This window comes from Actinomycetospora sp. 2LY8.5, assembly GCF_057180585.1.
Map to the genome: position 1 here is coordinate 1 of NZ_JBXUHE010000002.1, position 57488 is coordinate 57488.

Consider the following 57488-nt stretch of genomic DNA (forward strand, 5'->3'; position numbering starts at 1 on the left):
AGCGGTCGTTGGCGCCCTCCGACCACGGTGACAACACCCCCCAGATCATCAACGACAGGGGCACTCAGTCATGCCGTGGCCGGCGGCCTGCAAGCCCTCACCGGGCCTGATCAAGAAGGTAACGGGGGGATCTATCCGAGCTCGGCGTGGGCGACGATCCGGTCGGCGAGGTCACCGCTCTCGAGCGCGGCGGGCGGGTGCTCGTCGAGGAAGCGCAGCAGCCGGTCGGCGAACGCCTCGGGCTGGTCGCAGTGCGGGAAGTGGCCCGCCCCGTCGAACAGGGCGAGCTCGCTGCCCGCGACCAGCGCGTGGGCGCGGCGCCCGTGCTCGACCGGGATCATCGTGTCGGCGGTGCCCCACGCGATGAGCAGCGGCAGGTCCCCGGCGAGGTCGAGACGGTCGGTGGCGCGCACGCGCTGACCACCGGCGTCGATGACGCTGCGCGCGGTGTGCACGAAGGCGCGCCGGTGCACCGGGTCGGCGAGCGAGGCGTAGGCGCGTCCCGACTCCCACGTCGACGGTGACAGGTGCCACGACAGGCGACCGGCGGCCGACGCGAGGCGCTGCGCCGCGGTCACGACGCCCGTGCCGGCGATGACGGGCAGGACCCATTCGGCGGCGGGCAGCGTCGCCGCGCGCAGCGACGGGCTGACCTCGCGACCGAGTCCGCCCGAGTCGATGAGCACCAGCCGGCTCGTGTGCTGGGGGAACTGGAACGCGAACTGCTGGGCCACCCCGCCGCCCAACGAGTGCCCGACGACGGTCGCGCGGGTGTGGCCGAGGGAGACGAGCAGGTCGCGCAGACCCGTCGCGTAGCCGCCGAGGGAGTAGTCGGCCCACGGCGCCGACGACGACCCGTGGCCCAGCAGGTCGGGCGCGACGAAGCGCCGGGTCTCGCGGCGGCGCGCCATCTGCGCGAGCAGCGGGCTCCAGGTGCGCGCCGAGCCCGCGATGCCGTGCACCAGCAGGACCAGCTCGCCGTCCTCCTCGGTCGCATCCGCGGGCCCCGAGTCCCAGAAGGCGACGTGGTCGCCGTACAGGGACGCGTGGCGGCGCCGCGTGCGCCGGCGTGTCGTCCCGTTCTCAACCATCTCTTCCAGGATGCCCCCGGCCGGAGGGTGATCGATCTGCGACGTCGCCCACGGCCCGGGGTGTCGCGCGGGACACCTGGGGCGAACTCCGAACAGGGGTGGCCGTCCACTCGTCGGCGTGCCCGGCGCTCCCTAGCGTCCACACCACGGCCTGGGACTTCTCGACCGAGCCGGAGTTCGCGGCGGAACTCGCGTGGGCGCGCACCTTCCTAGAGCTCAAGCTCGGCCTGCTGCACGAGGTGCTCGGGCGCAGCGAGCTCGCGCCGTTCGTCTTCGGCTGCCAGGCCCCCGACTCGGGCAACGCGGAGCTGAGTGCCCTCGCCGGCACCGAGGCGCACAAGCGGCGCTGGCTCGACCCGCTGCTCGGCGGGCGCATCCCGTCCGCGTTCGCGCTGACCGAGCAGGGCACCGGCTCCGATCCGCGCCAGTTCACCACCCGCGCCGAGCGCGACGGCGACGAGTGGGTGATCACCGGGCGGAAGTGGATGGTCGGCAACGCCTCCCGCGGCGACCTGCACATCGTCCTCGCCGTCACCGAGCCCGACGCCGACCCGCACCACCGCATGTCGATGTTGCTCGTCCCGGGCGCCGCACCGGGCATCCGCGTCCGCGACCTCGGGCTGATGAACGACCCCGGCGGCGAGAACCCGGTGTGGGCGCACGGCGAGGTCGTCTACGCGGCGTGCGCATCCCCCCGGACAACCTGCTCGGCGGCCGGGGCGAGGCGTTCACGCTCGCGCAGCGCCGCCTCGGTCCGGGGCGCATCCACCACTGCATGCGCTGGATCGGGGTCTGTCGGCGGGCGTTCGACATGCTCGCCGAGCGTGCGGTGCCGATCGCGGTGCACGGCGGCCCGCTCGCCGACAAGCAGACCGTGCAGAACGGGGTGGCCGACAGCGCCGCCGCGATCGAGTCGACGCGCCCGCTCACCCGGCACACGGCGTGGCGCATCGACGAGGTCGGCGCCCGGGCCGCGCGCACCGAGACCGCGATGATCAAGTACCGCGCCGCCCAGGTGCTGCACGACGTCCTCGACCGGGCCGTGCAGATCCACGGCTCGCTGGGGTTCACCACCGACATGCCGCTCGAGCAGACGTACCGCTCGGCCCGGGCGGCGCGGATCGACGACGACCCCGACGAGGTGCACCGCGTGTGCGTCGCCCGGCGGCTGCTGCGCGACCACGCCCCGACCGAGGTGCCCACCGAGCACGTCCCGACCCGCCGCGCCGCCGCCCTGGCCCGCTTGGCCGACGAGCTGGAGCACCCGCTGCGGGGCTCCGTGAGCACTTGCGCCGGCGGGAGTGGGACCGAGGGCGTCCCTGGCTGCCTAGCACGCAGTCAGGGAATCCCTCGCTCCGCGAGGGTCGCCGCGGGTGTCGTGATCGAGGGCGTCCCTGGCTGCCTGGGAGGCAGTCAGGGAGTCCCTCGCTCCACCACCGGGCACCTTGGAGAGGTCCACAACAGCCGCGATCGGTGAGCGGACCCGGCGGATGCGGATCGGCACGAACCTCATCGTGTCGCCGCTGCACGACCCGATCCGGCTGGCCGAGGACGCCGCCACGGTCTCGCTGCTCACCGGTGGGCGCTTCGACCTCGGGGTCGGCCAGGGCTACTGGGAGCGCGAGTTCGCGGCGTTCGGCAAGAACATCAAGAACCGGCCGAGCCTGCTCACCGAGGGCGTCGAGCTGATCCGCCGCGCCTGGTCGGGGTCGACCGAGCCGTACGAGGGCAAGCGCTACCGCTTCCCGGGCCTGCCGGTGACGCCCGTGCCCGAGCAGCCCTCGCAGCTGCTGGTCGGGGCCATGGCCGAGCTGGCGATCGAGCGCGTCGCGCGCATCGGTGACGGCTTCCTGCCCACTCAGAACCACCACCACGTCACCGCCTTCCTCGACCGCGCCCGCGACCGCGACCGCGCCCGCGACCGCGACCGCGTCGTGCACCTCGTCGCGATGTTCCACGCGAACGCCTGGGGCGTGCCGTTCGCGGCACGGATGACGGGCGCCGACCAAGATCCTGCCGGGCCCGTCCCCGCGCGTCGCCGACGTCGCCGCGATCATCGAACGGGAGCGTGCCACGCAGGGCCGCCTGCTGCCCGGGTCTGCAGTGGCGCCTGGTCGACGAGGACGGCGCGACCGTCCCGCACGACGGCGTCTCCCGTGGGGAGCTGCTGCTGCGCGGTCCGTGGGTGGCGAGCTCCTACGACCGGGGCGAGCGCCCGGAGGCCTTCGCCGACGGCTGGCTGCGCACCGGCGACGTCGCCGCGCGCGTCTCGGAGGAGTTGGAGGAATCCACAACGCCGCGGACGCCGACGGCTCCCGGGCCCCGCGGCCCCTTCCTAGGTTCCACCGGGCACGAGCCGTACGTGAGCGAGAACGGGACCGACGACCAGCACCGGGAGGACGACGTGGGCTACCTCGAGATCGAGGACGGACGGCGGATCTACTTCGAGCACCACGCCGGCGCGCGGCAGCCGGTGGTGCTGGTGCACGGCTGGGGGGTCACGGCGCGCGCCTGGGACACGGTGGCGCCGGCGCTGCGCGCGGACGGGCACGAGGTCGTCCTGCTCGACTCGCGCGCCCACGGGCGCTCCGACAAGGACGTCGCCGACGTCTCGATCGCCGCGATGGGCGCCGACGTCGCGCGGCTGTGCGAGCACCTCGGGCTGCAGCGTCCGGTGGTCAACGGGTGGTCGCTCGGCGGCGCGGTGGCCGTCGACGCCGTCGCGCGCCTCGGGTCGGCGGTCGGCGGGCTCGTCCTCACGGGCGGCGCCACTCCGCGCTACACCTCCGCGCCGGACTGGCCGCACGGCGGCACCCCCGACGACGTCGAGGCCGTCCTCGCGGGCGCCTCCGCCGACCGCGCGACGACGTTCAAGGGCGTCGCCCAGGCGGTCTGCGCCGTGCCGGTGAGCAGCGAGGTCATCGACTGGCTGTGGGGGATGTTCCTCGAGATGGGCCCGCGCGGCGACGACGCGATCCGTGACCTCGCGACGCTCGACCAGCGCAAGACGATCGGCACGCTCGAGGTGCCGGTCCTGCTCCTGCACGGGCGCAACGACGGCTTCGTCGCGTTCTCCGGTGCCGAGGCCGCGGTCGATCTCTACCCCGACGCGCGGCTCGTCCCGTTCGACGCCAGCGGCCACGCGCCGCACCTCGAGGAGCGTGACGCCTACCTCGCCGAGCTGCGGGCGTTCCTGGAGACGACGGGCCGGTGACCGTGACCGGGGGGTGGCTGGTCACCGGGGGCACCCGGGGCATCGGGCGGGCGGTCGTCGACCACGTCGCCAAGTCCGGCGGCGCCGTCGCCGTCCTCGCCCGGACGCCGGCCGCCGAGCCCTACACGTCCGACGGCGTCCTGGAGATCCCGACGGACGTCACCGACGGCGCCTCGGTGGACGCCGCGTTCACCCGGGCCCGCGAGCACCTCGGGGCCGTCGACGTCGTCGTCAACTGCGCCGGGGTGCACCGCGGCGGGCGCATCGCCGACCTCGCCCGGCGCCGCTGGGACGAGGTGCTCGCGACCAACCTCACCGGCACCTACGAGGTCTGCCACGCCGCGGCGCCCCACCTCGCCGACGGCGCCGCGATCGTCAACGTGGGGGCGGTCGTCGGGTTCCGCGGCTTCCCCGGCGACAGCGCCTACGCCTCGGCGAAGGCGGGGCTGGCGGGCCTGACCCGGTCGCTGGCCGTGGAGCTGGCGCCGGCGGGGGTGCGGGTCAACCTCGTCGTCCCGGGCTTCGTCGACACCGCCATGACCGCGGGCCTGTCCACCGCCGCGCGGAGCCGGATCGTCGCGGCGATCCCCGCGGGACGGACCGGCAGCGCCGAGGAGATCGCCGACGTCGTCGTGGCCGTGGCCGGCGCGAGCTACATGACGGGCGCGGTCGTGCCCGTCGACGGCGGGCTGATGGCGACGTTCGGCGGGACGGGGTGAGCACGGGATTGTACGGACCTCCAACGGCGACGACCGCACGACGTTCCGTCGCCGCCGCGTCCGTTCCTAGCGTCCGCCGCATGAGCACCGCGACCCAGAGCAAAGAGGCCGCCAACAAGGCCGTCGTCACCGAGTTCATGGAGGTGTTCTCCCGCGGGGACGTCGACGCGATCCTGGCGTTCCTCACCGACGACGCGACCTGGTGGGTCGCGGGCACGATCGAGGGGATCTCGGGGGAGAAGGACAAGGCCGCCTTCGGCGAGATGCTCGCCGGCCTCTCCACCCTGTCGACCACCGGCGCGATCGCCCTGACGCCGAAGGCACTGACCGCCGAGGGCGACCGGGTGGCCGCGGAGACCGAGTCGTACGCGGAGCTGACCAACGGCCGCGTCTACAACAACCTCTACCACTTCGTCTTCGAGCTCTCCGACGGGCGCATCCGCCGTGTGAAGGAGTACCTCGACACCGAGCACACCCGCGCGATCTTTCTCGGCTGAAGCCACCCCCCATCAGGAGGTACATCCATGGACGTCGGCGTCCTGCTCGTCTTCCAGAACTGGTTCTCCGACAAGAGCGACGAGGAGGTGTTCCGCTCCGACGCCGAGCTCGGGGTGCTCGCCGAGCAGTACGGCTTCGACTCGGTGTGGTCGGCCGAGCACCACTTCGACGACTACTCGATGTGTCCGGACAACCTGCAGCTCATGTCGTATCTGGCCGGGCGCACCGAGCGGGTCAAGCTCGGGACCGGCGCGGTGATCCTGCCGTGGAACGACCCGCTGCGCGTGGTCGAGAAGGTGATCATGCTCGATCACCTCTCGAACGGTCGGACGCTGTTCGGCATGGGTCGTGGCCTGGCCAAGATGGAGTACGAGTCGTTCCGGGTCGACATGGGCGAGGCCCGCGGCCGGTTCGACGAGGCCGCCCCGATGATCATCAAGGGACTGGCCGAGGGCATCGTCGACCACGACGGCCAGCACTACCACCAGCCGCGCACGGCGGTGCGCCCCGGACCGAGCCGCTCGCTCGAGGGGCGCCTGTTCGGCGTGGCGATGTCGCCGGACTCGATCCCCGCGATCGCGACGCTGCCGGTGCAGATGATGACGTTCATGCAGTACGACATCGGCACGCACGCCGAGGCGATCGACCGCTGGCGCGGGCTGCACCGCGAGCACCACGGCACCGAGCCGGGGCCGCCGCTGCTCCAGGACTTCACCTACTGCCACGAAGACCCCGACGAGGCGAAGGCGACCGCCCACGAGTACATCTCGCGGTACTTCCTGTCGGTGATCAAGCACTACGACTTCGCCGGCTCGCACTGGCGCGAGACCCCGGGCTACGAGGCCTACCAGGTCGGGGCGGACATGATCCGCGAGGCGGGCATGGAGACCGCGGCGACGGCGTACGTCGACGCCAACGTCTACGGCACGCCCGAGCAGATCATCGGCAAGTACGAGGAGCGCCGCGACGCCGTCGGCGACTTCCTGGCCAACCTGGCCTTCTCCTTCGCCGGCCTGCCCTACGAGAAGGTGCACGCGAGCATGAAGCTGTTCGGGGAGAAGGTCGTCCCCGAGCTGCACAAGATGCGCACCAGGACACCGGCAGCTGTCTGAGGCCTCCGGCGCGGCAGCTCCGCTGCGCTTCGTGCCGCAGGTGACCCCTCCCGTTCGACGCGCTCCGCAGGGCACACTCGGCCTGCGGGCGCGTCGACGGGGAGGCGGTACCGGCATGGGCGGTCTCGCCGTCGCACGCCCGGGGCCGGAGTCCGGGACCCCGCGCGAGCGCGAGGTGATCGCCGCCTTCGCCGACATCACCACCGAGGCCATCACCGCCACCCGCCTCGAGGACCTGCTCGCCCTCGTCGGGCAGAAGCTCTGCCTCCTGCTCGGCGTCGGCCGGTGCTCGGTCTACCTGCGCCAGGACGACGGGCGGTTCCGCGGCGCCGCGGGCTGGTGCGCCGACGACGGCAACATCAGCGCGGCGGTGCAGGCCCAGGAGGCCGGCATCCCCGGCGACGCCTTCAGCCGCGAGGTCATTCGCAGCGCCGCCCCGGTGCTGATCACCGACGTCGCGAACGATCCCCGTCCGCACCGGCGCACGATGGAGCGCTGGGGCGTGCGGGCGATGCTCGGCGTGCCGCTGGTGTTCGACGGCGACGTCATCGGGCTGATCTTCGTCGACAACGTCGCCCGCGACCACACCTACACCGACGACGAGATCTCCCTCGGCGAGCTGTTCGGGGGCCTCGCGGCCCTGGTCATCCGCCAGGCGCTGCAGGCCTCCCGGCTCGCCGCGCAGGCCGAGGAGCTCGACCGCCAGAAGCGGATGCTCGAGTTCCTCGCCGACGTGCACGCGAAGCTCACCGGCGCCGTGCTCGGGGGCGCCGACATCCGCGCGGTCGTCGAACTGCTGTCCGACCTCGCGGGCGCCCCGGTCGCGCTGCTCGACGAGGACTTCGCCGTGCTGACCTGGACCGCGCCGAGTGCGCTGCGCACGGGCCCGCCCGCGATCGGCGACCGGGCGCGTGACCGTCCCGCGCTGCGCGCGTCGCTCACCGAGCTCTCCGCGGCGCGGCCGAGCACCGTGCTCGAGCCGTCGTCGCCGACCGGTCTGGGCCGGCGGCACGTGGTCTGCCGGCTGATCGTGGAGGGCCGGCCCAGCGGCTACCTCGTCGTGGTGGAGGCCGGGCGCGCGCTCGGCGACCTCGACACCAAGCTCGCCGAGCGCGGCGCCACCGTCCTCGCGCTGCAGGTGCTCTCCGAGCGGCGCCAGATCGAGGCCGAGGGCCAGGCCCGCGACGACTTCCTGTCCGACCTGCTCAACAACCACCGCGATGTCACGCAGCTGGCGCGCCGGGGTCTGCCGTTCGGCGTCGACCTCACCGAGCCGCACGTCCTCGTGCGCCTGACGGTGGAGAGCGGCGAGGGCCATCCGCACGCGTCGGTCGCGCGGCGCCTCGTGGTCGGCGACCTGGCCCGTCGCCTGGGCACCGACGAGCCGCCGGCGACGACGCTGCCGGGCGCGGTGGTGGTGCTGGTGCGGCTGGGTGAGGTGTCGACGCCCGACGAGGTCCGCGCCCACGTCGCCGCGGTGGCCGATTCCCTGGTGCTGCGCGTGCGCATCCGCGGCGCGGTGGTCTCGGCGGTGTGCCGCGAGCCCGAGGAGTTCCCCCGCGCGCACCGGGAGCTGCGCGAGATCGAGGAGCTGGCGCGGTCGTTCGGTTGGTCGCGCCGGGTGGTGACCGTCGACGAGCTCGGCCTGTTCCGCGTGGTCGTGTCCAGCGGGCGGGTCAAGGAGGCCGTGCGGTTCGCCGGCGAGCTGGTCCGCCCCGTCCGCGACCACGACGGCGCCGACGGGGCGCTGCTCCCGACCTGGCGCGCGTTCCTGGCCGCCGAGGCGCGCGTCCAGCGCGCGGCCGCCGACCTCGGCGTCCACGAGAACACCGTGCGCTACCGCCTGGGGCGCATCCGGGAGATCACCGGCAAGGACCCGGCCGCGCTGGACACCCTGCTCACCGCCCGGGTGGCGTTCCAGATCCTCGAGCTCGCCGGGTGGTTCCGCGAGAGCGCCTTCCGCACCGGCCTGACCTACCCGGTGGACGGCGGGTGGTCGGCGAAGGGCACCTTCTAGCCGATCTGGGTGGCCGGCCCGACCTGGCGCTCCCAGCGGTTCAGCGCCTCGACGAAGTAGTAGTCGCCGAACATGATCCCCGAGTCGGCCTGGCCCTCGGGCAGGTTCTGCGTGCCGTGGATGAGGATCGAGCGGAACGGGGTGTCGCGCGCCAGGTAGGCCGGTGAGGACAGCGACGCGAGCATGCCGCGCGCGCCGTCGACGTCGGCGGTCTTCCGGGCCGGGTCGGTGTCGAGCTCGTTCATCGCGAGCAGGGCGCTCGCCGTGACGGCGGCGGCCGACGTGTCGCGCGGTTCGGGCGGCGCCTGCGGGACGTCGAAGTCCCAGTACGGGACGCGGTCGGGCGGCAGGTGGCCGAGGAACCAGTCGGCGGTCCGGTGCGCGGTCTCGAGGTAGGCCGGGTTCTGCGTGTAGCGGTAGGCCATGGCGAACCCGTAGGCCGCCCACGCCTGCCCGCGTGCCCACGTCGAGTCGTCGCGGAAGCCCTGCATCGTGTACGTGCGCTGCAGCGCGCCGGTGCGCTGGTCGTAGCCACCGAACATCGACGTGCTCCCGTCGGGGCGCACGAGGTCGCGCATCGTGCGGTCGGCGTGGCGGTTCGCGATGTCGGCGTACGGCGCACGCCCGTTCTGCGCGGCCCAGTACAGGAGCTCCAGGTTCATCATCGCGTCGATGTTGACCTGGTACTTCTCCTCGTCGTCGCGGTCGTCCCAGACGCGGATCATGCCGACGGTGGGGTCGAACCGGGACGCGAGCGTGTCCGCGGCGGCGAGCGCGGTCTGCTTCGCGCCCTCGTCGCCGGTGAGCTCGTGGTCGACCGCGAACGTCATGAACATCTTGAAGCCGAGGTCGGTGTCGTCGTGCGTGGTCTCCGGCGCCAGCGGCGCCTGCCAGCGCTCGGCGCGCTCGCGCCACACCGGGTCCCGGGTGCGCTCGTAGACCCGCCAGAGGGCCGCAGGCAGGAAGCCGGCGGTCCAGTCGTCGGCCTCCTTGGTCAGCCACGTCCCGTCCGGGTTCGTGCGGACCGGGTAGGCCGGCGGCGCGAGCGTGTCGGCCGTGGCGGCCAGCTGGGTGTCGGCGAAGGCGAGGACCGACCCGTCGGCCGATGGTGATCCCGGCGGGGCGGCGCGCGCGTCCCGCGCCTCGGCGGCGGGCTCCGGCGGTGCGTTCGTCGGCGGTGGCGAGCTGCAGCCCGCCGCCACGGCGGTGATCAGCGCGACGATGATCCAGGTCCTGCGTGACGCCATGGGCGAACCCCCCGGTCGCTCCGACCGGCTCGAACGGGCCGGTCAGGCGCCGGACGCTAACAGCCTGCGGGTGCTCAGCCCGCGACGGGCGAGCGGCGCTGCTGCGGCGCCCCGTGCCCGGCCGGCGCGTCCACCGTGCGGCTGCGCTGCACGGGGATGCTCGCGACGATGGCGGCGCGGCGGCGGGCGCGCTGCACGGCGGCAGCGCGGTCGGCCTCCTCGCGCCACGCGTCGACGGTCTGCTGGTCGCGCGTGCCCCGGCGGGCCGTGCTCACCAGCGGCGTGACGACCCACGCCCCGGCACCGATCCCCAGCGCACCGACGGCAGCCAGCACACCCATGATCTCCCCCGACGATCCCCGACGCTCCCCCGATGGGATGTGTTGCAAGCTCGGCGCAGCGCAGCGCAGGGCCGCGTCGTGATCGGTGGTGCGCCACGCCACCCGAATGGTTGAAACCTGGACCTCTGAGTGGACGGAAAGCGCTGGACGTGCGCGGGAGCCTGTCGGCGTGACGCTGCCCGACGCCGTGCGTGTCCTGCCCGTTGACGACGTCGACTCCGTCATCGGTGACGCGCAGGTCGTCGCGATCGGCGAGAACAACCACGGCGTCCGCGAGTTCGGCGAGCTCCGCGAGCGGCTCGCGCTCCACCTGGTGCGCGAGCGGGGGTTCCGGATCGTCGCGCTGGAGTCCGGGTTCGCCGAGGGCGCGCTGGTCGACGACTGGGTGCAGGGCGGCCCGACGGCCTGGGAGGACGTGGCGCGCGACGGCTTCACCTTCCGCGCCGGCGATCACGCCGAGATGCGGTCGCTGGTGGCGGGGTTGCGCTCCCACCGCGAGTCCGGCGGCACCGTGCGCTTCGCCGGCCTGGACGTCCCGGGCTCGGGCGGTTCCCCGGAGCCGGCGCTGCGTCGGCTGCAGGAGCTCGTGCCTCCCGAGGTCGTGGAGCGCGCCCGGGAGGCCACCGCGGCCTACGCGTCGGCGAACAACGGCGTCGCGCCCGGCCGCTGGTCGGCGCTGGACGACGCGACCCGGGACGCCGCGACGACCGCGCTGGCGCGGCTGCTGCTGCGGACCTCCGGCGACGAGCTCGCGTGGCACCTCGCGCTCGGTGCCCTGCGGCTCGACGAGCAGCTGCGCGAGTTCGGGGTGCTGTTCTCCCCGGATCCACCGTCGCGGATCGTGTCGTCGCGTGACGCGTACATGGCCGAGACCGTGCGCTTCCTGCGCCGCTCCGGCGAGCGGATCGTGCTGCTCCTGCACAACGGGCACGCCCAGCGCGTCCCGTTCACGTTCCTGCCCGGGGTGAGCGCGCCGTCGGCGGGGACGCTGCTCGCCGAGGAGCTGGGCGACGACTACGTGGTCGTCGGGCTCACCGCCCTCGCCGGGTCGACGACCGGGCTCGCCCTCGACGACAGCGCGCGCCACGGGATCGAACTCTCCTCCGAACCGCTGGGCGAGCCCGCCGCCGACGGCGTCGAGCAGGCGGTCGCGGCCGCCGGGCTCGGCGCGGAGCCGGTGCTGCTGGACCTGCGCGCGGCCCAGGGAGCCGAGGGCCCGGCCAGCATCCGGCACGCGACGACCCACATCCCCGTCGACGTCGCCGCGGGCTACGACGCGGTGTTCTGCCTGCCGACGCAGTCCGTCAGCGGGTCGCCGGGGTTCTGACCGAAGGGCCCCTTCGCTCGCATAGACGGGTGGTGGGCGCCCTTCGCCGGAACGCGGACGACCGCCCCGGCCGGCGACCGGCACGTTCGGCTGATCAACCCGCCCGCGGGTTGCGCGGGACGTGCCTCTCGCCGGCGTCGCTTCCCACGCGGCGGGCGGGGGCCGACCGCGCAGGCGGAGGACGAGCAGCCGACGGCTCAGGCGGGCTGCGGTCGCCGGCGCCGGGCGGACCGGGTGGTCGCCGGCGGGGACGCGCAGACCGGGGCGAGGACGACGCCGAGCGCGGCGAGGTCGTCGGCGAGCCAGCCCAGGCGGCCCCACGCGTCCGCGAGCCGGGCCGTCTCGTGCGGGTGCTCGCGACGTCCGGGCGCCGCGGCCAGCGCCCGGAAGGCGCGGTCGAGGAAGTCTGCCCGGATGGCCAGCACACCCGTGGGCCTCCGGCCCTCGGCGAGCGCGCGCGCCACGTCCGCGTAGCCGTCGGCGAGGGCGTGCGCGTCGTCGCGCAGCTGGTCGACGAGGTCGGGCCACCGGTCGGGGAGCCACGGTCCGGCGGGGTCGACGTCGTCCAGCGAGGTCCGCGCGCTGCGGACGGCGCGGTGCACGACGCCGAGCACGACGAGCCAGTCGACGTCGTCCTCGTGGCGGGCGCGGCGCTCGGAGCGGTACTGCAGGAACGTGGCCTCGAAGAGCAGCAGCCAGTGCTCGGCGGGTTTCAGGCGCGCGACCACCTCCTCGCGCGTGCCCGTGCCCGCCAACCACGAGGAGGACGCGGCGACGAGCGCGGCGGTCTCGCGCAGGCACCGGGCGGCGTCGCGGCGGAGCTCGCCGTGCCCCCCGGCGGGCCACACGGCCGCCCCGACGCCGATCCCGACCGCCGCGCCCACGGCGACGTCGAGGAGCCGCACACCCGCCAGCGACGGACCCGTCGGTGCGATCTGGGCGAACAGGACGGCGACCAGCACGGTGAAGCTCGCCTGCCCCGCGATCATCCCGAGCACCTGGCCCGCCGCCACCGCGACCACGCACAGCACCGGGAACAGGACGGCGTAGACGACCGTGTCGGGTCCCGCGAGCGCGAGCAGCCCCGCCGCGACGACCGCGCCCAGCGCCGTGCCGACCACCGCGGGCACGAGCGTGGCGCGCGTCGAGAGCACCGACGTCCGCATGAGCGTCAGCGTCGCCAGCAGCACCCACAGCCCGTGGGAGAGGTCGAGCGCACCGGCCACGAGGCGGGCCAGGGCGAGCCCGACGCCGAGCCGCAGCGCGTTCTGCAGGTACACCGACCGCAGGGACAGGTGGGCGTGGATCCGGCGCCACCACAGCGTCGCGGTCGGCGCGGTGGCCCACCACGAGAGCTCCGCGGTCGCGGGGGAGCATCGGCCGTGGGGGGTCACGACGAGCTCTGCCGCCTGCACGACGACGCGGGCCGCCGAGAGGGCCTGACCCACGGCGACCGCGGCCCGCGCGTGCGCGACCGCGACATCGCCGTCGGCCAGCGTGGCGATCGCGTCGAGGCGACGCTCGGTGTCGTCGACGCGCTCGGCGTCGACCTCGGCGACGGCGGGCACCGTGCCCCGTCCCCGCAGCGCCTCCGCGGTGCGGTGCAGCGTCGTCGCGGTCGCGGCGAGGGTCTCCTCGGCGTCGACGGGCACCGCGTGCGCGCTCACCGACAGCAGCGCCTCGACGCGGCCCTGCACCCCGCGCAGGGCGGCGCCGAGGTGGGCGAGGCCGCGGTCCTCGAGGCTCGGACCGGTCGGGCGCCCCTCCCACGGCGTGCCCGACAGCTTCAGCCGGTCGGCGGCGTGGGCGGCCGCGGCGCGACGGGCCGGGAGCACTCCGTGCCCCGCCCGACGGGTCGAGCTCCGCTCCGTCTCGCGCGCCCCGATCGCCTCCAGCAGCTCGGCGAGCGCCTGGGCCGCGGCCGCCGCGCGGCGGGCGTAGGTCTCGACCGGTCGGGGCGGCCACAGCGTGCGGTCGGCCAGTGCGAGCAGTCCCACCCCGAACACGAAGCCCAGCACGCGCGCGGGCAACGTGTCCGGGGCGAACGGCGGGAACGACGGCAGGATGTAGATGAGCTGCAGGCCGTTGGCGACGCCGGCGAGGCGCGGCCCGCCGACCGCGATGAACGCGACGGAGACCCCGACCGCGAGCATCCCGAGCGAGGCCATGATCGTGCTGCCGGCGAGCAGCGTGCCGATCGTGAGCAGGACCGTGCCGGTGACGAGGCAGCCGATCAGCGTGCGCGTGCGCTGCCGCGCAGTCCCGACCACCTGCGACAGCACGCCGAACCCGATCGCCCCGAACACCGCGTAGGTCGCCGCGGTGGGGCTGCCGAAGCCGTAGCGGCAGACCATGAACACGACGGTGGCGACGACGCCGACGCGCAGCGCCCGGCGGCTCGCGGCGAGCCCGGGATCCCGGCGCAGGAGCCAGCGCAGACCCCGACGACCGGACATCGTGGCAGTCTGCCGCGACGACGGTCGGCTGCCCAGGGCCGATCAGCGCACGCCGGCGGACGTCAGCGCACCCGCGGGCGGGAACCGGCGCCGCGCTTGATCACGCGCTCCGACCCGGCCGGCTCCGACGCCACCGGGGTCGGTGCCGGCTCCGACGGCGGCGCGGTCTCGGTCTGCACACGACCGCGGGGCAAGCAGCACTTCTTGTACTTGGTCCGCGACCCGCACCAGCACGGGTCGTTGCGCCCCGGCGGCCAGGCGAGCGCGGCGCCGACGGGGTCGGCGTCGCTCGTGTCGTCGAGCATCGCGGTCACCAGCGCCGGCGTCGCGACCTCGACCACCAGCGCCTCGCCCTCGGCGTCGGCGGCCTGCAGCTCGCTCTCGACGAGCGCGCGGTGGGCGTCCCAGTCGCGCCCGAGCTCCCCGGCGAGGTCCGGCTGCGCGGCGAGGAGCCGGGCGAGGTCCGCCTCCGGGAAGAACAGCAGGTCCGGGGCGGCGTCCATCTCGTCGGCGAGCGCGTCGTACTCGTCGGGGGCGAGCCCGAGGTCGGCGCGGACGTGACTTCGGTGGACGACGAGCTCGTCCATCACCTCCGCGGCGTCGAGCTGCTCGTCGGATCCCTCCGCGAGAGGCTCCGCGTGCTCGACCGCGGTGTGCAGGGCGGCGGTGAGCCACTGCTCGGCGAGCTCGCGTCGCCCGTTCTCGGTGAGGGCGTCGACGATCGGGGCCACCGCGCCCGCGTCGCGGTGCAGGAGCGGGCGCAGCGTCGTGAGCGCCGCCATCCCGTCGTCCTCGTGTCCGAGACGCAGCAGGCGGTCGGCGTGCATCGCGTGCAGCCAGTGGGCGTCGGCGGTCTCCGCGCCTGCGGTGACCGAGCGGGCGGAGAGCGCCAGGGTCTCGTCGTGGTCGCCGGCGTTCTCCCGGAGGTCGGCGGCGAGGCTCAGCGCGTAGCCGGCGTCCTCCGCGTCGGCCAGCCGTCCCTCGTCGACGGCGGCGACCAGCTCCCGGGCGTACGGCCGCGGATCCCGCGCCGCCTGGGCGTCGGCGCCGAGTCCGTCGAGATCGTCGGTCGTCAGGAGCGAGGCCACCGGTCCACGGTAGGCCCCACCCCCGACCGCGCGTCAGGACGGCAGCACGAACACCGTCCAGCTCACCAGCGGCGCGACGACGATCATCGCCATGCCCCAGCGCAGGAGCCGTGAGAACACCTCGTCGCGCCGGTCCTCGGTCGCGTTGGCGACGACGAGCGCCCCGCTGGTGGAGAACGGGCTCGAGTCGACGACCGACGACGAGATCGACAGGGCGATCACCAGGGCGACCGGGGCGACCTGGCCGCTGAGCAGGAACGGCACGGCCAGCGGGATGAGCGCGCCGAGGATGCCCGTGGTCGACGCGAAGGCCGAGACCGCGGCGCCGATGACGCAGATGATCAGGGCGGCGAGCAGCGGGACGCCGATGCGCGTGACCTGGTTGCCGAGGAAGTCGATCGTGCCGATGCGTTCGAGCAGCGCGACGTAGGTGACGATCCCGCAGATCAGCAGCACGGTCGGCCACGCGATCTGGCCGACGGCGGGCTTCGCGGACGTCGGGGAGACCAGCGAGAGCACCACCGCGACGCCGAGCGCGGTGAATCCGACGTCGAGGTCGAAGAACAGCGCGCCGACCGCGAGGAACAGCAGTCCGACCAGCGTCAGCCCCCGGTCGAGGTTCATCGCCGGGGCGGGCGGCCCTGCCGGCTCGGGCTCGGCCTCGACCCGGGTGTCGGTCGTGCTCTCGACCACCGTGGTGGTGGGGGTCGCCGAGGGGCCGGCCGAGGGCGAGGCCGTGCGTCCGCCCCCGCCGGAGGGGGCGAGCGTCGTGCCCCCGATCGTCTGCTCGATGCCGTGCACGCCGGTGATGTCGCGCGGGGCGGCCGGCTCGTCGAGCAACGGCTCCGCGCCGCGCCGGAGCAGCTCGCGGCCGCCGAAGAGGAAGAACACCACGACCGAGAGCACGAGGTTGAACACGAAGGAGCTGACGAACAGCAGCATGGGATCGCCGGGCAGGTTGTTGCGCCCGACCACGCCGTTGACGATCCCGCCGAAGATGCTGATCGGGGAGAAGCCGCCCGCGCTCGCCCCGTTGATGATCAGCAGGCCCATGAGCACGGGGCTGATCCGGTGCCGCGCCGCGAAGCCCAGGCCGACCGGCGCGATGATCGCGACCGCGGCCGGGACCACGGCGCCGAACGCCGTGAGTACCGCCGTGACGGCGAACATCACCCACGGGATGAGCGCCACGCGGCCACCGACCATCCGGATGGCGACGTGCACCAGCCAATCGACCGTGCCGTTGTTGCGCGCGATGGCGAACAGGAACGTGACGCCGGCGAGGATGATGAACAGGTCGCCGGGGAAGCCGCCGACGATGTCGTCGACGCTCTCGCCGACCACGGCGGTCCCCACGACGTAGGCCGCCACGAAGGCCAGCGCCCCCATGTGCACGGGGAGCACGGTCGCCACGAGGAAGACCGCGACGAGCACGACGACCGAGATGATTTCGACGGACATGACGGCTCCGGAGGTCGACGCTGCGCGGGGCGTGGCCGGGATCGCTCTGTTTCCGTTATGTGGAAGTATCAGCGGCCCTGGGAGTATGTGCCGCACTTCACAGATCCGTCAAGGGTCGGCCATGAATGGCACGTCGATCGCCCAGCTCGGCCCATCAGGCCGATCTCGACGTCACCGGTGGTGGGCGCCTAGTATCCGGACCTCGGATGTTCGTTTCCGAGATACGGAAACCTCGGAGGTCTCGTGCTCCACACCGGTCGCCACTTCCTGCAGATCCCCGGGCCGACGAACCTGCCGGACCGGGTCGCGCGGGCCATGGCCGCTCCCGTGATCGACCACCGCGGGCCGGAGTTCGCCGAGCTGGGGCGGGCGGTCCTCGACGGCCTCGGTCCGGTCTTCGGGACCCGCGGGCCGGTCGTCGTGTTCCCGTCGTCGGGCACGGGGGCGTGGGAGGCCGCGCTCGCCAACACGCTCGGCCCGGGCGACCGGGTGCTCGCCTTCGAGACCGGGCACTTCGCGACGTTGTGGAGCGAGATGGCGGGCCGCCTCGGGCTCGACGTCGACCTCGTCGGCGGCGACTGGCGCCACGGTGCGGACCCGGACGTGCTGGCCGAGCGCCTCGCCGCCGACCCCGGACACCGGATCGCCGCGGTGTGCGTCGTGCACAACGAGACGTCGACGGGGGTCACCAGCCGCATCCCCGCGCTGCGCCAGGCCCTGGACGCCGCCGGCCATCCCGCGCTGCTGCTGGTCGACACCGTCTCGTCGCTGGGCTCGATCGACTACCGCCACGACGAGTGGGGCGTCGACGTCACGGTCGCGGGGTCGCAGAAGGGGCTGATGCTCCCGCCCGGGCTCGGGTTCAACGCGGTGAGCGCGAAGGCCCTCGCGGCCGCGGAGCACACCCGCCTGCCCCGCGCGTACTGGGACTGGCGCCCGATCCTCGCCGCGAACGAGCACGGTTTCTGGCCGTACACCCCCGCGACGACCCTGCTCTACGGCCTGCGCGAGGCGCTGGCGATGCTCGACGAGGAGGGCCTGCCGGCGGTGTTCGCCCGGCACACCCGCCACGCCGAGGCCACGCGCGCCGCCGTCCGCGGCTGGGGCCTGGAGATCCTCTGCGCCGACGAGCGGGAGCACTCGAACACCCTCACGGCGGTCCTCGTGCCCGAGGGCGACGACGCGGACAAGCTGCGCGCGCTGGTGCTCGACCGCTTCGACATGTCGCTCGGGACCGGCCTCGGCCGGCTCGCCGGGCGGGTCTTCCGGATCGGGCACCTCGGCCACCTCAACGACCTCTCGCTCGCCGGGGCCCTGGCCGGGGTGCAGATGGGCCTGCACCTCGCCGGGATGCCGGCCGACCCCCGCGGTCTCCAGGACGCCCTCGAGCGGCTGGAAGCCGCATGACCGCGACGGTGCCCAGGACGCCGGGGCGCGAGGCCCCCGGGCTCGAGCAGGCCCTGCGCGCGGCGGTCGACGGCGAGGTCGCCTGCGACGACTACACGCGCCACCTGTTCTCCCGCGACGCGAGCATGTACGCGATCACGCCGGTCGGCGTGGTGTTCCCCCGGCACGCCGACGACGTCGCGGCGGTGGTCCGCGTCGCCGCCGAGCACGGCGTCACCGTCACCGCGCGCGGTGCCGGGACGAGCCTCGTCGGGCAGACCGTGGGCGCGGGCCTGGTCGTGGACTGCTCGCGCCACATGCACCGGATCGTCGACCTCGACCCGCAGGCGCGCACCGCGACCGTCGAGGTCGGTGTCGTCCAGGACCAGCTCAACGCCGCGGCCGCGCCGCACGGCCTGATGTTCGGTCCCGACACCTCGACCAGCAACCGCGCCACGATCGGCGGGATGATCGGCAACAACTCGGCGGGCAGCGGGTCGGTCGTCCACGGGATGACCATCGACCACGTCCGCGCCCTCGACGTCGTGCTCGCCGACGGCACCCGGACCCGCCTCGAGCCGGTCGACGAGCCCGAGCGGCGCCGGCGCGCGCAGCGCGCGGGCCTCGAGGGCGACATCCACCGCGAGCTGCCCGCCCTGGTCGCCGCGCACGGCGACGCCATCGCCACCGGGATGCCCCGGTTCTGGCGCCGCGCGGGCGGCTACCGGCTCGACCGGCTCGCCGGGGGCGCGCCGTTCGACCTCGCGACGTTCGTCGTCGGCGCCGAGGGCACGCTCGTCGTCGCCACGCACGCCGTCGTCGACCTCGTGCCCAAGCCGGCGCGCACCGTGTTCGCGGTGGGGCACTTCGCCTCGGTCCGCGAGGCCATCGCGGCGACCACCGACGCCCTGTCCTGCGACCCCGCGCAGGTCGAGCTCATGGACCGGACGATCCTCGACCTGTCCCGCTCGAAGCGGGAGTACGCGGGCCTCGCGAGCGTGTTGCACGGCGACCCCGAGGCCTTGCTGTTCGTGTCGTTCACCGGCGACGACCCCGACCGGCTCGCGGCCTCGCTCGAGCGCCTCGTCGGGCTGTGGACCGAGCACGGCCACGGCTACCACACCCTGCGCGCCGAGACCGCCGCCGACCAGGCGGCCCTGCTCAAGGTCCGCAAGTCCAGCCTCGGGCTGCTCATGGCGGCGAGCCAGGGCACGAAGCGGCCGCTCGCGTTCGTCGAGGACACCGCCGTCGACCCGGGCCACCTGGCCGACTACACCGACCGGTTCGCCGCGATCCTCGAGCACCACGGCCTCGAAGCCGGCTTCTACGGCCACGCGTCGGTGGGCTGCCTGCACATCCGCCCGTTCGTCGACGTCACCGATCCCGCGCAGGTCGCGGCGATGCGCGCGGTGTCGGAGGAGGTCAAGGACCTCGTGCGCGAGTTCGGCGGCGCCAACTCGAGCGAGCACGGCGACGGCCTGGCCCGCAGCGAGTTCAACCGCGAGCTCTTCGGCGAGGAGCTCTACCAGGCGATGCGCCGCGTCAAGGGGATCTTCGACCCGCACGGGCTCCTCAATCCCGGCAAGATCGTCGACGCGCCGGCCACCACCGAGCACCTGCGCGACGCGGCGCTGCCCCCGGCCGGGCCGCTGCGCACGCATCTGGACTTCGAGGTGGTCGGCGGCGGCATGCGCGACGCGGCGGACCGGTGCATGAACATCGGGCTGTGCCGCAAGGTGGGCAGCGGGGTCATGTGCCCGTCGTACATGGCCACGCTCACCGAGGAGGACTCCACACGCGGGCGGGCCAACGCGCTGGTCAAGGCGCTGTCCGAGCCCGACCCGCACACGGCCCTGGCCGGCGAGCGCCTGCACGAGGTGCTCGACCTGTGCCTCATGTGCAAGGCGTGCGCCGCCGAGTGCCCGATGAGCGTCGACATGGCGGCGCTCAAGGCCGAGACGCTCGCCCACCACGGCGAGGTGCACGGCGTCCCCCTGCGCTCGCGGGTGTTCGGGGCGATCCGCACCCTCAACCGGCTCGGGTCGGCGACCGCGCCGCTGTCGAACCTGCCGGGCCGCTCGCGGCTGCTGCGCCGGCTCGCCGCCCGGGTCGTCGGCATCGCCCCGGCGCGGGCGCTCCCGCGCTTCGAGCGCGACCACCTCGTGCGCTGGTTCCGGCGGCGGGACGTGCCGGTCCCGCCGGCGGGCGCGGGCACTCCGGTGACGCTGCTGGCCGACTCGTTCACCACCTACACCGAGCCCGCGATCGGGCGCGCCGTCGTGGCGGTCCTCGAGGCCGCGGGGCATCGCGTCGAGCTCGCTTCCGGCGGGTGCTGCGGGCGCTCGAGCTACTCCAAGGGCCTGCTCGACGACGCCGCGGCCAAGGTCGCCCGCCTCGTCGCCGCCCTCGCCCGCACGGAGGGCCCGGTGGTCGGCTGCGAGCCGTCGTGCCTGTTCACGCTGCGGGACGAGGCGCGCCGAATGCTGCCCGGCGACCCGGACGTCGACGCCGTGGCCGGGCGCGTGCGCCAGGTCGAGGAGCTCGTGGCGCAGGCCGTCGACGAGGGGCGCCTGGTGCTCGCGGCGGACTCGTGGCTGGCGGGGCGCCGGGTGGTCTTCCACGGTCACTGCCACGAGAAGGCCGAGGTCGGGACCGCGGCGAGCCTCGCGGTCCTGCGCCGGATCCCCGGGCTGGAGGTGGCCGAGATCGACGCCGGGTGCTGCGGGATGGCGGGCTCGTTCGGGTTCGAGGCGGAGCACTACGCGACCTCGATGGCCGTCGGCGGCGACCGGCTGTTCCCGGCCGTGCGCGCCGAGCCGGACGCCACGGTCGTGGCCGCGACGGGGGTGTCGTGCCGCCAGCAGATCGCCCACGGCACCGGGCGCGAGGCGTGGCACCCCCTCGAGCTGGTGCGCGAGGCACTGGTGCACGGGTCGTAGACTCGCCGGTCCGGGCGGGAGGGGACGGAGCATGGCGCGGCGCGACGGCACGGCGCCGGCGGGCGGCGGGGTGCAGTCCCTCCACCGCGCCTTCGAGATCCTCGAGCTGATCTCGGCCAACGGCGGCGAGATGGCCGTGTCGGAGATCAACTCGCGGTCCGGCCTCCCGCTGCCGACGATCCACCGGATCCTGCACACGATGATCGACACCGGGTACATCCGGCAGTTGCCCTCGCGCCGCTACGCCCTCGGTCCCCGTCTCATCGCGCTCGGGGAGACGGCCACCCGCATGGTCGGCACCGCCGCGCGGCCCACCCTCGCCGGCCTGGCGACCGTGGTCGGCGAGACCGCGAACATGGCCATGCTCGACGGCGACCGCGCGCTCTACGTCGCCCAGGTCCCGTCGCGGCACACCATGCGCACGTTCACCGACGTCGGGCGCCGCGTGCCCCTGCACTGCAGCGGGGTGGGCAAGGCGCTGCTCGCCGGCCTGGCCGACGACGCCGTGCGGACCCTGCTCGCACGCGCCGGCCTGCCCGCGCTCACCGACCGCACCCGGACCGACCCCGAGGACGTGCTCGCCGACGTGGCCGTCAGCCGCGAGCGGGGGTGGGCGCTCGACGACTCCGAGCAGGAGGAGGGCGTGCGCTGCGTGGCGGTCGGCGTCCCGGGCGCGCCCACGCCGTCGGCGATCTCGGTGTCGGGGCCGACGTCGCGGCTCACCCTCGCCGCCGTCGACCGCGCGCTGCCCTACCTGCGCGAGACCGCCGACGCGCTGGCCGCGCAGTTCGGTGCCGACGCCCCGGCGGGCCGCTAGCGACCCCGCCAGGCGGGGGCCCGGCGCTCGACGAACGCCGCGACGCCCTCGGCGAAGTCGTCGCTGCCGTAGACGCGGTCCAGCACGTCGGCGTCCTCGACCTCCCGCGCCGCGCGCAGCCGGCGCAGCAGCTCCCCGGTCGCCCACGTCGTGAGCGGGGCGTGGGCGCGCAGGGTGGCGAGCAGGTCGGCGACGCCGGCGTCGAGGTCGTCGACGACCCGGGTGACGAACCCGGCGGCGTGGGCCTCCGCGGCGTCGATCAGGCGCGCGGTCAGCAGGAGGTCGGTGACCCGGCCGCGGCCGAGGCGCTCGACGAGCAGGGCGAGCGAGTGCGCCGACAGGGTGCTGCCCAGCGTCCGCGCGATCGGCACGCCGAACGCGGCCGCGGGCGTGGCGACGACCAGGTCCGCGCACGCCGCGATGGCGAAGCCGGCGCCGACACAGAACCCGTCGACGGCGGCGACGACCGGGACCGGGGCGGCGAGGAGGTCCTCGAGGACCGCGGCCACCCCGCGCTCGTAGTCGACGCCGTCCGCCCCGGCGGTGTTCTCCCCGTCGCCGAACGCGCGGAACTGCGCGATGTCGGTGCCGGCGACGAACGCGCGGTCGCCCTCGCCGCGGAGCACGACGACGGCCACGTCGTCGTCGCCCGCCCGGCGGCAGGCCGCGCGCAGCCCCTCGTACATCGGCCAGGTCATCGCGTTGCGGCGCGCCGGCCGGGCGAACGTGACCGTCAGGACCCCGTCGTCGAGGGCGGTGCGCAGATCCTCCGTCACGAGTCCTCCGTCACGAGGCCCCCAGCGGCGGACCGGCCGCCCCACGGCGCACCGGCGTGCGGGAGAACCGCATCGGCGACCCGAGCTGGCGCACCGTGCCCAGGTCGGGGTGCGGGGCGTCCCAGAAGTAGTCGCGGGCGGCGAGGTGGTCGTCGGTGAACACCGCGTCGTACGTCGCGAGCGGGGCGCAGGGCACGCCGGCCTTCTCGAGCGCGGCGACGAGGTCGTCGGTGTCCCAGGTCCTCGTGACGTGCTCGATCGCCGCGATCAGGTCCTCGCGGTGGCGCAGGCGCGCGGAGGGGTCGGCGTAACGGGGGTCGTCGAGCAGGGCGTCGAGCCCGAGCGCCCGGCAGAACGCCACCCAGGTCCGCGGGGTGTTCGCGCCGACCGTGACGTCCCCGTCCCGGCCGTGCACGGCCTGGTACGGCGCGTTGGACTGGTGCGCCGAGCCGTGCCGTCGCGGAACCTCCCCCGTGGCGAACCACGTCGCCGCCTCGTAGACCCCGAGCGAGACCCCGGACTCGAGCAGCGAGACGTCGACGTGCTGGCCGTACCCCGAGCGGGCGCGCTCGTGGAGCGCCGCGACGACGGCGAGGGCGACGTAGAGGCCGGCGGTCAGGTCGCACACCGGCACGCCGACCTTGGCCGGGCGGCCGTCCGGGTCGCCGGTGATGCTCATCAGCCCGCTACGGGCCTGGGCCATGATGTCGAGCCCGGCCAGCGGGGCGAGCGGGCCGTCCTGGCCCCAGCCCGACGCCGAGGCGTAGACGAGTCCGGGGTGGTCGGGGGCGAGAGACGCGTGGTCGAGCCCGAGGCGGCGCATGGCGCCGGGACGCAGGTTCTCCACCAGCACGTCGGCCTCCGCGACCAGCGCGAGGAAGGCGGCGTGGCCGTCGGGACTCTTGAGGTCGAGGCGCCGGGACTCCTTGTTGCGGTTGAGCCGGGCGAACGGTGAGCTGTGCCCGTCGAGGTGGGGGCCGGTGGCCCGCATCGGGTCGCCGTCGTCGGGCTCGACCTTCACGACGCGGGCCCCGAGATCGGCGAGCTGCATCGTCGCGAAGGGAGCGGCCATGAAGACCCCGACCTCGAGCACCGTGATGCCCGCGAGCGGCGGCGTGGTCACGGGCGACTGATCGGGCGTCATTCTGGGATACCGTAGACAATCTCCCGGCGAGGCGCGAGACCCCGGCCGTGACCGGGAGGGAGGGTGGCGGACGACGTGAGCGACGTGAAGCGGCCCGCGGCGACCGCGGTCCGGGCGCCGAGCCTCGCCGTCCTGGCGGCGGACGCCCTGCGCAGCATGATCCTCGGCGGCGAGCTCCAGCCGGGCGACCGGATCGTGGAACACCAGGTCGCCGGCATGCTCGGCATCTCCCGCCTGCCCTTGCGCGAGGCGTTGCGCCGCCTCGCCCAGGAGGGTCTCGTCGTGCAGGAGCCCCGCCTCGGCGCGGTCGTCACGCCGCTGACCCAGCACGACGTCTTCGAGATCGTCACCCTGCGCGAGGAGCTGGAGTGGGTGGCCGTCCGCTTCGGCGTCCCGGTCCGCGCGGAGCACCTGCTCGTCCCGTGCCGGGAGGCGCTGGAGGCCCTCGCCCTCGCCGCCGAGTCCGGCGACGAGGGCGACATGACCACCCAGACCTTCGCCTTCCACCTCGCGATCATCGGCCTGGCCGAGAACCAGCGGCTCACCGAGATGTACCGCTCGCTGGCCCTGCAGATCCAGCTGTGCATGTCGATGAACCGCGGGGTCCGTCGGGAGACGGAGACGCGCGCGGGCAACGTCGCGCGCCACCGCCGCCTGCTCGCCGTCGTGGAGAGCGGCGACCGCGACGAGGCCCACCGCGCGTTCGCCGAGCACGGGCACCGCTCGTTCCTCAAGCAGGTCGCCGACCGCCTTGACGGCGCCTCCGAGCGCTCCCGCCGGTGGCTCGCCGAGGCCGAGTGACGGTCAGGCGGGCAGGTCGACCAGCCCCGCCAGGACCGTCCGGTGGTGGTCGGCCGAGCCGAGGATCAGCGCGTCGGCGCGGGCGCGCTTGAGGAACAGGTGCGCCGGGTGCTCCCAGGTGAACCCGATCCCGCCGTGGAGCTGCAGGCCGTCCTCGGCGGCGAGCAGAGCGACCTCGGAGCAGTGCGCCTGCGCGACCGCCGCGGCGACCGGGAGGTCCGGCGATCCGTCGCCGGCACACCGCGCCGCGTAGCGGGCCACCGCGCGGGCCTGGGTGATCGCGACCCAGAGGTCGGCCAGCCGGTGCTTGAGCGCCTGGTACGACGCGAGCGGCCGGCCGAACTGGTGGCGGTCGCGCAGATACGCGACGGTGTCGGTGAGGCAGCGCTCGGCGAGCCCGAGCTGCTCGGAGGCCAGGATCGCGGCGCCGACCTGCAGGGCGTGATCGACGTCGGCGCCGGACACGATGCGCACCGGCGCCCCGTCGAAGGCCACGTCGGTGAGGCGCCGGGTCATGTCGAGCGACTCGGAGGTCGTGCGGGTGACGCCGTCGCCGCCACCGTCCGGACCGGTCTCGACGACCGCGATCTCGCCGTCGCCGACCGGGACGAGCAGCACGTCGGCGGTGACGGCGTCGATCACGGCGGTGACGCTGCCGGCGAGGAGATCCCCCGCGCCCTGCCGCTCGACGGTGACCGGCACCGGCCGGCCGGCGCCGTGGGTGGCGCCGACGACGAGCACGGCGGTGCGCTCGCCCGCGGCGACGGCGGCGAGCAGCTCGTCCTCGGAGGACCCCGCCAGCAGCGCTGTGGCGACGGCGGTGCCGAGGAACGGCACCGGCGCCACGGCGCGGCCCAGCTCCTCGGCCACGACCGCGGCCTCGCGCCACGACGCTCCCGCGCCGCCGCGCTCCTCTCCCACGGCGAGCCCGGCCACGCCGATCTCCTGGGTGAGCCGCTTCCACAGATCGGTGTCGACGGAGTCGGAGGGATCGTCACGGCCGGTGTCGGTGCGCCGGAGCACCGCGTCCCACGGGGCCTGCTTCTCGACCAGCGCGCGGATGCTGGCGCGCAGGTCCTCCTCGACCTCGGAGTAGAGGAGGTCGCCGGTGTCGGGAGTGCCAGGAGTCGTTGCTGCGGCGCTCATCGGGGCAGGTCCTTCCACGGCACGTCCTTGTCGGCACGGGCCTCGGCGGGCAGGCCGAGCACGCGCTCGGCGACGACGTTGCGGAGGATCTCGGACGTGCCGCCCTCGATCGAGTTGGCGCGGAAGCGCAGGTAGCGCCAGCCGGCGTCCCGGTCGGCGTAGTCCTCGACCTCCGGGCGGCGCTCGGTGTAGTCGGGGTAGCGCAGGCCGTCCTCGCCGCACAGCTCGAGCTCGAGGGACGAGCACTCCTGGTTGAGGCCGGCGTAGGTGATCTTCACGCCGGAGCCCTCGGGTCCCGGCTGGCCGGCGGCCTGCTGCTGGCCGAGGCGCTCGGCGGTCAGGCGCGCCGCCTCGGTGCGGACCCAGAGCCGCAGCATGCGGTCGTGCAGCCCGGGCGTGCGCGCCTCCGGGTGCTCGCGCCACCGCGTCGCCAGGGCGCCGACGGCCCCGCTCTCGCGCGGCAGCGTGCCGCCGCCGATGGCCACGCGCTCGTTCATCAGCGTGTACTGCGCGACGGCCCAGCCCTGGCCGACCTCGCCGAGGCGCTGGTCGTCGGGGACGCGGACGTCGGTCAGGAAGACCTCGTTGAACTCCGCCTCGCCGGTGATCTGGCGCAGCCCGCGCACCTCGACCCCGGGCGCGGTCATGTCGACGACGAAGTACGACAAGCCCCGGTGCTTGACCGCCTCGGGGTCGGTGCGGGCGAGCAGGATGCCCCAGCGGGCGTGGTGGGCCATGGAGGTCCACACCTTCTGCCCGTTGAGCACCCAGTCAGCGCCACCACCGTAGCCGTCCCACACGGCGCTGGTGCCGACGCCCGCGAGGTCGGAGCCCGCGCCGGGCTCGCTGAACAGCTGACACCAGATGTCCTCGCCGGTCCACAGCGACGGCAGCCAGCGCTGCTGCTGCGCGTCGTCGCCGAACCGCAGGATCGTCGGCGCGGCCATGCCGAGGCCGATGACGTTGAGGCGCGGTCGGTTCTCCGGCGCGCCCGCGTGCGCGAACGCGGCGTCGACGGCGGTCTGCAGGCCGTTCGCGGCACCGAGGCCTCCGAGGCCGGCCGGGTAGTGCACCCAGGCCAGCCCGGCGGCGAAGCGCGCGCGGAGGAACTCGGCGGGGTCGGTGGTCGACGGGTCGTGCTCGGCGAGGAACTCCTCGACGCGCCGCGCCAGTGCCGGGGCGTCCAGGGGGTCCGGGGCGCCTGGAGGGCTGTCCGTGGTCGTCACCCCTGCACCTTCCGTCGCTCGGCCGTGCTTGTCGAGACGAGGTCGAGACCGGTTCGAGACGGGCAGCGCGTCGAGGTGCCGCTGTCGGCCCGATCACGGGTACCTGTCAGGGTGCTCGGCGTGCCCTCCTCCGACCCCGCCGAGGTGTCCCGCTGGCTCGCGGAGCGGGCGCACCCGCTCGCGGTGCCCGACGACGAGAAGACCGACGGGGACGGCGTGGCGGCCTGGGTGCGCGCGACCGAGGGCGCGCGGGTCGTCGCGGTCGGCCCGGCGGTGGGTGGCACGCGCGAGCTCGCGCTGCTGGCCTGCCGGCTGGTCGAGGCCTCCGTGCGCGCCGGCCGTGTCGGCACGCTGGCGCTGCAGGCGGGCGAGTCGGGTGCCGCGGCGCTCGACGACCACGTGCGGCGCGGCATCGGCTCGCCGGGCGACGCGCTCGAGCGCCTCGGCTCGTGGAGCTGGAACTGCCGCGAGGTGCTCGACCTCGTGCGCACGCTCGCCGAGGACACCCCCGTGCCGATCGTCGGGATCGACCCGCGCCGCCCCGCGAACGCCGTCCGCGTCGTGGGCGCCTACCTGCGGACCGTGGCCCCGGACACGCTGGCTCGCGAGGCCGACACGCTCGCCGACCTCGCGCTCGGGCACGGCGACGCCGCCACGCGGGCGACCGTCGAGCGCGTGCGCGCGCGGCTCGACGAGGACGTCCCCGCGCTGATCGCGGAGACCTCGCCGACCCAGCACGCCGAGGCCGTCCGGCACGCCGGGTTCCTCCTGCGCGCCGCCGAGCTCGCGGCGACCCCGGCCGACCGCCGGGACGCCGTCGCCACGAGCCTCATGGCCGACGCGGTGCTCGCCGCCGAGGAGGGCGGCGGCCCCGTCGTCCTCTGGGCACACGCCGACCACGTCGTCGTCCGCCACGAGACCCTCGGCGCCCGCCTGCGCGAACGCCTCGGCGACGGATACAGGGCGCTGCTGCTCTCCGCCGGCTCGGGGTCGATGCGCGCCCTGCGGCGCCGGCGCTTCGTCGGCCCGACGCGGACCCCGAAGACCCACCGCTTCCCGGCCGCGCCGGCCTCGTCGCTCGAGGGCACCGTGCTGGCCGCCTGCCCGCGGGACTCGCTGGTGGACCTGATGGGGGCGGGCCGGCCCGCGGCCGCCACCGCCTGGGCCCGGTCGCCGACGACGCGGCGCTCGATCGGCGACGAGGTGTCCCCGGCGGCGCCGGCCCGCGCGTTCGTGCCGTGCGTCCCGGCGAGCGAGATCGACGGGGTCGCCGTGGTGTCGACGGTGCGCCCGAGCTGGGTGCGTTAGCCCTCGGCGTCAGCCTCTCGTCGCCAGGACCGCGCGCCCGCGCGGGGAGAGCTCGTAGCCGACGGGCAACGAGTGCGTCAGCCCGAGCGCCTTGAGCTTGCGGACGTCGGTCTTGAACGGCGCGGTCTCGCGACCGAACGACGCCGCGAGGTCCGGGGCGCGCACGCCGGGCCGGTCGGCGATCGCCGCGAGCGTCGCCCACGCCCAGGGACCGTGCCCGCTGCGCGCGTCCATGGCGTCGAGGCGCCTGCCGACGGCGGCGAGGTCGTCGGCGTCGGGCACGGTCGCGGCGAGCTCGGCGCGCGGGTCGGGCTCGTCGAGCAGGTGGAAGCGCACCCGGTACAGCTCGGCGTCGTGCGCGGCGTGCCGGTCCGCCTCGGCGAGCACGGCGTCCACGGAGTCGAAGCCGGCGCGCCGGGCGTCGTCGGGACCGAGATCCTCGCGGCGCACGACGTCGACCTCGTCGACCTGCAGCCGCCCCACCGGCGTCCGGTACGGCCGTCCGGGCTTCACCTGCGCCCGCTTCCAGCGCCGGAACGTCAGGTCGACCTCGCCGCGCGCGATGGGCTCGGCGAACCGCAGGGCGAAGAGCACGGGATCAGGGTGCCACCCGCGTGCTCGACTCGACGGGGACGTCCCCGTGTCAGCGCGGCGGCGTGAGGCCCGCGCGAAGAAGGTCGATCACGCCGTCGAGGTGGTGGCGCGCGGCGATCCCGGGCGACTCGGGATGGTCGAGCCAGAGGCCCACGGCCACACGCAGCGCCGTCATCGCCATCGCGGCGGTCGTGAGGACGTAGGGATCGGTGACCGTGCGGGCGGTCCGCGCCGCGATCCCCTCGGCGAGCGCGGCCTCGGTCGCCTTGGTGGCCGCGTGCATCCGGCCGAGCAGCTCGGGGTGCTCGCGCAGCAGCAGGAGCTGCTGGTGCCAGACGCCCGAGCCGGTCGCGGCGTCGAGGATGTCGGCCAGCACCCCGGCCGCGGCCGCGAGCGGGTCCTCGTCGGCCGGGCGGGCGACGACGGCGTCGGTGAGATCGGTCGTGTCCTCCGGCCCGGCGCCGAAGAACGCGTCGTCCTTGCTGGTGAAGTGGTTGAAGAAGGTGCGCGGGGAGACGTCGACCTCGGCGCAGATCGCCTCGACCGTCACCGCGTCCGGGCCGTGCTCCCGCCCGAGGCGGACCGCCGCCTCGCGCAGCGCGGCCCGGGTGGCGGCCTTCTTGCGCTCACGCAGTCCACCCGTCGTCACCGGACCTCCCACCAGTCACTGCGCTGACCGCAAGTCTGCAGTCGCTGAAGACATCGCCACGGTAACCGTCTCGGCACCGGCTGGATGCGCCACTGTGAAGGGGACCTCAGATCGAGCTGACGCCGACCACGAGGAAGAAGAGCCAGAAGAGGATCCAGCCGACGATCGGGATGTAGCCCAGCACCAGCCCGGCGATCGTCATGCCGTGGCCGGAGTTCTGCCCGCTGCTCGTCTCGCGCCAGGCGAGGTGCCCGCAGATCACCGCGGCGATCGAGGCGACGCCGGCGGTGAAGAACCCGAGGACCCCGCACACCAGCGCCGCCACCGCGAGCCCCGACACCTGCGGGCCGCTGGGGTAGGAGTCGTACGACGCCGGCGTGTACGGCCCCTGCGGGTACGGCGGGTAGGCGCCCGACGGGTACGCCGTGGAGGGATCCTGGGCGTAGGGCGGCTGGGCGTAGGGGTTCTGCTGCTGCTGGTACGCGCGGTCGGCGGCGTAGGGGTCGGAGTAGGGCTCGAGCGCGTAGGGGCTCGGGCCGTATGGGTTCGACGAGTATGGGTTCGACGAGTATGGGTTCGACGAGTACGGGTTCGACGAGTACGGGTTCGACGAGTACGGCTCCGAGGCGGGCGGTGGCGTCGGTGGACCGTCCCCGGGCGATGCGAAGTTCGCCGGGGGGTCCTGCCCCTCCCGGCCGTCGCGCTGCGGTTCCCACGGCGAGCTCACGCCCGGATCGTAGGACGGCGTCCCGATCTCCGGGGTGTGCGCGACGCCCGGGGTGTCCGACCGAAGGGCCCTTTCGCTCGCCTCGATGGGTGGTGGGCGCCCTTCGCCGGAACCGCGAGGACGCTCGCGTGCGGCGTCCTCGCCGCGACCGGCCCGTCCCGCAGGCCCCGGGGCCCGGCCGCCGACGTGATCGTCGGGCCGGCGATCAAGGCAGCGAGATGAACGCCAGCCGGCCCTGCGCGTCGACGCCCGCGACGGCGCCGCCGGCCGCGTAGCGGTAGAACCCGGACCGACGCTGCGGGGGCTCGCGCAGCGCGGCCAGGAGCGCCTCCCGGTTGGCGGGCTGGGCGAGCAGCGGCTCGACCCGCGACCACGGCGCGGCGTCGACGGCGGTCGACGGCCGGTAGCGCTGCTGGACCGCAGGGAGGTCGCCCGCGCCGAGCGCGGTGTAGAGGCCACGGACCCCGGTGGCGACGGCGGCGGGCAGGTTGCGCCCGGCAGCGTCGGCGAGCGCGGGGGCGCCGGCCGGGGCGGGCGCGGGCGCCGGGGCGGGGGCCGCACTCGGGGCGGGCAGGGGCCGGGCCGAAGCCGCGGCCTCGGAGCTCGCGGGCGAGACGGGCGCCGTCACGAGCGTGAGCACCGCCAGCGCCGCGGCCACGAGGATCGCGACGCCGAGCGCGGCGCTCGCGATCCAGGGCCCGCGACCGGCGCCGGCGCTCGCCGCCGGCGCGCTCACCGCCACGAGGCCGTGACGTGCTCGGCGATCCCGGTGCTGCTCATGGTGGCCTCCTCGATCCGTCCCGGCCGCAGTATCGGGTCGATCACCTGCGCGCGTGACCGCTGGTCAGGGAGTCTGCGTCACGCGGACGGGTTCGTACACCCCGGGTGGGGGACACCCGGCGGCCACCGCCACGAGCAGGACCGTCGCGGCGGCGACCGCGCCGACGACCCGTGCCCGGCGGCGCGGGGAGCCGCCATCGGGGCTGATCAGCCGCCGAACGTGGACCTGGCGCGGAACTGGACCGCCCCGAACACGGCGTTGGACTGCTCCAGGGTGCTGGTACGGATCTCCCAGCTGTAGTTCAGGCCCTCGTAGATGCCCGTCGAGTAGACGGTGCCGCTGGCCTGCGCGGTGTACAGCGGGCCCTGCTGGACCTGGTTGGCGCGCCACACGTCGAAGTTCTCGATGCGGGGGCCGAGCCGGCTGGTGTCGTCGTAGAAGGACCGCGCCCCGGTCGCGTCGGGCCAGCGAGCGAAGATCACCCGGGCGCCGGGCGCGACGCTGGAGAAGTCGCAGATGTACGCCTCGGCCGGGTTCACGCCGGTGCTGGTGGTGAGCTGGTCCTGCGACGTGGTCGGCCGGCAGGTGGAGGCGGTCACGTCCGGGAAGACCTGCGCCATCGTCGCCTGCCCGGCCGGGGCGGTGCTGCCGTTGCCGCCCGTCCCGCCGTTGTTCGGCGGCTGGGCGTTGGTGGTGATCGGGCCCGGGGCGGGCGCCGGAGAGGTGTTCTGGGTGTTCTGGGGGGAGGTGTTCTGGTTGAGGATCACGACCGCGCCGACCACGACGACCAGCAGCAGGGCGGCGACGCCTGCGATGATCCCGACGATCTTGCCCTTGCCGCTCCTCGGCGGCTGCGGCGGCTGGCCGTACCAGCCCTGCGGGCCGCTGGTGCCCGGCGGCGGGTACTGGTCGCTGCCGTACCCCGGAGCGCCGAAACCCTGCGGCGCGGTGCCGGGCGGGTAGCCCGGCTGGCCGTAGCCCTGGGTGCCGCCCGGCTGGGTCGGGCCCCACGCCGCCGGCGCCGGCGGCGGGCCGGAGAACTGCGGCGCACCGAACGGCGACGGGCCCTGCGGGGTCTGGGGCGCCTGCGGGGTCCACGGCGCCGCCTGCGGCCCCGAGGTCCGGCGGGGGGCGGGGACCTGGGTCGGGACGGCGCTCTGCGGGCCGGACGCGCCGGCGGCCGCCGCCCCCGCCACCGCGCCGGCCCCGAGGGCACCGGCGCCCGCGACGGTGTTGCGAGCGGTCGCGTCGTCCGGACCGCCGCCCGGCGCGGCACCGGCCGCGGGCGCCTCGCCGCCGGCCGCGCGCACCGCCGCGTCCGCGAAGTCGCCCGCCGTGGCGTAGCGCTGCGCGGGGTCCTTGGCCATGGCCTGGGCGAGCACCGCGTCGAGCGCGGGCGGCGAGCCGAGCGCGACCTCCGAGAGGCGCGGCGGGGTCTCGTTGAGGTGGTCGTACATGAGGCCCGGGCCCTCGGAGACGAAGGGCGGGCGCCCGGCGATCGCCTCGAACAGCAGGCAGCCCAGCGCGTAGACGTCGACGCGGCGGTCCATCTCGCGGCCCACGAACAGCTCGGGGGCCATGTAGGCGAGCGTGCCGATCGCGGAGCCGGTGCCGGTGAGCGAACTGTTCGTGTCGCCGCCCATCGCGCGGACGATGCCGAAGTCGACGAGGTAGACGAAGTCGCGGCCGCGGTGCTGGGTGATCAGGACGTTGGACGGCTTGACGTCGCGGTGGATCAGCCCGTCGTCGTGGGCGGCGTCGAGCGCGTCCGCGGTCTGGCGGACGATCTCGACGGCGCGCCGCGGGTCGAGCCGGCCGTGGCGCTCGATCTCCTCGGCGAGGTCGACCCCGGAGACCAGGCGCATGTCGATGTAGAGGCGGCCGTCGATGGCGCCGAAGTCGTGGATCGGGATCACGTGCGGCGACGACAGGCGCGCGGCGGTGCGGGACTCGCGGCGGAAGCGCTCCTGGTAGTCACCGTCGTCGGCGAGGCCGCCGTGGAGGCGCTTGACCGCGACGGTGCGCTGACGAGAGGTGTCGAACGCGCGGAAGACCTCGCCCATCCCGCCGCGTCCGATGCATTCCTCGAGGCGGTAGGGCCCGAACGTCTCCGCGGGTTCCCCCGACGACGGCGGCGTCTGGCCCGGGGCCTCGGTGCTCATGCGGCGCTCTCCTGGATCGTGGCTCTCCGGGGAGACGGGACCCGGATGAAAGTCACCGAGAGTATGTGCGATCACCCTCGGCCAGGCCATAGGACTTACAGTTTTCGCACAGATTCCTTACTCGCCGTGACAGCCGTCGGGCTGCGCCCGGTCACCGGCCGGTCGGGAGCCGGTCCCCGGGCAGGAGGTTCGTCGAGGGCAACATCCGGTTCGGGTCATCCAGCGAACGGGTGCGTGTACGGCCGAGCGGAGTACGCGCCGCTCGCGTAGACGGTGCCGTTCGGGCGCAGTGCGGCGATGCAGCGGGCCTTGTCGCTGGTCGACGCCGTGACCCCACCCCGCCATGCCGTCGAGGCTCGGGCCCCAGGTGCGCTGGTCGTCGTGCCACTGCTGGGCGTCCGCGGCGGTCGACCACTGCGCGTAGTAGGCGAAGCCGGCGGGGACCGCCGCGCCGTCGTCGCACAGGACGACCGCGGCGGGCGTTCCCGACGGCGCGGCCGGCGGTGTCGGGGGTGGGCACGAAGGACCGGTCGACGGGGCGCGCCCCGTCGTCCGGGACCCGGACGTAGCGCGTCGTGCCCGTGGCGGCGGGATGGTCGCCCGTGTCGCCGCCGGTCCGGGGACCGGCGTCGGCGCCGCGGTGACGGCCCGTCGAGGTGACGGTCATCGCGTCCTCCCGGCTCGCGGGTCGAGGCGCCGCAGCAGGAGTGCGGTGACGACGACGAACAGGACGGTGACGCCGGCCAGGGCGCCGAGGTCGAACAGCCAGGCGCCGGCCGTGTGCTCCCAGAGCGGCTCGGCGCCGGCGTGGGGCGGCGGCACCCCGGGCCCGCTGCGCACGCCGATCGTCGACGCGCCCATCGCGAAACCCCAGCGTGCCGGCACGAACCACGAGAGCTGCGCGAGGACCGGGCTGTCCTGGATCTGCAGCAGCGCGCTGGACAGGATGAACTGCAGCATCGCGAGCAGGACGAGCAGCGGCATGCCGCGGTCGGCGTTGTCGATCCAGGCCGACACCGCGAGGCCGACCGCCATGCTCGCGATCGTCGTCCCGGCGATCGCGACGAGGATCTCCAGACGCGGGTCGGCCAGCACGACCGCCTCGTCGGGGCCCGGGCGCCCGAGCTGGCCGAGGACGCCGAGCACGACGCCCTGCAGCCCGGTGACCATCCCGAGGACGACGACCTTGGAGAGCAGGTAGGCGTGGCGGGAGAGGCCGATCGCGCGTTCCCGGCGGTAGATCTCGCGTTCCTTGACCAGCTCGCGGATCGACGCGGCCGACCCCATCAGCGCGGCGCCGACCACGAACACCATGAGCAGGCTCGGCGGTGCCCCGGACACCCCGCGCATCTGCTCGGCGAGCGAGAGGCCGGTGTCCACCGGCAGCGCGTGCGACAGCGCCGCCAGCAGCAGCGGAAGCGCCACCATGAAGATCGTGTACTGGCGGTCCGCGGCGATCACGGCGAGGTACCGGCGGCACAGCACGCCGAACTGCGCGAGCGCCGACTGCTGGCGCGGCGGCGGGGTGGCGGCCAGGGTGGGCGCGCGGTCCACCGGGCGCGACGGGGGCGGCGTGCCGATGTAGCGCTCGCCGAGCGGGGAGCGGCGGAACCGCTCCGCCCACTCGGCGCCGGGTCGGCGCTCCAGCAGGAGGAAGAGGTCGGCGAAGTCGGTGACGCCGAAGTAGGAGAGCGCCTCCCGCGGTGGTCCGAAGTAGGCGGTGGTGCCGCCGGGGGCGAGCAGGAGCAGGCGGTCGCAGACGTCGAGGTTGGCGACGTTGTGGGTGACCACGACGACGGTGCGTCCGTCGTCGGCGAGGCTGCGCAGCGTGTGCATGACGCTCTTGTCGAGCCCGGGGTCGAGCCCGGAGGTGGGCTCGTCGAGGAAGAGCAGCGAGGGGCGGGTGAGCAGTTCGAGGGCGACCGAGGTGCGCTTGCGCTGGCCGCCGGACAGGGAGTCGATGCGCTGGTCGGCCTGCCCGCCCAGGCCCAGCTCGGTGATGACCTGCGCGATGCGGTGGTCGCGGTCGGCCTCGGTGGTGTCCGACGGGAACCGCAGGCGGGCGGCGTAGGCGAGCGCCCGCCGGACGGTGAGCTGCGGGTGCAGGATGTCGTCCTGCGGGACGAGCCCGATGCGCTGGCGCAGCTCGTCGTAGTCGGCGTAGAGATCGCGGTCGGCGTAGGTGACCCGGCCCTCGTCGGCCGGGCGGAACCCGGTGAGCGCGCGCAGCAGCGTCGACTTCCCCGCCCCCGAGGGCCCGACGACCGCCAGCAGGCTGTTCTCCTCGAGGGCGAAGCCGATCCCGTCGAGCAGCACCCGGTCCCTCGCCGTGCGCACCACCAGGTCCTGCGCGCGGAACGCGATCGCGCCCGCGTCCTCGCGCTCGACCAGCACGCCAGGTCCTTCTCGGCCACCGTCGAGGTGGAACAGCGCGTGCCCGATGCCGACGAGCATCCCGGGCCGGAGCGGGACGCGACGGACCCGCCGCCCGTCGACGTAGGTGCCGCCCCGGCTGCCGAGATCGACCAGCTCCCAGCCGCCGGCGCCGTCGCCGACCAGCTCGGCGTGGTGGCGCGAGACGAGCAGGTCGTGCACGACGACGTCGTTGTCGGTCTCGCGGCCGATGCGGATGCGGCGCGCCGGTGCGGGTCCCTCGGGGGTCGGTGGGGCGGGCAGCCGGTGGACCGCGGAGAGCCGACCCTGCCGGCTCGGTCCTGTCGACTCGGACCCGGACGGCGGGGTGGGTGACCCGGGGACCGGCCGCGGCAGGCGCGCGGGCCGGTCGGCGGGCGCGACGAGCGGGGCGGACATCGGCACCGGCGGCGCTCCCGGGTCGGCCCCGACGGCCCGCAGCGACAGTGTCACCTCGGGGCCGCCGACACCGAGCGTGAGCGTGAGCCGGGGTGTGGCGCCGGGGGACAGCCGCAGCTGCTGGAGCCGCTCGCCGGCGACGAACACCCCGTTCTGACTGCGGTCGAGCAGCTCCCACCCGGTGGGCAGCGGCCGCAGCTCGGCGTGCACGCGTGAGACGAGGGGATGGACGACCTGGAACCCGGCGGCCTCGTCCCGGCCGATCGTGACCGGTTGCCCGGGTGGCACGACGAGGCGGCGCTCGCCGTGGGTCAGCTCGAGCTGCGGCGCCGTCAGCGGCCGGCCGCGCGCCGGTCGGCGGCCGGCGGCGGGCCGGGGCACGGGCTCCACGGGATGCACCGGGTTCCTCCCTCGCGGCCGGGCCCCGCGGCCCGGCGACGTCACCTCCCCCGGAGCGCGCGCCCGAGACGGTGACAGTCTGTGTTCACGAGGGGGTTCTCATCCAGAGGGTTCGCGATAATCGCGCCGATCTGTCACTCCTGGTGACTGACGGCGTCCGAGCGGGTGGTCCGCCTCAGGCCGGTCGGGGGAGCGGGGCCGTGAACGAACGGCGCGCCGGGGCGTGCTCGGCCGCGGCGCGGGGGAGCGGCGCGTCGAACGGGCGGGTCAGCGGGTCGCGGCGCGCGGCGGCGGTGTCGATCGCGTGCACGTGCCCGGTGACCTGTACCGATCCGACCTCCGCGAGGCGCCGGTGCACCCGGTCGAGGCGGGCACGCAGGGCCGCGGCGTCGTCGGCCTGACGCTGCCGCGCACGGCGGGTGTGCCGGGGACCGAGGGCGGTCGGCGTGCCCTCGTCACCGTCGGGGCTCCCGTCGGCGGGGGGCGCCGCGAGGAGGGCGGCGGGGCGGGCGGAGCGGGTGGTGGTGGTCGAGCGGCGGAACATCGTGGATCACGTCCCTCGGTGCGACGGGCCGGTGTTCGGTCACCCTCTGCATCGAGCGGCAGGCGGCCGTTCTTGATGGGCCGTCCGGAGGACTCCAGTTCCGGCGCCCGTCAGCCGAAGAGAGGCGTCACCTCGCGGGAAGGCGCGTCAGAAGAGGCCGTCGAAGAACCCGTCGTCGCCGGAGCCGTCGCCGGTGTCCCCGGTGTCGCCGCCGTCGCCGGTCCCGGGCGAGACGCCCGTGCCGTCACCGCTCTCGGTCTCACCGCCCGACCCGGAGCCGGCGTCGCCGGAGCCGTCGGACGGTGCGCCCGAGGACGGGGCCGACCCCTCGCGGACGACGCTCAGGGTCACCGTGCTGCCGCGCGGGACCGAGGTGCCGACGTCGGGTGCCACGGTGACGACGGTGCCGGCCGCGCCGCCGCTGTCGACCTCGCGGACCGAGACCTCCAGCCCGACGCCTTCGAGCGTGGCCTCCGCGGACGCCCGCGTGCGGCCGACGACGTCGGGCACCTGCAGCGTGGCCCGCCGCTGGCCGATGACGAGCTCGATCGCCTCGCCCGGCGCCCGCAGCGAGCCGGGCACCGGGTCCTGCCCGATGACCTGGCCGACCTCGGTCGGGTCGCTCGTCTCGCGGCTGCGCGGCACCGGGGTGAGGACGAGCCCCGCACCCTCGGCCGCCACGCGCGCCGCCTCAGGGCTGCGCCCGACGAGCAGCGGCACCTGGACGAGGCCCGGGCCGCGCCCGATCCGCAGGGTCACCGCCGACTCCTCGTCGACCCGCTGGCCGACGTCGGGCGAGGCGCCGACGACGCGGTCGACCTGATCGGGCGCGGACGCGGTCGGCACCACGATCGGCGAGAGGCCGGCGTCGGTCAGCGCGCGGACGGCCTCGTCGCGGCTGAGACCGACGAGGCGGGGTACCTCGCTGTCCGACGGGGACAGCGCCCACCACCCGCCGCCGAGCAGCACCGCGAGCGCGACCCCGACCGCCGCGAGCTTGCGCCGCGACCGCTTCGGCGCCGCGGCCGCGTGCGCGCCGGTGCGTCCGCCGTCGCCGGCGGCGCGCCGGCCACCGGATCGGGCGATCTCCGGGGTCAGGAGGGTCTCGGCGGTGTCGGCGTCCGCAGTGTCGCCGCGGCGCCGCGGACGGCGGCCGGGGTCGGTCCAGCGGCCGGTGTCCCAGCCGCGGCCGTGGTCGTCCTCGGTGATCCGCTCGTGCTCGCCGAGGACCGCCGGCGCGTCGGGCCGCTCGCCGGCGAGCACGCGGAGCAGGTCGGCGCGCATCTCGGCAGCCGCCGCATAGCGGTTGTCCGGGTTCTTGGCCATCGCGCGGCGCACGACGGCCTCGAGCTCGGAGGACACCACGACGCCGGGCGGGGCGAGCGTGGCGATCAGCGGCGGGTCCTCCCGCACGTGCTGGTAGACGATCGCCACCGGGCTGTCGGCGGTGAACGGCGGCTCGCCGGTGAGGAGCTCGAACAGCACGCAGCCCGCGGCGTAGACGTCGGCGCGCGCGTCGACCTCCTGGCCGAGCCCCTGCTCGGGCGAGAGGTACTGGGCGGTGCCGATGACCATGTCGCCGGTCAGCGCCGGGCCGGTCTCGGTGAGCGCCCGGGCGATCCCGAAGTCCATCACCTTCACGACGTCGCCCGGCGTGATCATGATGTTGGCGGGCTTCACGTCGCGGTGCACGACGCCGCTGTCGTGGCTGTAGCCCAGGGCCGCGCAGACGTCGGCCATGACCGCGCAGGCGCGCTCCGGCGGCATCGGGCCGTGGACGCGCAGCAGGTCGCGCAGCGTCGATCCGCTGACGTACTCCATGACGATGAACGGCAGCCCGACGCCCTCGGCCGCGACCTCGCCGGTGTCGTAGACGGCGACGATCCCGGGGTGGTTGAGCCCGGCGACGTTCTGGGCCTCGCGCTCGAAGCGCAACCGGAACGAGGGGTCACGGGCGAGGTCGGAGCGCAGCACCTTGACCGCGACCTCGCGACCCAGACGCACGTCGAGCCCGGCGTGCACGTCCGCCATGCCGCCACGGCCCAGGCTCGGACCGAGCTGGTACCGCCCGGCCACCAGCGTCGCCTGCGACATGCGCTCCTCGTGCCTCCGCTCACTGCTCGGTCTCGCCGGGGTCCCGCATCGGCATCGCCCAGCATCACCCGGACGGGTCCAACGGTGGGGGAGCGGGTCGGCAACGGCGGGTCGCCGTTTCGGCGCGCGAGTTCGCCCGTTCGTCGGGTGCGATGCCGTCGGTCACCGCAGCAGCACTCGTCGCAACTGCAGCCCTCGCCGCGGCAGGTCTCGCAGCCGTCGCAGCCGCACGACGTGCAGTCGAAGCAGCTCGCACCGGGGTCGGACCGCGGCCAGCCGCTCCACGGGCCGGTGATCGGCTCGGCGCAGCAGCGCTGACCCGTGCAGCGGAGTCCGGCCGCCGCGGCGCACCCGGCGAAGAATCCGCGGGGTCCCGGCCCGGACCGCTGTCGCCAGGATGCGGCGGCTGGTCGGTGGGCGGCTGCTCCGACCGGATGCATGTGCGGGAGACCGCGCGGTCCGTTTCGTGCACCAGCAGGCGGTGCGCGAGCCGGCCCCGACGGGACCGCCGGTGAGCACCGAGAGCCGCAGCGCGTCGACCTCGGTCGCCGTGCGGGCCGGCCGACCGTGCCCGTCGCGCCGCGTCAGGCAGGTCCCGCAGGGGTGCGCCGTCCGGCGCCGGTGGCAGCGGGGGGAGAAGCGGGGGGGAGAAGCGGGGGAGAGGTGGTGGCGGCGGGGCCGCACGATGCCGAGCACCGGCCGGAACCTGGCGATCACCGCTGTGGATGACGACGGCCGTTCAGCAGACCGCGCACCACCGTTCGCCGCAATTTTGTGTGGCGTCCGTGTGTGCGCGCTGCGTGATGAGGGAAGGGTTCCCCCGACCGCGTCACGCCCCGTCGGGGGCTGGCGTGCCGCGACGAACTCGGAGGGGAAGTACTGTGATCTCCAACAACAGGGCACGTCTGCTCGCCGCGCCGGCGGTCGCCGGCGCGCTCGGCCTCGGCCTGCTGGCGGGCTGCTCGGAGACGCCCGAGCTGCCGCAGGGTGTGCCGACCGCGCTGCCGTCGGGTGTCCCGACCCAGGTCCCGCCGGGGCTCATCCCCGGCCAGGGCGGCCAGCCGGGTCAGCCGGGCGCCGAGGGCCAGCCGGGCGCGGGCGGCGAGGCCGGCGCCGAGGGCCGGCCGGGCGCGGGCGGCGAGGCCGGCGCCGAGGGCCAGCCGGGCGCGGGCGGCGCCGGCGGTGAAGGCGGTGAAGGCGGTGCCGGTGACGAAGGCGGTGCCGGCGGTGCCGGCGGTGCCGGCGGTGACGGGTCCGGCGGGGCGGGCGCGGGCGGTTCCGGCGCCGAGGGCTCCGGGTCCGGCAGCGGCACCGGTGGCGGCGCGAGCCAGACGCCGTCGGGTGGCGTGGCCACCGGCGGGGGCTCGACCTCGGGTGTCGAGCACGCCGGCCTCATCGGTGCCGGCGCGCTCGCGCTCGCGGGTGCCGGCGCACTGGGCGCGACCGCCGCGCGCCGTCGTCGCACCGACAGCTGATCACCCCCGGCGACCCCGCACACCCCCGTCCGGTGTGCGGGGTCGTCGTGTGTGCGGGTGCTGTAGTGGTTGGGGGGTCCGACAGGGTCCGACCCGGAGGGAGCACGGGGTGAGCGCCGAGTCCGACGGAGCGAGGGACGCCCCGACTGCGACCGAGGCAGCGGAGGAGGCCCTCGCTCCGCCACCGGAACCGCCGCCCCGCACCGACTGCGTGCGGTGGGCGCTGGTCGCGGGGGCCGTGCTGCTCGCGGTGCTCGGGGTCGGGCTCCTCGGCTGGGCGCTCACGCACCAGTCGGGCCCGCCGCCGGCGCCCGCGCCGGCCGCGCAGGTCGGACCGCCACCCCCGTCGTCGCGGGTCGACGGCCCGCCGGTCCGGGAGCTCGAGACCGCAGGGCCGCTCGGGACCTCGTCACCCCCGGCGACGCTGCGCGTCCCCGCGATCCGGGTGGACTCACCGGTCGACCAGGTCGGCCTCAATCCCGACCGCACCATGGAGGTCCCCGCGGAGGGATCGCCGGGCTACGACCACGCCGCGTGGTTCCGCTACTCCGTCACCCCGGGCCGCCAGGGCCCGTCGGTGATCATCGGGCACGTGGACTCCGCCGTGTCCGGGCCGTCGGTGTTCTACGAGCTCGGGCGACTGCGCCCTGGCGACCGCGCGGACGTCGTGCGCGCCGACGGGGCGACGGTGACCTTCGAGATCACCGAGGTCGCCGTCTACCCCAAGGACGCCTTCCCGACCGACCGCGTCTACGGCCCGACCCCGGGCCCCGAGCTGCGCCTGATCACCTGCGGCGGCAGCTTCGACCGCGGCGAGGGCTCCTATCGCGACAACACCGTGGTGTTCGCGCGCGAGATCTAGGCGCCGAGCCGCGCCCGGAAGTGCATCGCCCGGTAGGGCCAGTTGTCGTTCGTGTGCCACTGGCTGACGACGAGGTGGATCTCGTCGGGCGTGGAGCCGGGCAGGATGTAGCCGCCGTAGCACGGCGCGACGCGCCCGCCGCCGTGGTCCTCGTCGCCCCAGCCGCAGCCGGCGATCACGGTGAGGCGCTCGGCGGTGGTCAGGTCCGTGGTCGGCCCGCCGGGCAGCGGGATCAGGTCGACGCGGTAGCGGCCGGCGTCGAAGGCCGCGAGCCACCACTGGTCGCCGACGCGGCGCAGCGAGAGCTCGCCGAACGCGCCGGGCAGCACGGGCGTCGGGGCGTTCCCCCAGGCCCAGGCGCCGTTCGCGAAGCCCCAGCCCTCCCACGACGCGGCGTCGAGCAGCCGGTCGGCGGGCACGCGGTGCAGCAGCAGGCCCTTGTCCCGCTGGAAGCCGGTGGTCAGCGCGTAGACGTAGCCGTCCGGGCCGAGTTCCCAGGTGAGCATCTGGAAGAGCCCGCCGAGGTGCCCGCCGGGCCAGCTCAGGCCCGTGGACTCCCAGGTCTCGCCGTTGTCACGGGAGCGGTGGATCTCCGTCCAGTGCACGTTGCCCAGCCCCTCGCAGGCCATGACGTGCAGGTACATCTGGTCGCCGATGGTGATCAGGTCCGTGGGCAGCTGTGTGGTGATCCGCGTGCCGCCGATCAGCCCGCCGAGACGGCCACCGATCCGGGAGTTGTGGCGGTAGGAGACGACCTGCTGCGCGTAGCCGCGGCCGCCGCCGGCCGACCCGGTCCACCGCACGCCGCCGTCGCCGCGGACCGACGCCGGGTCACCGAAGAGGATCACCGGCGAGCGCCACCCCGGGCCGCCCGCCTGCTTGCTCTCGAAGGTGTCGCCGAAGACGGCGACGAGCCGCCCGTTCGGCGCGAGCGCCGCGGCGCCCAGGTCGGTGCCGCCGATCCCGTACTCGTCGGTGTGCCCGGGCCCGGTCAGGTCCCGGAGCTTCGTGACCTCGAGGGTGCGCATGCCGTGGGTATACCGGACGGGCGTCACCGCTCCGTCGGAGCGGGACGTCGGGCCGCGCTGTCGGACCGGGACGTCAGGCCGGGATGCGCTCCGCGACGGGGCTGCGGCGCTGCGCGGGGACGGGGGCGGGACGCTCCCGCACGGGCGCCTCGCGCCAGGCGGCGCGGGTGCGACCGTCGACGGTGCCGTGGGCGGCCATGGCCACCGTCGGCGCGGCCATCCACGCGGCGGCGAGGCCGCCGAGGGCGAGCGCGAGCGTCTTCATGCGATTTCCCCTTGCCCCGACCGGAGTCGAGGTCGATCGTCCGGATCGACCAGTGGTCGGCGCTCTGAACGGTAGACGGATGATCATGGGAACCACTGAGCTGGACGGGTGACGACCGTTCAGGGTGCTCTCAGAGATATGTGATCCAGGACACTCTGCAGGATCGCCCCGGCGAGGGCACACTCCGGTAACGGTCAGGCCTGACCGTCCCGCCGACCCGAGCCCGGGAGGCCCACGCCATGAGTGCTCGCCCGGTCCGCATCGCCAACTGCGCCGGCTGGTTGTGGGACCGCTTCTCCGGGCTGCGCGATGCGCTCGCCGGCCCGGTCGACGTCGTCACCGGCGACTACCTCGCCGAACCCACCCTGCGCCAGCTGGCCCTGGAGCGCGCCAAGGACCCCTCGCTCGGCTACGCGCAGAGCTTCCTCGCCCAGTTCACCGACGCCGTGGGGTTGCTCGCCGAGCGCGGGGCGCGGCTCGTGGTCGACGCGGGCGGGCTCAACCCGGCCGGCCTGGCCGGCGAGGTGCGCCGCGTGATCGCCGACGCCGGTCTCGACCTCGTCGTCGCGCACGTCGAGGGCGACGACCTGTCCGCGCGGCTCGACTCCTTGGGCGCGCTCGAGCACCTCGACACCGGCGTCCCGCTCGCCGACTCGGGTCTCGAGCCGACCACCGCCAACGCCTACCTCGGCGGCTGGGGCATCGCCGCGGCGCTCGCCGGCGGCGCCGATGTCGTGATCTGCCCGCGGGTCACCGACGCCTCACTGACGGTCGGGGCGGCGGCGTGGTGGCACCGATGGGGAACCGAGGACTGGGGTGCGCTCGCCGGGGCGGTGGCCGCCGCGCACGTCATCGAGTGCGGGCCCCAGGCCACGGGCGGCAACTTCTCCGGCTTCACCGCGGTGCCGCGCGTCGACGACCTCGGCTACCCGATCGCCGAGGTCGCCGCCGACGGCACCGCCGTCATCACCAAGCACGACAGCTCGGGCGGCACCGTCACCACCGACACCGTCACCGCCCAGCTGCTCTACGAGATCCAGGGCCCGACCTACCTGAACCCCGACGTCACCCTGCACCTCGACGACGTCGCGCTCACCCAGGTCGGCCCGGACCGCGTCGAGATCACCGGCGTCACCGGCTCCCCGCCGCCGACCACCACCAAGCTCGCCATGACCGCCCCGGGCGGCTACGAGTCGAGCGTCGCCTTCTACGCCACCGGGCTCGACCTCGAGGCCAAGGTCGCACTCCTGCGCACGCACGTCGAGCGGATCACCGAGGGCCTCGACCTGAGCCTGCTGCGCGTCGACCGCATCGGCACGCCCGTCGAGGACCCGCCCGACCAGTGGGCCGCCGCCCAGCAGATCCTCGTCACCGCCCAGGCACGCACGAAGGACCAGGTCGACGCCCGGCGGTTCGTCGCGCCGATGACGGGGCTCTTCCTGCCCGGCTACCCCGGGCTCTACGTCAACCCGCTCAAGGTGTGTGCCCCGGTGGTCGAGTACTGGCCCGCGCTCGTGCCGGTCGACGTGCTCGACCACGTCGTGGTCGGTGCCGACGGGACGCGGAGACCGGTCAAGGACACCCCGGTCCGGGTCGCCGCGACCGGCCAGCGACCGTCGGACGGCGCGCCGCCGGTCCCGGACCTCGGCCCGACCCGCCGTGCGCCGCTCGGGCTCGTCGCGCACGGGCGCTGCGGGGACAAGGGCGGCAACTCCAACATCGGGTTCTGGGCGCCGGCCGGTGTCGACGAGAGGGCGTGGGACTGGCTGCGCGGCACGTTGTCGATCGAGCGCCTCCGCGCGCTGTTCCCCGACGCCGCCGACGTGGTGATCGAGCGCCACGAGCTCCCCGGCCTGCGGGCGGTGCACTTCGTGGTCCACGACGTTCTCGGCAAGGGCGCGTCGTCCAATGGGCGGCCCGACATCGCGGGCAAGGCCGTCGCGGAGTTCCTGCGGGCGCGATTCGTGGACCTGCCGGAGGCACTGGTGACGGAGGTCCCGAGTGTCTGATCTGACCAGCCGGCTCGAGGTGGCCCGGGCGAACCCCCTCACCGGCGACGACGCCTTCGACCCGCTGGTCGAGCTGGACGACGTGCTCGCGCCGCTCGGGATGTCCGCGGCCGACGCCGGGGGCGCTGTGAGCCTCGCCGGGCGCGACCCCGTCGTGCCCAGCCCCGTGCGGGTCGGGGCGGCGGCGAGCATCGGGCTGCTGGCGAAGTCGGTGGCCGCCGCGGCCCTGCACCGCGACCGCGGTGGGCCCGGCCAGGACGTCCACGTCGACCTGCGCTCGGCTCCGCACCGCCTCTGCCCGTTCTACGACCGGACCTGGGAGCGCCTCGGCGGCTACCCCGTGGCCTCGAGCGTGGAGCAGGGCAACGCGATGGGGTTCAGCTTCTTCCGCTGCGCCGACGGGCGCTTCGTGATGCCGCAGAACAGGTACCCGAACCTGCGGCTGCGTGCCCAGGAGCTGCTCGGGGTGCCGTTGACGAAGGCCGCGGTCACCGAGGCGATCGGGCGCTGGAGGTCCGACGACCTCGAGGAGGCGGCGGCCGCGGCGGGCGTCGTCATGCCGGTGGTGCGCTCGCTGCCGGAGATGCTCGCCGAGCGGCAGTACACCGAGGCGCTCGCCGACCTCCCGCTGGTCGAGGTCACGAAGATCGGCGACAGTGACCCCGAGCCCCTGCCCCCGGGCGGCGAGCTGCCCTTCTCCGGGCTGCGGGCGCTCGGCATGGGGCACGTGATCGCCGGCGCCGGGTTCGGGCGGTCGCTCGCGCTGCACGGCGCCGACGTCCTCAACCTCTGGCGCGTCGGCGAGACCGAGCACGAGACGACCTATGCGTCCGCGAACGTCGGCATGCGCTCGTCGTGGCTGGACCCGCGTCGCGACCGTGCCGAGCTCTCCCGTCTGCTCGCGGGCGCCGACGTGTTCTTCCACAACCGGCGCCCGGCGTTCCTCGAGGAGATCGGGATGCGGCCCGGGCAGGTCGCCGCCCAGCGGCCCGGGATCGTGTCCGTGACGGTGTCGCTGCACGGCCTCGAGGGGCCGTGGGCGGGGCGGCCGGGCTTCGACCAGACCGCCGGCTCGGTGAGCGGGATGATGCTGCTCGAGGGGGGTGGGCAGACCCCGCGCCTGCCTCCGATCCTCGTGGTCAACGACTACCTCGTCCCGTGGCTCGCGCAGGCCGGCGCCGTCGCGGCGCTGCGGCGCCGGGCGGTCGAGGGCGGCTCCTACCACGTGCACGTGTCGCTGACCCGCGTCGCGTTGTGGATCCTTTCGTTGGGGCTGTTCGACCGGGAGTGGGCGCACGCGACGGCGAACGCGACCGAGGAGCACCGCTACCTCGACCCGGAGACGTTCACCGCCGGCACCGGGCTCGGCGCCTACCAGGGCGTCACCGACCAGGTCGCGATGTCGGCGACGCCCGGGCGCTACGACCCGGTGCTCGTCGCCCGCGGGGCGTCGGCGCGGGAGTGGCGCGCACACTGATCGGGTGCTGGTCCGCGTGCTGCTCGCCGGACGCTGCTCGTGCTCGCCGGGTGCGGTGCACCGCCGGCGGCCACGCCGAGCACGCGTTCACGTGGGACGTGACGGTGCGGGTGACGCGGCTGCTCGCCGCGCGGGGGATCGACGTGCGCTCCACGCGCCCCGACGACACGGGGGTCGGGCCCTGCGTGGACCGGCGTGCCGCGATCGCGAACGAGGCCGGTGTCGGCGGCAGGACGGTGCTCACGGTGTCGATCCACGCCGACGGGTGCCGCGCGGGACGGGCGCGGGTTCCACGTCGCGCTCTCGGACCCGCCGCTCGCCGCATCGCAGGGCGAGCCGTCGGCGGCGCTGGGCCGGGCGCTGGACGCGGGGCCGGAGGGCCAGGGGCTCACCCCGTCGAGCTACCGCGGGCGGGGTGGACTGGACCGGCGCGCCGACCCCGCGGGGCTCAGCCTCGCGCGAGTGCCGTCGGCGCTGGTGGAGTGCGCGAACATGGCGAACCCGGACGAGGCGCGCGTCGTCACCGGCCCGGCCGGACGGCAGCGCTACGCCGACGGGATCGCGGCCGGCATCCTGACGGCGCTCGGGCGGTGAGATCAGGCGGCGGGGTTGTCGCCCGCGCGGTCCTGGTGCCAGCGCACGACCCGGATGACGACGTCGTCGAGGCCCTCGCGGTCGAGCGTCTCGCGCATGTCGTCGGCGATCTCGATCGCGTCGAGGCCCGGGAACGGGCCGTGTGCGTCGACCTCGCCGGTCTGGGGGTCGACGGCGAGCACGACGTAGCCGTCGCAACGGTCGAGCTCGGTCTGCGCCTCGACCCAGTCGATCCGCTGCGCCTCCTCGACGGTGAGGCCGACGTCCTCCGGGAGCGCGGTCGGCGCCGGACCCGGGGTGTCGGCCAGCGGGTCGGTCTCGGCTGGGTCGGTCTCGGCTGGGTCGGTCTCGGCTGGGTCGGTCTCGGCTGGATCGGTCTTGGCGGGGTCGATACGTGCGCAGCACCGAGGATCGGGGTCCATCGGTTCCTCCTCCACGCTCGGCGCTGGGTACCGCGCGCCGTCCCGGTCGCTCGCGCCGAGGCGGACACCGTCGGGGGACGGTAGAGCGTCGTCGCGGGTCGCTGTCACGAGTGGTGACGTGAGGATGCCCAAACTCTGACTCAAGACTTCAACTATTCACCCGTGCGGGTGGACCGTTCGGCGATGGGCATCACAGCACGCTGCCGGTCGCCACGGCTCGTGTCGAACCGCTCACTTCCCGTTGTCGATCGGTGACACAGTGATAGATCGTTAGCCGAACTAATCTTTTGTCGGAGGGGATTCCGTGAGTCGGTACGAGCAGTGGGACATCGTGTCGAGCGTGGGTCTGACCGCCCTCGTCGTGGCGGCCGGGCGGTCGGTCGACACCCATCGCCGCGACGCCCTCATCTCCGACCCGTACGCCGAGCGCTTCGTCGACGCCGCGGCGCCCCCGACGCCGCTGCCGACCCGTCCGGTGCCGCCCGGGGACGACTCCGAGGAGGAGCTCTGGCAGATGATGTCGGGCTACATGGGCGTGCGGACGCGCTTCTTCGACGAGTTCTTCGGTGCCGCGGGCGAGGCGGGCGTGCGCCAGGCGGTGATCCTCGCCGCCGGCCTCGACGCGCGGGCCCAGCGCCTCGCCTGGGCCGACGGGACCACGCTCTTCGAGGTCGACCAGCCGGCGGTCCTCACGTTCAAGGACGACGTGCTCGAGCACGATCCGGCGCGCTGCGACCGCCGTTCCGTCGCGGTCGACCTGCGCGACGACTGGACCGGCGCGCTCGACGACGCGGGCTTCGACGCGGGCGCGCCGACGGCCTGGCTCGCCGAAGGGCTGCTGCCCTACCTGCCCGCCGAGGCGCAGGACGCCCTGCTCGACGCCGTCGAGGAGCGCTCCGCGGCCGGCTCGCGCATCGCGGTCGAGGACTTCACCGATCTCGGCGACCAGCTCACCGACCCCGCGTTCCGGCGGGTCGCGGCCGGCCTGGGCGTCGACATGACCGCGCTGATCCACACCGACGACCGCGAGGACCCCGCCGACCGCCTCGCCGGGCACGGCTGGCGGGTCCGCCGCGACCACGCCCCCGCCGTCGCCGAGGGCTGGGGCCGCGCGTTCGACCCGCTGACCCGGCGCCTCAACGGGCAGTCGTCGTTCGTCACCGCGGAGCGCTGAGCGGCGTCCGGTTGGTCCGGATTCGGGTCACGGGCTGTACCGATCCCTGCCCGATCCGCATCCGGACCTCCGGTCCGGCGGTTCCCGCGGCCCGTCCCGATGCCTAGTGTCGTTCGACGCCCACGACCGCCACGGGAGGACGGCCATGAGCGACGAGACCACCCTGCACGTACCCGAGAGCCTCACCTGGTCCGCCGTGAGCGGCCGGGTGCGCGATCTGGTCGGCGAGGCCTTCACCGACGACGGGCCCGCGAACCTCATCGACGGCGAGTGGCGGGCCGTCGGCACGCCGTCGGAGCAGACGAGCCCCAACGACGGATCGTCGCTGGGCACGATGCTCAAGCTGGACGCGGCCACGGCCACCGACGCGGTGCAGCGCGCGGCGCGGACCCACCGCGGCTGGGCCGGGACGGAGCTCGACGAGCGCCGTCGCCGGGTGTCGGCGGCCCTCGACGCCATCGAGGGCGTGCGCGACGACCTCGCCCTGCTGCTGGCGTGGGAGATCGGCAAGCCGTGGAAGGCGGCGTGCTCCGACGTGGACCGCGCCATCTCCGGCGTGCGGTGGTACGTCGACGAGATCGAGGGGATGCTCGCCCGCGACGTCGAGGGCGCGCCCGCCAAGCGGGTGCCGCTCGAGGGCCCCGTCTCGAACATCGCGAGCTGGAACTACCCGATGAGCGTGCAGGTGCACGCCGAGCTCGTGCAGCTGCTCGCCGGCAACGGCGTCGTCGCCAAGACCCCCACCCAGGGCGGCTGGATGACGTTGACCGTCGCCCACGCCCTGATGGTCCGCGAGGGCCTGCCGGTCACCCTGCTCTCCGGCGACGGCTCGGAGCTCTCCGATGCGCTGATCCGCTCGCCGGAGATCGGCGCGCTGGCGTTCGTCGGCGGGCGTTCCAACGGCGGCAAGGTCGCCGCGCAGCTCGCCGACACCGGCAAGCGGCACATGCTCGAGCAGGAGGGCCTCAACGCCTGGGGCATCTGGGAGTTCTCCGACTGGGACACGTTCTCGGAGATCCTCAAGAAGGGCTTCGAGTACGCCAAGCAGCGGTGCACCGCGTACCCGCGCTTCGTCGTGCAGCGCAAGCTCGTCGACCAGTTCCTGGCGACCTACCTTCCGGTGCTCGACGGGGTGCGGTTCGGGCACCCCTTGGCGGTCGAGTCCGGTGGCAGCGGTGTCGACGACCTGCCCGCGCTCGACTACGGCCCGCTGATCTCGGCGGGGAAGGCGCGGGAGCTCGACGACAGCGTCGAGGAGGCCCTGCGGCACGGCGCGGTGCCGCTCTACCGCGGCAGCCTCGACCACGGCCGCTTCCTGGCCGGTCAGGACACCTCGGCCTACCACGCACCGGTGTCGATGCTCGCCCCGCCGGGGGCGTCGCGGCTGATGCACGAGGAGCCGTTCGGGCCCGTCGACTCGATCGTCGTCGTCGACACCGAGGCCGAGCTGCTCGCGCAGATGAACGCCTCCAACGGGGCGCTCGTCGCGAGCATCGCCTCCGACGACATCGGTCACGCCGAGCGTCTCGCCGAGCAGGTGCAGGCGTTCAAGGTCGGGATCAACAAGCTGCGCTCCCGCGGCGACAAGGACGAGGCGTTCGGCGGACGCGGCGAGTCGTGGAAGGGCGCCTTCGTCGGCGGCGAGTACCTCGTGCAGGCCGTCACCGAGGGCCCGCCCGGGGAGAACCTGTTCGGCAACTTCCCGGGCTACCACCGGTACCCGGCGACCTGACCGGGGCGCCGGTAGCCTCCTCCCGGCGCGGCAGGCGGCCCGCCGAGTCGGGTGCGCGTCGGTCGGGAGGGGCCCGGGCATGGTCCTGCGAAGCCGGGTGTCGCGAGACGTCCCCGGAGGTCCGGCGGCCGGGGCGACGGTCCTCATGCCCGAGGGCCGCGTCGGTCCGGTCGTGGCGCTGCTGCGCCGCCTGTTCCTGGCGCTGGGGGCGCTGACCGCGGCCGCGCTGATCGTCTACTTCCAGCGCGACGGTTACATCGACAACAACAACGACGACGGCATCGGTCTGATCGACGCGTTCTACTACGCGACGGTCTCGCTCTCGACCACCGGCTACGGCGACGTCGTCCCGGTGAGCGAGTCGGCGCGGCTGTGGACGATCCTCGTCATCACGCCGCTGCGCCTGCTGTTCCTCATCGTCCTGGTCGGCACCACGGTCGAGCTGCTCACCGAACGGTCGCGCCAGGCGTTCCGCATCCGGCGATGGAGGTCGCGCGTGCGCAACCACGTGGTGGTCGTGGGCTACGGGACGAAGGGCCAGGCCGCGGTGACCACCCTGCGCGGGGACGGTCACGATGTCGAGCACATCGTCGTCGTCGACACCGACCGCGGGCGCCTCGACGCCGCGTCCGCGCTCGGGCTGGTGACCGTGCGCGGCGACGCCACCCAGTCCTCGGTGCTGCGCACCGCGGGTCTGCCGCACGCGACCGCGCTGGTCGTCGCCACCAACCGGGACGACACCGCGGTGATGGTCACGCTCACCGCCCGCGAGATGGCCCCGAAGATCACGATCACGGCGGCCGTCCGCGAGGCGGAGAACGTCCACCTGCTGCGGCAGTCGGGCGCCGACTCGGTCGTCGTGTCCGCGGAGACGGCGGGCCGCCTGCTCGGCATGGCGACGACGACGCCGGCGGTGGTGTCGGTCGTCGAGGACCTCATCTCGCCCGAGGCGGGCATGAGCATCGGCGAGCGCACCGTCACCGAGGCCGAGGTCGGCGGTTCCCCGCGCCACCTGCGCGACATCGTGCTCGGCGTCGTGCGCGACGGGCACCTGCACGCCATCGACGCCCCCGAGGTCGACGCGCTCGAACGCGGCGACCGCCTCCTCTGCGTCCGCCGCGCCGGCCCCGACGACGAGTAGCCGTGCCCCAGCCCGTGTCAGCGGCGTGGCGCTGCAGACACTCAACGTCCGTATCGGTACTTCGATCACTGCGCGGGCCCGGACCGCGCGACGCCGGTCGGCGGTCAGCGGCGGGCACCGCACAGGCGCGCCGACCGGGCGCCCTGATCGTCGTGCACGCCGACGACGTGGCCGTCTCAGCGGTGCCCGGACACCAGACATCCGGGGCAGTCCGCCTGCTCCGCGCGCAGACCGGGCACGACCTGCTCGACGGCGGCGCCGCACCGGGCCCGCAGGCCGGCCGGGTCGCCCAGCTCGCCCGAGGTGACGTCGACGACGTGACGCCTGCGGTCGTCCCGGCCGGCGGCGACGAGCACGAGCGTGCCGTCGGGGGACGGGTCGCCGGGCGTCGGACGCCGAGGCTCGCCGGGGTCGGCCGGGGGCCGGTCGCCCAGCGGCGGGGACGGCACCGAGGACGGCATGGGGTCGAGCCCGCTGCCCGGGCGCCCGCCGGGCCGGGCGTCGGGGTGGCCGGGGTCGGGGACGGTCATTGCTCGCCTCCTGCTCGCGGTGTTCGGGCGATGCGGATGGGGCCGCACGCCCGGTCGCGTGGCACGCCGGAACGTGCGCGCCGACCACGGTAGGTCGCGCGCGCCGCGCTGTCGGCCCCGCGCGCGTTCACCTCGCGCGAACGGCGGGAGCCGGGCGGCGGCCGGAGATCAGGAGCGGCGCCGCGGCAGCGGCGTGTCGGCCCCACGTTCCGAGGAGGCGCGCGGTTCGGGCGCGGCGGCGGGCAGGTCGCGCAGGCCCTCGAGCACGCGGGCGAGGACCTCCGGGCGCGGGGCCGGGACGTCGCCGACCGCAACCGTCGCCGCGGAGCTCGCAACCTCCGCCACGTCCATCGCGTCCATGACGGTGTCGCCGTCTCGATCGGGGGTCACCCGTCCGAGCGTAGGCGGTGGACACGTCCGAGGGGCCGAACACCGGCCTCCGGGCGGGCGACGGCAGGCTGGGCGCGACGACCGCGAGAGAACGGCGTGTGGACGGCCTGTCACGCTGGGTCGATCCGGACGGGCCCACACCGCGCGGCGCGTAACGACCGCCGGTCGTCGTCCGAGAGAACGCGAGTGAGGAGCCGGTCGGCGGAGGCCGGTCCCGCGGGAGCAGGGGTGGTCGGGGTATGAGCGTCGGCGGGATGATCGACCAGGACGGACGTGGTCCGGACCCGGACGAGGAGCGCGGGCGGCGCCGCCGTGGCGTGCGCGCGCTGGTCTACGGCCTCATCGCCCTGCTGGTGCTCGTGCTGCTCGCGGCGGCCGGGGTCGTCATCGTGACCCAGCAGCTGGGCTCGCAGGTCGGCCGCTACCCGTCGGTGTTCGCCCCGATCGACCCGTCGAGCCGCCCCGCCGACTCCGCCGGGCAGACGTTCCTGCTGATCGGCACCGACTCGCGCTCGCCGGAGCCCACCACCGGCACCGACGCCGCGCCCGACGCCGTCTTCGGCTCCCAGCGCAGCGACGTGATCATGGTGGCGACCCTCGCCGAGGACGGGCAGAGCGCGAGCGTCGTCTCGATCCCCCGCGACTCCTGGGTCGACATCCCCGGCCGCGGCAAGAACAAGATCAACGCGGCGCTGGCGTTCGGCGGTCCGCCGCTGCTGATCCAGACCGTCGAGCAGCTCACGGCGATGCGCATCGACCACTACGCGGTCATCGACTTCGCGGGCTTCGCGCAGATGACCGACGCCGTCGGCGGCATCGACGTCAACGTCGGCCAGTCCTCCGAGCGCGACGGCGTCGTCGTCCCGGCGGGCGAGCAGCACCTCGACGGCGCGCAGGCGCTGGTCTACGTCCGCGAGCGCTACAACCTGCCTGGCGGCGACCTCGACCGCGTGCGACGCCAGCAGGCGGCACTGCGCGCGTTCCTGCAGAAGGCTCTCTCCTCCGGGACGCTGTCGAGCCCGACGAGCGCCTACGCCCTCGTCGACACCGTGACGCGCCACGTCGGCGTCGACGACTCGCTGTCCAACACGGGCCTCGCGCAGCTCGCCTTCAGCATGCGCGACCTGCGGAACTCGAACGTCTCGTTCCTCACCGTGCCCGTCACCGGGACCGGGATGGAGGGCGACCAGTCGGTGGTCTACCTCGACCAGGGCGCGGGCCGGGACCTGTGGTTCGCGGTCAACACCGACGCGGTGCCGCAGTACGTCGCCACCCGCCCGCAGGAGCAGCTCTCGGACACACCGCGCTGACTCCGCGCCGTTCGGGTATGCCGGACCCATGAGCTGGGACGTCGTCATCGTCGGAGGGGGCTCGGCCGGCTGCGCGCTGGCCGGGCGCCTCTCCGAGGACCCGAACCAGCGGGTGCTGCTGCTCGAGGCCGGGACCGCGGTCGCCGACCCCGGGGCGTTCCCCGCGGAGGTCCGCGACGTCTCCTCCCTCGCCGCCTGCGACCCCGACGGCCCGCACACGTGGGACGTCGGGGTCGAGCTCACCCCCGGCCGGCGGACGCGTGTGGGGCGCGGGCGGCTGCTCGGCGGGTCGAGCGCGGTCAACGCCGCGAACCACGTCCGGGCCACGCGCGCCGACCTCGACTCCTGGCCGGGCTGGTCGTACGACGCGACGCTGCCCTACTACGTGCGCGGCGAGCGCGACCTCGACATGGCCGGCCCGCTGCACGGCGACGCGGGCCCGGTGCCCGTGGTGCGCCCGGCGGGCGAGCTGCGGGCCGCGGTGACCGAACGGTTCCTCGAGGCCGCGGCGACGGTCGGCGTGCCCGCCGAGATCGACAAGAACGGCGACCAGCCCCCCGGCGCCGGGCTCGTCCCGGCGAACGTGCGGCACGGGGTGCGCGTGAACGCGGCGATCGCCTACGTCCTGCCGCACCTCGACCGTCCCAACCTCACGGTGCGCGGGGACGTCACCGTCGCCCGGGTGCTGCTCGACGGCGACCGGGCGGTGGGCGTCGAGGGGGTCGGCGGCGAGCGGACCGAGGCGGGCGAGGTCGTGCTCGCGGCCGGGTCGGTGTGCACGCCGCAGCTGCTCGCGCTCTCGGGGATCGGGCCCGCCGACGGTCTGCGCGCCGCCGGGCTGCCCGTCCACCACGACCGTCCCGGCGTCGGCCGCGGCTACGGCGACCACCCGAGCGTCTACCTGTCCTTCCCCGACACGACGGGGGACGCCGTGCATCCCGAGGCGCCCGGCGCGCAGGCGGCCGTCCACCTCGACAGCGGCGACGACCCCGCAGGCGACCTCGAGATCCTGCTGTTCGCGCGCCCGTTCGCGTCGGGCGGGCCGTGCCACCTCATGTGCGCGCTGCAGGCGCCCGAGAGCCGCGGGGTGATGACGTTCGCCGCGGACCCGCGGACCCCGCCGCGCCTCGAGCACCACTACCTCGCGTCCGGACACGACCGCGCCCGGATGCGCCAGGTCGTCCGCCGGGCCGGGGAGCTGATGGCGGCCGGCGGGCTCGCTCTCGGTCCCGAGCGCACGCTGGACGACCGCGCGCTCGACGCGTGGATCGCCGCGCACCTCGGGACGTCGGCGCACCTGTGCGGCAGCGCTCGGCTCGGACCGGTCGACGACCCCGAGGCCGTCGTCGACCCCGAGCTGCGCGTGCACGGTCTGCGCGGGCTGCGCGTCGTCGACACCTCCGTGCTGCCGACGGTGCCGCGGCGCGGGCCGGCGGCGACGGCGCTGATGATCGGGGAGCGGGCGGCGGACCTCCTGGCCGGGCGTCCCCTCGCCGCGAGCGGGGGGCTTTCCTGACCCTATCGGCGTGCTCCCCTCACTGCTTCGTGCCGCGGGTGGCCGCCAGGCCGATGCACCCACGCCGACCTGGAGTGACGCCCGATTCGTCCCCGATGGTGGCGGAGTGTCCGCCCGGGGTCACCGGACACGGTCACAGCGGCGACACGATGGGGTGGAAGCAGGTCACGGCGGGGATGATCGCGACGACACTCGTCGCGAGACCCGTGATCGAGGAGACCGCCGATGTCGTTCCTGCGCCGCCGTGCCGACGAGTCATCCGTCGCTTCGCCCGGACGCACGCCCGACACGCCCGACACGCCCGACACGATCGACGACCCTCCGCGCCGTCCGACGCGCTCCGAGCGCAGGGCCCTCAAGGCCGAGCAGGCCGCGGCCGCCGAGCTCGCCGCTCGCGTCGCGCGCGCCCAGCGCCGCCTCGCCCAGGCCACCGGACCGCTGCCGGTCGTCCCGCCGCGCCGCTCGCCGGAGAGCACGGCGAACACGGCGAACACGGTCCCGACGGAGTGACGCCCGCGGGCATGGAATCCTGCCCGCCGTGCCTGCCCGTCTGCTCGCGGTGGCGGTCGTCCCGGTCATCACGGTCGTCACGGCCCTGCTGCTCGCCGCCTGCGGCCGGACACCCCCCGGCAGCGCCCCGCCGCCCGCGCACGACCCGCCGACCGGCTTCGCCGCGCCCACCGGCAGCCTCTTCGGCGGCTCCGGGTCACGGGTGTTCGGTCGCGACGCCGACGCGCTGCCCGCGGCGCTGATCGGCACCGCCATCTGGATCACCGACGGGGGACGCGCGCTGCGCACCGACTCCACCGGCGCCGAGATCCCCGGTGTCGCCGTCCCCCAGGGCCGCTACGCCGCGGGCAAGCCGGTGTCGACGCCCGACGGTGGCGTGGTGGTCGGGGCGTCGAGCGTCGTGCCCGGGTCGGGCACCACCCCGCCGGGTCTCGCCGTCGACCTCCTCGTCTTCGACGCGGCGAGCGGCGCGCTGCGCTGGAACGCCGCGACCCAGCTGCCGTGGGCGGAGCGCCCGCCGGCCGTGACGCTGAAGGTCGCCGGAGTCGTCGCCGGGGTCGCCGTGCTGACCGCGAGCACCGACACCCAGCGCACCGCCCTCGGCGTCGACCTCTCCTCGCGGCGCGTGCTGTGGACCGCCGACGGGGTCGCGGTGGACGCGCTGCTCGCCGACGGGCCGGCCGGCGGCACCGCGCTCGGCGTCGCGACCGCCCCGGGCGGCAGCCGCGCCTACGCCGACTCGACGATCGTCGGGCTCGACGCCGTCACCGGGTTGCGGAAGGTCGCCCCGCCCGACGTGCTGCGCGGCCCGGAGATCACGCCCGCGGGCCCGGGGCTCGCGGTGATCAGCGGGCGCACGACGGCGACGACGCTCACCGCCCCGGCGGCCTCGCTGCGCTTCGTCGACGCACGTGGCGCGACCGTGCGCACCGTCGACGTCGGGAGCACGTACACGCCCCCGCGTTGCGTCTGGGACGAGGCCGCCACCACCGTCTGCGGCGGCGACACCCGCATCTTCGCGGTCGACGCCGGGAGCGCCGCGCCGCTGTGGGAGCTCCCCGACCCCGCGGCCAACCGCGTCGCCCCGCGGATGACCACGGCGTGGCACGGCGCCGTCTACGGGACGACGGTGAACGGTCCCCTCGTCCTCGACGCGCGCACCGGCGCCGACCGCGACACGCGCCCGGGTGCCGCCCCGGTGCTGGTCAACGCCTACCTGGGCGTCGGTGCCGAGACCTCCGGAGTGGCCGGGCTCGGCGGCGGTGCCGCGATCACCCCGGCGATCCGCTGAGACCCGTGATCCGTGGGTAGCCCCGGGGATGGGTGACGACGAGAGCGGCTATCACGGCGAGCTGTTCGCGGCCGGGATCGGCGACGAGGCCTCCCGGGTGACCGTCACCCTGCACACCGAACGCGCCGACGGCCCGGGCATCCGCGCCGGCCTCGAACAGACCCTCGCCGACCTCGAGCGGATCCTCGACGGGTCCGGCACCGAGCGGGTCGGTTGATCGGATCGCGCGAGCCGTGAAACCGTGCGTTCACACGAACTGAATCGTTCGACGTGGCAGCGATCACGTGCCTCTGGCATCGTGGGTGATTCGGACAGCCCACTGGACGGAGACCCCGTGCGCCTCCCGTTCGTCCGCCGTCGTCCCACCACGAGCACCACCCCCGGCGGCTCCACCACCATGCCGCGGGCCACCACCACGGCCCGCCACGTGCCCGGTCCCGACGTCATGGTCGGGATGGAGTACCTCGACCTCCCGGCCCGTGAGGCCCCGCGGACACCGGCCCCGGAGATCGCCGTCTGCGGCATCGACCCGCAGGTCCCGGGCACGCCGGCGGTGCCGCGGCTGCACGTGGTCGTCGGTGACGACGGTCCGCGCCCCGACTCCGTGTCCGAGCTGCTCGACCGGGCCGGCGACCACGGCGACGTCCGCGTCCGGCGGCTCACCGTCGACGTCCGCGGCCTGCGCGACGTGCTCGAGAGCCGCGGCGGGTGGAACCTCCTCGCCGCGCTCGTGCGCGAGCCCTCCGACCGGGTCACCAACGCGGTCTTCCGCGCGACCATGGCGCGGCCCGCCTCTGACGGCACGGGGCCGGCGGGCGCGGTGCTCGAGGACGGCGACGTCGACGTCGAGGTCTGCGTCGTCGGCGAGGGCGACACGGTCGCGGGGC

Annotated in this window: 50 protein-coding genes and 2 pseudogenes (1 of these 52 running past the window's edge); 29 read left to right on the forward strand and 23 right to left on the reverse strand. The window is 75.0% G+C overall.

What is annotated here, in order from left to right:
- Window positions 1-131 precede the first annotated feature (131 nt).
- A complete protein-coding gene (locus AC2A1K_RS02295; protein ID WP_483894703.1) occupies window positions 132-1091 on the reverse strand; it encodes an alpha/beta fold hydrolase in 960 nt (319 codons plus the stop codon).
- Window positions 1092-1330: 239 nt separating this feature from the next.
- On the opposite strand from AC2A1K_RS02295, the pseudogene AC2A1K_RS02300 reads away from it, so the two are divergent.
- The 8 genes and pseudogenes from AC2A1K_RS02300 to AC2A1K_RS02335 all read left to right on the forward strand — a co-directional run.
- Window positions 1331-1648, forward strand: a pseudogene (locus tag AC2A1K_RS02300) (acyl-CoA dehydrogenase family protein); the annotation flags it as partial.
- 125 nt (window positions 1649-1773) lie between these two features.
- Window positions 1774-2568: an acyl-CoA dehydrogenase family protein gene (locus AC2A1K_RS02305; protein ID WP_483894704.1), complete on the forward strand. Its 795-nt coding sequence runs from the start codon at window positions 1774-1776 to the stop codon at window positions 2566-2568.
- A gap of 13 nt (window positions 2569-2581) precedes the next feature.
- Window positions 2582-3430: an LLM class flavin-dependent oxidoreductase gene (locus AC2A1K_RS02310; RefSeq protein WP_483894705.1), complete on the forward strand. Its 849-nt coding sequence runs from the start codon at window positions 2582-2584 to the stop codon at window positions 3428-3430.
- Window positions 3431-3453: 23 nt separating this feature from the next.
- Window positions 3454-4305: an alpha/beta fold hydrolase gene (locus tag AC2A1K_RS02315; RefSeq protein WP_483894706.1), complete on the forward strand. Its 852-nt coding sequence runs from the start codon at window positions 3454-3456 to the stop codon at window positions 4303-4305.
- Complete coding sequence (locus AC2A1K_RS02320; RefSeq protein WP_483894707.1) at window positions 4302-5024, forward strand: SDR family NAD(P)-dependent oxidoreductase; 723 nt, start codon at window positions 4302-4304, stop codon at window positions 5022-5024. The genes AC2A1K_RS02315 and AC2A1K_RS02320 overlap by 4 nt, the downstream gene beginning before the upstream one ends.
- An 80-nt stretch (window positions 5025-5104) precedes the next feature.
- Window positions 5105-5521 (forward strand): nuclear transport factor 2 family protein, encoded by a 417-nt coding sequence (locus AC2A1K_RS02325; protein ID WP_483894708.1) that lies wholly within the window; start codon window positions 5105-5107, stop codon window positions 5519-5521.
- A 27-nt stretch (window positions 5522-5548) separates the two neighbouring features.
- Window positions 5549-6634 carry an LLM class flavin-dependent oxidoreductase gene (locus AC2A1K_RS02330; RefSeq protein ID WP_483894709.1) on the forward strand — a complete coding sequence of 362 codons (1086 nt, stop codon included), beginning with the start codon at window positions 5549-5551 and terminating at the stop codon, window positions 6632-6634.
- A 115-nt stretch (window positions 6635-6749) separates the two neighbouring features.
- A complete protein-coding gene (locus AC2A1K_RS02335; protein WP_483894710.1) occupies window positions 6750-8651 on the forward strand; it encodes a GAF domain-containing protein in 1902 nt (633 codons plus the stop codon).
- On the opposite strand, the gene AC2A1K_RS02340 is transcribed toward AC2A1K_RS02335, so the two are convergent.
- Both AC2A1K_RS02340 and AC2A1K_RS02345 read right to left on the reverse strand, forming a co-directional pair.
- The gene (locus AC2A1K_RS02340) at window positions 8648-9898 is read right to left on the reverse strand and encodes a glycoside hydrolase family 88 protein (protein WP_483894711.1); all 1251 of its coding nucleotides are present in this window, start codon (window positions 9896-9898) and stop codon (window positions 8648-8650) included. The genes AC2A1K_RS02335 and AC2A1K_RS02340 overlap by 4 nt on opposite strands.
- A 74-nt stretch (window positions 9899-9972) precedes the next feature.
- The gene (locus AC2A1K_RS02345; protein ID WP_483894712.1) at window positions 9973-10239 is read right to left on the reverse strand and encodes a hypothetical protein; all 267 of its coding nucleotides are present in this window, start codon (window positions 10237-10239) and stop codon (window positions 9973-9975) included.
- Window positions 10240-10408: 169 nt separating this feature from the next.
- On the opposite strand from AC2A1K_RS02345, the gene AC2A1K_RS02350 reads away from it, so the two are divergent.
- Window positions 10409-11566, forward strand: a complete 1158-nt coding sequence (locus AC2A1K_RS02350) for an erythromycin esterase family protein (protein ID WP_483894713.1) — start codon at window positions 10409-10411, stop codon at window positions 11564-11566.
- A gap of 197 nt (window positions 11567-11763) precedes the next feature.
- Here AC2A1K_RS02350 and AC2A1K_RS02355 read toward each other — a convergent pair whose 3' ends face one another.
- The 3 genes from AC2A1K_RS02355 to AC2A1K_RS02365 form a co-directional block, all read right to left on the reverse strand.
- A complete protein-coding gene (locus tag AC2A1K_RS02355) occupies window positions 11764-14022 on the reverse strand; it encodes an FUSC family protein (protein WP_483894714.1) in 2259 nt (752 codons plus the stop codon).
- A 62-nt stretch (window positions 14023-14084) separates the two neighbouring features.
- Window positions 14085-15110: an SEC-C domain-containing protein gene (locus AC2A1K_RS02360; RefSeq protein ID WP_483894715.1), complete on the reverse strand. Its 1026-nt coding sequence runs from the start codon at window positions 15108-15110 to the stop codon at window positions 14085-14087.
- Window positions 15111-15143: 33 nt separating this feature from the next.
- On the reverse strand, window positions 15144-16571 hold the full coding sequence (locus AC2A1K_RS02365; RefSeq protein WP_483894716.1) for an SLC13 family permease: 1428 nt from the start codon (window positions 16569-16571) through the stop codon (window positions 15144-15146).
- Window positions 16572-16814: 243 nt separating this feature from the next.
- Between AC2A1K_RS02365 and AC2A1K_RS02370 the strand changes: the two genes are divergently transcribed.
- The 3 genes from AC2A1K_RS02370 to AC2A1K_RS02380 are packed head-to-tail and all read left to right on the forward strand — an operon-like array spanning window position 16815 to window position 21713.
- The gene (locus AC2A1K_RS02370) at window positions 16815-17978 is read left to right on the forward strand and encodes a pyridoxal-phosphate-dependent aminotransferase family protein (RefSeq protein WP_483894717.1); all 1164 of its coding nucleotides are present in this window, start codon (window positions 16815-16817) and stop codon (window positions 17976-17978) included.
- Window positions 17975-20896, forward strand: coding sequence for an FAD-binding and (Fe-S)-binding domain-containing protein (locus AC2A1K_RS02375; RefSeq protein ID WP_483894718.1), 2922 nt, complete (start codon window positions 17975-17977; stop codon window positions 20894-20896). The genes AC2A1K_RS02370 and AC2A1K_RS02375 overlap by 4 nt, the downstream gene beginning before the upstream one ends.
- A gap of 31 nt (window positions 20897-20927) precedes the next feature.
- On the forward strand, window positions 20928-21713 hold the full coding sequence (locus AC2A1K_RS02380; RefSeq protein WP_483894719.1) for an IclR family transcriptional regulator: 786 nt from the start codon (window positions 20928-20930) through the stop codon (window positions 21711-21713).
- Here AC2A1K_RS02380 and AC2A1K_RS02385 read toward each other — a convergent pair.
- Together AC2A1K_RS02385 and AC2A1K_RS02390 are read right to left on the reverse strand one after the other, a co-directional pair.
- Window positions 21710-22489 (reverse strand): enoyl-CoA hydratase, encoded by a 780-nt coding sequence (locus AC2A1K_RS02385; RefSeq protein ID WP_483894720.1) that lies wholly within the window; start codon window positions 22487-22489, stop codon window positions 21710-21712. The genes AC2A1K_RS02380 and AC2A1K_RS02385 overlap by 4 nt on opposite strands.
- Window positions 22490-22499: 10 nt before the next feature.
- On the reverse strand, window positions 22500-23633 hold the full coding sequence (locus AC2A1K_RS02390; RefSeq protein ID WP_483894721.1) for a CaiB/BaiF CoA transferase family protein: 1134 nt from the start codon (window positions 23631-23633) through the stop codon (window positions 22500-22502).
- A gap of 75 nt (window positions 23634-23708) precedes the next feature.
- On the opposite strand from AC2A1K_RS02390, the gene AC2A1K_RS02395 reads away from it, so the two are divergent.
- Window positions 23709-24434, forward strand: a complete 726-nt coding sequence (locus tag AC2A1K_RS02395; protein ID WP_483894722.1) for a GntR family transcriptional regulator — start codon at window positions 23709-23711, stop codon at window positions 24432-24434.
- 3 nt (window positions 24435-24437) lie between these two features.
- Here AC2A1K_RS02395 and AC2A1K_RS02400 read toward each other — a convergent pair whose 3' ends face one another.
- Both AC2A1K_RS02400 and AC2A1K_RS02405 read right to left on the reverse strand, forming a co-directional pair.
- Complete coding sequence (locus AC2A1K_RS02400; RefSeq protein WP_483894723.1) at window positions 24438-25580, reverse strand: acyl-CoA dehydrogenase family protein; 1143 nt, start codon at window positions 25578-25580, stop codon at window positions 24438-24440.
- Complete coding sequence (locus tag AC2A1K_RS02405; RefSeq protein WP_483894724.1) at window positions 25577-26806, reverse strand: acyl-CoA dehydrogenase family protein; 1230 nt, start codon at window positions 26804-26806, stop codon at window positions 25577-25579. Before AC2A1K_RS02405 ends, AC2A1K_RS02400 begins: the two co-directional genes overlap by 4 nt.
- A gap of 120 nt (window positions 26807-26926) precedes the next feature.
- Between AC2A1K_RS02405 and AC2A1K_RS02410 the strand changes: the two genes are divergently transcribed.
- Window positions 26927-28114 carry an erythromycin esterase family protein gene (locus AC2A1K_RS02410; RefSeq protein ID WP_483894725.1) on the forward strand — a complete coding sequence of 396 codons (1188 nt, stop codon included), beginning with the start codon at window positions 26927-26929 and terminating at the stop codon, window positions 28112-28114.
- Window positions 28115-28123: 9 nt separating this feature from the next.
- Here the strand turns inward: AC2A1K_RS02410 and AC2A1K_RS02415 are convergent, their stop codons facing one another.
- From AC2A1K_RS02415 to pknB, 8 genes are all read right to left on the reverse strand, one after another.
- The gene (locus AC2A1K_RS02415; protein ID WP_483894726.1) at window positions 28124-28708 is read right to left on the reverse strand and encodes an ASCH domain-containing protein; all 585 of its coding nucleotides are present in this window, start codon (window positions 28706-28708) and stop codon (window positions 28124-28126) included.
- 49 nt (window positions 28709-28757) lie between these two features.
- Window positions 28758-29357 (reverse strand): TetR/AcrR family transcriptional regulator, encoded by a 600-nt coding sequence (locus tag AC2A1K_RS02420; protein WP_483894727.1) that lies wholly within the window; start codon window positions 29355-29357, stop codon window positions 28758-28760.
- Window positions 29358-29463: 106 nt separating this feature from the next.
- Window positions 29464-30084, reverse strand: coding sequence for a DUF4190 domain-containing protein (locus AC2A1K_RS02425; RefSeq protein WP_483894728.1), 621 nt, complete (start codon window positions 30082-30084; stop codon window positions 29464-29466).
- A 205-nt stretch (window positions 30085-30289) separates the two neighbouring features.
- Window positions 30290-30820: a hypothetical protein gene (locus tag AC2A1K_RS02430; RefSeq protein ID WP_483894729.1), complete on the reverse strand. Its 531-nt coding sequence runs from the start codon at window positions 30818-30820 to the stop codon at window positions 30290-30292.
- A gap of 251 nt (window positions 30821-31071) precedes the next feature.
- Window positions 31072-33027 carry a serine/threonine-protein kinase gene (locus tag AC2A1K_RS02435; protein WP_483894730.1) on the reverse strand — a complete coding sequence of 652 codons (1956 nt, stop codon included), beginning with the start codon at window positions 33025-33027 and terminating at the stop codon, window positions 31072-31074.
- A 663-nt stretch (window positions 33028-33690) separates the two neighbouring features.
- Complete coding sequence (locus AC2A1K_RS02440) at window positions 33691-36237, reverse strand: ATP-binding cassette domain-containing protein (RefSeq protein WP_483894731.1); 2547 nt, start codon at window positions 36235-36237, stop codon at window positions 33691-33693.
- Between the two features lie 175 nt (window positions 36238-36412).
- Window positions 36413-36781: a hypothetical protein gene (locus AC2A1K_RS02445; RefSeq protein WP_483894732.1), complete on the reverse strand. Its 369-nt coding sequence runs from the start codon at window positions 36779-36781 to the stop codon at window positions 36413-36415.
- 147 nt (window positions 36782-36928) lie between these two features.
- Window positions 36929-38875: a Stk1 family PASTA domain-containing Ser/Thr kinase gene (gene pknB / locus AC2A1K_RS02450; protein ID WP_483894733.1), complete on the reverse strand. Its 1947-nt coding sequence runs from the start codon at window positions 38873-38875 to the stop codon at window positions 36929-36931.
- Between the two features lie 881 nt (window positions 38876-39756).
- On the opposite strand from pknB, the gene AC2A1K_RS02455 reads away from it, so the two are divergent.
- Together AC2A1K_RS02455 and AC2A1K_RS02460 are read left to right on the forward strand one after the other, a co-directional pair.
- Window positions 39757-40350, forward strand: a complete 594-nt coding sequence (locus AC2A1K_RS02455; RefSeq protein WP_483894734.1) for a hypothetical protein — start codon at window positions 39757-39759, stop codon at window positions 40348-40350.
- Window positions 40351-40459: 109 nt separating this feature from the next.
- Window positions 40460-41212, forward strand: coding sequence for a class F sortase (locus AC2A1K_RS02460; RefSeq protein ID WP_483894735.1), 753 nt, complete (start codon window positions 40460-40462; stop codon window positions 41210-41212).
- Here AC2A1K_RS02460 and AC2A1K_RS02465 read toward each other — a convergent pair.
- Both AC2A1K_RS02465 and AC2A1K_RS02470 read right to left on the reverse strand, forming a co-directional pair.
- Window positions 41209-42240: a DUF4185 domain-containing protein gene (locus AC2A1K_RS02465; RefSeq protein ID WP_483894736.1), complete on the reverse strand. Its 1032-nt coding sequence runs from the start codon at window positions 42238-42240 to the stop codon at window positions 41209-41211. The genes AC2A1K_RS02460 and AC2A1K_RS02465 overlap by 4 nt on opposite strands.
- A 73-nt stretch (window positions 42241-42313) precedes the next feature.
- A complete protein-coding gene (locus AC2A1K_RS02470; RefSeq protein WP_483894737.1) occupies window positions 42314-42505 on the reverse strand; it encodes a hypothetical protein in 192 nt (63 codons plus the stop codon).
- Between the two features lie 239 nt (window positions 42506-42744).
- On the opposite strand from AC2A1K_RS02470, the gene AC2A1K_RS02475 reads away from it, so the two are divergent.
- The 4 genes and pseudogenes from AC2A1K_RS02475 (at window position 42745) to AC2A1K_RS02490 (ending at window position 46585) form a co-directional block, all read left to right on the forward strand.
- A complete protein-coding gene (locus tag AC2A1K_RS02475; protein WP_483894738.1) occupies window positions 42745-44514 on the forward strand; it encodes an acyclic terpene utilization AtuA family protein in 1770 nt (589 codons plus the stop codon).
- Complete coding sequence (locus tag AC2A1K_RS02480) at window positions 44507-45991, forward strand: CoA transferase (protein WP_483894739.1); 1485 nt, start codon at window positions 44507-44509, stop codon at window positions 45989-45991. The genes AC2A1K_RS02475 and AC2A1K_RS02480 overlap by 8 nt, the downstream gene beginning before the upstream one ends.
- 110 nt (window positions 45992-46101) lie before the next feature.
- Window positions 46102-46209: pseudogene (locus tag AC2A1K_RS02485) on the forward strand (N-acetylmuramoyl-L-alanine amidase); the annotation flags it as partial.
- Between the two features lies 1 nt (window position 46210).
- On the forward strand, window positions 46211-46585 hold the full coding sequence (locus AC2A1K_RS02490; protein WP_483895103.1) for an N-acetylmuramoyl-L-alanine amidase CwlD: 375 nt from the start codon (window positions 46211-46213) through the stop codon (window positions 46583-46585).
- 2 nt (window positions 46586-46587) lie between these two features.
- On the opposite strand, the gene AC2A1K_RS02495 is transcribed toward AC2A1K_RS02490, so the two are convergent.
- Window positions 46588-47007, reverse strand: coding sequence for a hypothetical protein (locus AC2A1K_RS02495; protein ID WP_483895104.1), 420 nt, complete (start codon window positions 47005-47007; stop codon window positions 46588-46590).
- Window positions 47008-47311: 304 nt separating this feature from the next.
- Here AC2A1K_RS02495 and AC2A1K_RS02500 point away from each other — a divergent pair, with 304 nt between their 5' ends.
- The 3 genes from AC2A1K_RS02500 (at window position 47312) to AC2A1K_RS02510 (ending at window position 51054) form a co-directional block, all read left to right on the forward strand.
- Complete coding sequence (locus tag AC2A1K_RS02500; RefSeq protein ID WP_483894740.1) at window positions 47312-48181, forward strand: SAM-dependent methyltransferase; 870 nt, start codon at window positions 47312-47314, stop codon at window positions 48179-48181.
- Window positions 48182-48326: 145 nt separating this feature from the next.
- Window positions 48327-49913 carry an aldehyde dehydrogenase family protein gene (locus AC2A1K_RS02505; protein WP_483894741.1) on the forward strand — a complete coding sequence of 529 codons (1587 nt, stop codon included), beginning with the start codon at window positions 48327-48329 and terminating at the stop codon, window positions 49911-49913.
- A gap of 79 nt (window positions 49914-49992) precedes the next feature.
- Window positions 49993-51054 carry a potassium channel family protein gene (locus tag AC2A1K_RS02510; protein WP_483894742.1) on the forward strand — a complete coding sequence of 354 codons (1062 nt, stop codon included), beginning with the start codon at window positions 49993-49995 and terminating at the stop codon, window positions 51052-51054.
- Window positions 51055-51230: 176 nt separating this feature from the next.
- Here the strand turns inward: AC2A1K_RS02510 and AC2A1K_RS02515 are convergent, their stop codons facing one another.
- A complete protein-coding gene (locus tag AC2A1K_RS02515) occupies window positions 51231-51584 on the reverse strand; it encodes a hypothetical protein (RefSeq protein ID WP_483894743.1) in 354 nt (117 codons plus the stop codon).
- 168 nt (window positions 51585-51752) lie between these two features.
- A complete protein-coding gene (locus tag AC2A1K_RS02520; protein ID WP_483894744.1) occupies window positions 51753-51974 on the reverse strand; it encodes a hypothetical protein in 222 nt (73 codons plus the stop codon).
- 239 nt (window positions 51975-52213) lie between these two features.
- On the opposite strand from AC2A1K_RS02520, the gene AC2A1K_RS02525 reads away from it, so the two are divergent.
- From AC2A1K_RS02525 to AC2A1K_RS02550, 6 genes are all read left to right on the forward strand, one after another.
- Window positions 52214-53284, forward strand: a complete 1071-nt coding sequence (locus tag AC2A1K_RS02525) for an LCP family protein (RefSeq protein ID WP_483894745.1) — start codon at window positions 52214-52216, stop codon at window positions 53282-53284.
- 28 nt (window positions 53285-53312) lie between these two features.
- A complete protein-coding gene (gene mftG / locus AC2A1K_RS02530) occupies window positions 53313-54800 on the forward strand; it encodes a mycofactocin dehydrogenase MftG (protein WP_483894746.1) in 1488 nt (495 codons plus the stop codon).
- 225 nt (window positions 54801-55025) lie between these two features.
- On the forward strand, window positions 55026-55310 hold the full coding sequence (locus AC2A1K_RS02535) for a hypothetical protein (RefSeq protein WP_483894747.1): 285 nt from the start codon (window positions 55026-55028) through the stop codon (window positions 55308-55310).
- Window positions 55311-55338: 28 nt separating this feature from the next.
- The gene (locus AC2A1K_RS02540) at window positions 55339-56601 is read left to right on the forward strand and encodes a hypothetical protein (protein WP_483894748.1); all 1263 of its coding nucleotides are present in this window, start codon (window positions 55339-55341) and stop codon (window positions 56599-56601) included.
- Window positions 56602-56629: 28 nt separating this feature from the next.
- Complete coding sequence (locus AC2A1K_RS02545; RefSeq protein ID WP_483894749.1) at window positions 56630-56818, forward strand: hypothetical protein; 189 nt, start codon at window positions 56630-56632, stop codon at window positions 56816-56818.
- Window positions 56819-56935: 117 nt separating this feature from the next.
- On the forward strand, window positions 56936-57488 hold the 5' portion of the coding sequence (locus tag AC2A1K_RS02550) for a hypothetical protein (RefSeq protein WP_483894750.1). 320 nt of this gene lie beyond the right edge of the window; only the first 553 of its 873 coding nucleotides appear in the window; the start codon lies at window positions 56936-56938; its stop codon lies off the right edge, out of view.

Coding starts and splice junctions, on each gene's coding strand:
- AC2A1K_RS02295 (WP_483894703.1), bottom strand. CDS start 1,091: ATGGTTGAGAACGGGACGACACGCCGGCGCACGCGGCGCCGCCACGCG.
- AC2A1K_RS02335 (WP_483894710.1), top strand. CDS start 6,750: ATGGGCGGTCTCGCCGTCGCACGCCCGGGGCCGGAGTCCGGGACCCCG.
- AC2A1K_RS02365 (WP_483894716.1), bottom strand. CDS start 16,571: ATGTCCGTCGAAATCATCTCGGTCGTCGTGCTCGTCGCGGTCTTCCTC.
- AC2A1K_RS02510 (WP_483894742.1), top strand. CDS start 49,993: ATGGTCCTGCGAAGCCGGGTGTCGCGAGACGTCCCCGGAGGTCCGGCG.
- AC2A1K_RS02375 (WP_483894718.1), top strand. CDS start 17,975: ATGACCGCGACGGTGCCCAGGACGCCGGGGCGCGAGGCCCCCGGGCTC.
- AC2A1K_RS02390 (WP_483894721.1), bottom strand. CDS start 23,633: ATGACGCCCGATCAGTCGCCCGTGACCACGCCGCCGCTCGCGGGCATC.
- AC2A1K_RS02380 (WP_483894719.1), top strand. CDS start 20,928: ATGGCGCGGCGCGACGGCACGGCGCCGGCGGGCGGCGGGGTGCAGTCC.
- AC2A1K_RS02330 (WP_483894709.1), top strand. CDS start 5,549: ATGGACGTCGGCGTCCTGCTCGTCTTCCAGAACTGGTTCTCCGACAAG.
- AC2A1K_RS02495 (WP_483895104.1), bottom strand. CDS start 47,007: ATGGACCCCGATCCTCGGTGCTGCGCACGTATCGACCCCGCCAAGACC.
- AC2A1K_RS02340 (WP_483894711.1), bottom strand. CDS start 9,898: ATGGCGTCACGCAGGACCTGGATCATCGTCGCGCTGATCACCGCCGTG.
- AC2A1K_RS02535 (WP_483894747.1), top strand. CDS start 55,026: ATGTCGTTCCTGCGCCGCCGTGCCGACGAGTCATCCGTCGCTTCGCCC.
- AC2A1K_RS02435 (WP_483894730.1), bottom strand. CDS start 33,027: ATGAGCACCGAGGCCCCGGGCCAGACGCCGCCGTCGTCGGGGGAACCC.
- AC2A1K_RS02445 (WP_483894732.1), bottom strand. CDS start 36,781: ATGTTCCGCCGCTCGACCACCACCACCCGCTCCGCCCGCCCCGCCGCC.
- AC2A1K_RS02465 (WP_483894736.1), bottom strand. CDS start 42,240: ATGCGCACCCTCGAGGTCACGAAGCTCCGGGACCTGACCGGGCCCGGG.
- mftG (WP_483894746.1), top strand. CDS start 53,313: ATGAGCTGGGACGTCGTCATCGTCGGAGGGGGCTCGGCCGGCTGCGCG.
- AC2A1K_RS02470 (WP_483894737.1), bottom strand. CDS start 42,505: ATGAAGACGCTCGCGCTCGCCCTCGGCGGCCTCGCCGCCGCGTGGATG.
- AC2A1K_RS02345 (WP_483894712.1), bottom strand. CDS start 10,239: ATGGGTGTGCTGGCTGCCGTCGGTGCGCTGGGGATCGGTGCCGGGGCG.
- AC2A1K_RS02310 (WP_483894705.1), top strand. CDS start 2,582: ATGCGGATCGGCACGAACCTCATCGTGTCGCCGCTGCACGACCCGATC.
- AC2A1K_RS02515 (WP_483894743.1), bottom strand. CDS start 51,584: ATGACCGTCCCCGACCCCGGCCACCCCGACGCCCGGCCCGGCGGGCGC.
- AC2A1K_RS02505 (WP_483894741.1), top strand. CDS start 48,327: ATGAGCGACGAGACCACCCTGCACGTACCCGAGAGCCTCACCTGGTCC.
- AC2A1K_RS02475 (WP_483894738.1), top strand. CDS start 42,745: ATGAGTGCTCGCCCGGTCCGCATCGCCAACTGCGCCGGCTGGTTGTGG.
- AC2A1K_RS02355 (WP_483894714.1), bottom strand. CDS start 14,022: ATGTCCGGTCGTCGGGGTCTGCGCTGGCTCCTGCGCCGGGATCCCGGG.
- AC2A1K_RS02400 (WP_483894723.1), bottom strand. CDS start 25,580: ATGAGCGCCGCAGCAACGACTCCTGGCACTCCCGACACCGGCGACCTC.
- AC2A1K_RS02525 (WP_483894745.1), top strand. CDS start 52,214: ATGAGCGTCGGCGGGATGATCGACCAGGACGGACGTGGTCCGGACCCG.
- pknB (WP_483894733.1), bottom strand. CDS start 38,875: ATGTCGCAGGCGACGCTGGTGGCCGGGCGGTACCAGCTCGGTCCGAGC.
- AC2A1K_RS02325 (WP_483894708.1), top strand. CDS start 5,105: ATGAGCACCGCGACCCAGAGCAAAGAGGCCGCCAACAAGGCCGTCGTC.
- AC2A1K_RS02545 (WP_483894749.1), top strand. CDS start 56,630: ATGGGTGACGACGAGAGCGGCTATCACGGCGAGCTGTTCGCGGCCGGG.